This window comes from Parolsenella sp. LCP21S3_E11, from assembly GCF_052118165.1.
In the GTDB taxonomy this organism is placed as follows: Bacteria; Actinomycetota; Coriobacteriia; order Coriobacteriales; family Atopobiaceae; genus Parolsenella.
In genome coordinates, this window is record NZ_JBQKHS010000011.1 from 1 (window position 1) to 40,830 (window position 40,830).

Annotated in this window: 37 protein-coding genes; 30 read left to right on the forward strand and 7 right to left on the reverse strand. The window is 64.6% G+C overall.

Annotation, left to right across the window (positions count from 1 at the left end):
* Nucleotides 1–77: 77 nt before the first annotated feature.
* The 5 genes from tilS (at nt 78) to ACTQ1Z_RS07920 (ending at nt 6,881) form a co-directional block, all read left to right on the forward strand.
* On the forward strand, nt 78–1,640 hold the full coding sequence (gene tilS / locus ACTQ1Z_RS07900) for a tRNA lysidine(34) synthetase TilS (protein ID WP_441860075.1): 1,563 nt from the start codon (nt 78–80) through the stop codon (nt 1,638–1,640).
* A 248-nt stretch (nt 1,641–1,888) separates the two neighbouring features.
* Nucleotides 1,889–2,440 (forward strand): hypoxanthine phosphoribosyltransferase, encoded by a 552-nt coding sequence (gene hpt, locus ACTQ1Z_RS07905; protein ID WP_293837074.1) that lies wholly within the window; start codon nt 1,889–1,891, stop codon nt 2,438–2,440.
* Nucleotide 2,441: 1 nt separating this feature from the next.
* Nucleotides 2,442–4,538 (forward strand): ATP-dependent zinc metalloprotease FtsH, encoded by a 2,097-nt coding sequence (gene ftsH / locus ACTQ1Z_RS07910; protein ID WP_441860078.1) that lies wholly within the window; start codon nt 2,442–2,444, stop codon nt 4,536–4,538.
* Between the two features lie 338 nt (nt 4,539–4,876).
* Complete coding sequence (locus ACTQ1Z_RS07915) at nt 4,877–6,073, forward strand: pyridoxal phosphate-dependent aminotransferase (RefSeq protein ID WP_441860080.1); 1,197 nt, start codon at nt 4,877–4,879, stop codon at nt 6,071–6,073.
* Nucleotides 6,074–6,083: 10 nt separating this feature from the next.
* Nucleotides 6,084–6,881: a phosphatase gene (locus tag ACTQ1Z_RS07920; protein ID WP_441860082.1), complete on the forward strand. Its 798-nt coding sequence runs from the start codon at nt 6,084–6,086 to the stop codon at nt 6,879–6,881.
* A gap of 156 nt (nt 6,882–7,037) precedes the next feature.
* On the opposite strand, the gene ACTQ1Z_RS07925 is transcribed toward ACTQ1Z_RS07920, so the two are convergent.
* Nucleotides 7,038–7,868, reverse strand: coding sequence for an exodeoxyribonuclease III (locus ACTQ1Z_RS07925; RefSeq protein WP_441860084.1), 831 nt, complete (start codon nt 7,866–7,868; stop codon nt 7,038–7,040).
* Between the two features lie 281 nt (nt 7,869–8,149).
* A complete protein-coding gene (locus ACTQ1Z_RS07930; RefSeq protein ID WP_441860086.1) occupies nt 8,150–9,154 on the reverse strand; it encodes a patatin-like phospholipase family protein in 1,005 nt (334 codons plus the stop codon).
* 187 nt (nt 9,155–9,341) lie between these two features.
* Here ACTQ1Z_RS07930 and ACTQ1Z_RS07935 point away from each other — a divergent pair, with 187 nt between their 5' ends.
* From ACTQ1Z_RS07935 to ACTQ1Z_RS07945, 3 genes are all read left to right on the forward strand, one after another.
* Nucleotides 9,342–10,094: an NAD-dependent protein deacylase gene (locus ACTQ1Z_RS07935; protein ID WP_441860088.1), complete on the forward strand. Its 753-nt coding sequence runs from the start codon at nt 9,342–9,344 to the stop codon at nt 10,092–10,094.
* 115 nt (nt 10,095–10,209) lie between these two features.
* Nucleotides 10,210–11,841, forward strand: coding sequence for a dihydropteroate synthase (folP, locus tag ACTQ1Z_RS07940; protein ID WP_441860090.1), 1,632 nt, complete (start codon nt 10,210–10,212; stop codon nt 11,839–11,841).
* Nucleotides 11,832–12,683 (forward strand): biotin--[acetyl-CoA-carboxylase] ligase, encoded by an 852-nt coding sequence (locus ACTQ1Z_RS07945; RefSeq protein WP_441860092.1) that lies wholly within the window; start codon nt 11,832–11,834, stop codon nt 12,681–12,683. Before folP ends, ACTQ1Z_RS07945 begins: the two co-directional genes overlap by 10 nt.
* A 153-nt stretch (nt 12,684–12,836) precedes the next feature.
* On the opposite strand, the gene ACTQ1Z_RS07950 is transcribed toward ACTQ1Z_RS07945, so the two are convergent.
* Entirely contained in the window at nt 12,837–13,691 is an 855-nt protein-coding gene (locus tag ACTQ1Z_RS07950) for a type III pantothenate kinase (protein WP_441860094.1), read from the reverse strand.
* Nucleotides 13,692–13,907: 216 nt separating this feature from the next.
* On the opposite strand from ACTQ1Z_RS07950, the gene rpmE reads away from it, so the two are divergent.
* Nucleotides 13,908–14,333 carry a 50S ribosomal protein L31 gene (gene rpmE / locus ACTQ1Z_RS07955; protein WP_293815707.1) on the forward strand — a complete coding sequence of 142 codons (426 nt, stop codon included), beginning with the start codon at nt 13,908–13,910 and terminating at the stop codon, nt 14,331–14,333.
* Nucleotides 14,334–14,595: 262 nt separating this feature from the next.
* Here rpmE and ACTQ1Z_RS07960 read toward each other — a convergent pair whose 3' ends face one another.
* Nucleotides 14,596–15,582, reverse strand: coding sequence for a hypothetical protein (locus ACTQ1Z_RS07960; protein ID WP_441860096.1), 987 nt, complete (start codon nt 15,580–15,582; stop codon nt 14,596–14,598).
* A gap of 90 nt (nt 15,583–15,672) precedes the next feature.
* Between ACTQ1Z_RS07960 and ACTQ1Z_RS07965 the strand changes: the two genes are divergently transcribed.
* Both ACTQ1Z_RS07965 and ACTQ1Z_RS07970 read left to right on the forward strand, forming a co-directional pair.
* A complete protein-coding gene (locus ACTQ1Z_RS07965) occupies nt 15,673–16,869 on the forward strand; it encodes a DUF1385 domain-containing protein (RefSeq protein WP_441860098.1) in 1,197 nt (398 codons plus the stop codon).
* A gap of 326 nt (nt 16,870–17,195) precedes the next feature.
* Nucleotides 17,196–18,569: an ATP-binding protein gene (locus ACTQ1Z_RS07970; protein WP_441860100.1), complete on the forward strand. Its 1,374-nt coding sequence runs from the start codon at nt 17,196–17,198 to the stop codon at nt 18,567–18,569.
* Between the two features lie 150 nt (nt 18,570–18,719).
* Here the strand turns inward: ACTQ1Z_RS07970 and ACTQ1Z_RS07975 are convergent, their stop codons facing one another.
* The gene (locus ACTQ1Z_RS07975; RefSeq protein ID WP_441860102.1) at nt 18,720–19,856 is read right to left on the reverse strand and encodes an Mbeg1-like protein; all 1,137 of its coding nucleotides are present in this window, start codon (nt 19,854–19,856) and stop codon (nt 18,720–18,722) included.
* Between the two features lie 411 nt (nt 19,857–20,267).
* Between ACTQ1Z_RS07975 and prfA the strand changes: the two genes are divergently transcribed.
* A complete protein-coding gene (prfA, locus tag ACTQ1Z_RS07980; protein ID WP_293815699.1) occupies nt 20,268–21,335 on the forward strand; it encodes a peptide chain release factor 1 in 1,068 nt (355 codons plus the stop codon).
* Nucleotides 21,336–21,579: 244 nt separating this feature from the next.
* Here prfA and ACTQ1Z_RS07985 read toward each other — a convergent pair whose 3' ends face one another.
* Nucleotides 21,580–22,383, reverse strand: coding sequence for an N-acetylmuramoyl-L-alanine amidase (locus tag ACTQ1Z_RS07985; RefSeq protein WP_441860104.1), 804 nt, complete (start codon nt 22,381–22,383; stop codon nt 21,580–21,582).
* A gap of 22 nt (nt 22,384–22,405) precedes the next feature.
* On the reverse strand, nt 22,406–23,413 hold the full coding sequence (locus ACTQ1Z_RS07990; protein ID WP_441860106.1) for a YARHG domain-containing protein: 1,008 nt from the start codon (nt 23,411–23,413) through the stop codon (nt 22,406–22,408).
* 198 nt (nt 23,414–23,611) lie between these two features.
* Here ACTQ1Z_RS07990 and prmC point away from each other — a divergent pair, with 198 nt between their 5' ends.
* The 18 genes from prmC to ACTQ1Z_RS08080 all read left to right on the forward strand — a co-directional run bounded on the left by prmC (nt 23,612) and on the right by ACTQ1Z_RS08080 (nt 40,483).
* A complete protein-coding gene (gene prmC, locus ACTQ1Z_RS07995; protein ID WP_441860108.1) occupies nt 23,612–25,165 on the forward strand; it encodes a peptide chain release factor N(5)-glutamine methyltransferase in 1,554 nt (517 codons plus the stop codon).
* Between the two features lie 198 nt (nt 25,166–25,363).
* Nucleotides 25,364–26,890, forward strand: a complete 1,527-nt coding sequence (gene glpK, locus ACTQ1Z_RS08000) for a glycerol kinase GlpK (protein WP_441860123.1) — start codon at nt 25,364–25,366, stop codon at nt 26,888–26,890.
* Between the two features lie 226 nt (nt 26,891–27,116).
* Nucleotides 27,117–27,557: a ribose 5-phosphate isomerase B gene (gene rpiB, locus ACTQ1Z_RS08005; protein ID WP_293815692.1), complete on the forward strand. Its 441-nt coding sequence runs from the start codon at nt 27,117–27,119 to the stop codon at nt 27,555–27,557.
* Entirely contained in the window at nt 27,557–28,225 is a 669-nt protein-coding gene (gene upp / locus ACTQ1Z_RS08010; RefSeq protein WP_441860110.1) for a uracil phosphoribosyltransferase, read from the forward strand. The genes rpiB and upp overlap by 1 nt, the downstream gene beginning before the upstream one ends.
* Before the next feature lie 35 nt (nt 28,226–28,260).
* Nucleotides 28,261–28,518 (forward strand): hypothetical protein, encoded by a 258-nt coding sequence (locus ACTQ1Z_RS08015; RefSeq protein WP_320680199.1) that lies wholly within the window; start codon nt 28,261–28,263, stop codon nt 28,516–28,518.
* Nucleotides 28,519–28,999: 481 nt separating this feature from the next.
* On the forward strand, nt 29,000–29,800 hold the full coding sequence (gene atpB, locus ACTQ1Z_RS08020; protein WP_320680198.1) for a F0F1 ATP synthase subunit A: 801 nt from the start codon (nt 29,000–29,002) through the stop codon (nt 29,798–29,800).
* A gap of 191 nt (nt 29,801–29,991) precedes the next feature.
* Nucleotides 29,992–30,183, forward strand: coding sequence for an ATP synthase F0 subunit C (locus ACTQ1Z_RS08025; RefSeq protein ID WP_320680197.1), 192 nt, complete (start codon nt 29,992–29,994; stop codon nt 30,181–30,183).
* Nucleotides 30,184–30,220: 37 nt separating this feature from the next.
* Nucleotides 30,221–30,823 (forward strand): F0F1 ATP synthase subunit B, encoded by a 603-nt coding sequence (gene atpF, locus ACTQ1Z_RS08030; RefSeq protein ID WP_320680196.1) that lies wholly within the window; start codon nt 30,221–30,223, stop codon nt 30,821–30,823.
* Complete coding sequence (locus tag ACTQ1Z_RS08035) at nt 30,807–31,286, forward strand: F0F1 ATP synthase subunit delta (RefSeq protein WP_441860113.1); 480 nt, start codon at nt 30,807–30,809, stop codon at nt 31,284–31,286. Before atpF ends, ACTQ1Z_RS08035 begins: the two co-directional genes overlap by 17 nt.
* Nucleotides 31,286–32,923 carry a F0F1 ATP synthase subunit alpha gene (gene atpA, locus ACTQ1Z_RS08040; RefSeq protein WP_441860115.1) on the forward strand — a complete coding sequence of 546 codons (1,638 nt, stop codon included), beginning with the start codon at nt 31,286–31,288 and terminating at the stop codon, nt 32,921–32,923. The genes ACTQ1Z_RS08035 and atpA overlap by 1 nt, the downstream gene beginning before the upstream one ends.
* Nucleotides 32,924–32,934: 11 nt before the next feature.
* Nucleotides 32,935–33,849: an ATP synthase F1 subunit gamma gene (gene atpG, locus ACTQ1Z_RS08045; RefSeq protein ID WP_320680191.1), complete on the forward strand. Its 915-nt coding sequence runs from the start codon at nt 32,935–32,937 to the stop codon at nt 33,847–33,849.
* On the forward strand, nt 33,849–35,330 hold the full coding sequence (gene atpD / locus ACTQ1Z_RS08050; RefSeq protein WP_320680190.1) for a F0F1 ATP synthase subunit beta: 1,482 nt from the start codon (nt 33,849–33,851) through the stop codon (nt 35,328–35,330). The genes atpG and atpD overlap by 1 nt, the downstream gene beginning before the upstream one ends.
* A gap of 11 nt (nt 35,331–35,341) precedes the next feature.
* Entirely contained in the window at nt 35,342–35,773 is a 432-nt protein-coding gene (gene atpC / locus ACTQ1Z_RS08055) for an ATP synthase F1 subunit epsilon (protein ID WP_293815988.1), read from the forward strand.
* Between the two features lie 112 nt (nt 35,774–35,885).
* Nucleotides 35,886–37,166 carry a UDP-N-acetylglucosamine 1-carboxyvinyltransferase gene (gene murA / locus ACTQ1Z_RS08060; protein WP_320680189.1) on the forward strand — a complete coding sequence of 427 codons (1,281 nt, stop codon included), beginning with the start codon at nt 35,886–35,888 and terminating at the stop codon, nt 37,164–37,166.
* A 3-nt stretch (nt 37,167–37,169) separates the two neighbouring features.
* The gene (locus tag ACTQ1Z_RS08065; RefSeq protein WP_320680188.1) at nt 37,170–37,370 is read left to right on the forward strand and encodes a hypothetical protein; all 201 of its coding nucleotides are present in this window, start codon (nt 37,170–37,172) and stop codon (nt 37,368–37,370) included.
* A 71-nt stretch (nt 37,371–37,441) separates the two neighbouring features.
* On the forward strand, nt 37,442–37,861 hold the full coding sequence (locus ACTQ1Z_RS08070; RefSeq protein WP_441860119.1) for a metal-dependent transcriptional regulator: 420 nt from the start codon (nt 37,442–37,444) through the stop codon (nt 37,859–37,861).
* Between the two features lie 221 nt (nt 37,862–38,082).
* Complete coding sequence (locus ACTQ1Z_RS08075) at nt 38,083–38,970, forward strand: UTP--glucose-1-phosphate uridylyltransferase (RefSeq protein WP_320680184.1); 888 nt, start codon at nt 38,083–38,085, stop codon at nt 38,968–38,970.
* 103 nt (nt 38,971–39,073) lie between these two features.
* The gene (locus tag ACTQ1Z_RS08080) at nt 39,074–40,483 is read left to right on the forward strand and encodes a phosphoglucomutase/phosphomannomutase family protein (protein WP_441860121.1); all 1,410 of its coding nucleotides are present in this window, start codon (nt 39,074–39,076) and stop codon (nt 40,481–40,483) included.
* Nucleotides 40,484–40,830: the final 347 nt, after the last annotated feature.

A 40,830-nucleotide genomic window follows, 5' to 3' on the forward strand; every position in this document is an offset into this window, starting at 1 on the left:
GTGCGGGCACGGGCGCCGCCGGACGCGCGCGGCGCCGGCTGCCCGGGCCGGCAGCCAAAGCGCACGAGGGGAGTGCCATGACAAGTGTGAGCAGGAGATACGCGGCGGCGACGTCGCCCATGCGCGCCGGCCGCGAAGATGCCAAGGCGGCCGGCCCCGTCGTCCTCATGGTCTCTGGCGGCGCGGACTCCACGGCCCTCCTCCTGCTCGCCGCGACGGACGAGCTCGACATCGACGACGGCCGCGGGCTCGCGCGCATCGCCCGCGAACGCCTCCACGTGCTCCACGTGAACCACCAGCTCAGGGGCGATGCGGCGGATGGCGACGAGGCCTTCGTGCGCGAGCTCTGCGCCAGCCTCGGCATCCCCGTCGAGGTCGTGCGCGTCGACGTCGCGGCGCTTGCAGCTGACCCTGCCACCGGCGACTCCAACGTCGAGAACGTCGCACGAGAGGTGCGCTACGCTGCGGCGACGCGTCTGGCGAACCGCCTGTGCGAGGAGGCGGGCCTGCCCCGCTCCGCCGCGCGCATCCTCACCGCCCACACGGCCAACGACCGTGCGGAGACCTTCTTCATGCATGCCATCAAGGGCTCCGGCACGCAGGGGCTTTCGTCCATCCCGCGCCGGCGCAACCGCATCGTGCGCCCCCTACTCGATCGCACGCACGAGGAGCTCTGCCGTCTCCTCCGCATGCGCGGCATCGCTTGGCGCGAGGACGCGACGAACGCCGACACCCGCTACCTGCGGTCCTTCGTGCGCCACGAGGTCGTGCCGCGGGCGCTCGAGCGCAACCCGCGCCTCTTCGAGAGCATGGCCGCCACCTGCGAGATCCTCTCGGACGAGGACTCCTACCTCACGCAGGTCGCCTCCCGCGCGTTCCGCGCCCTCGAGCGCAGGCAGGAGGAGGGGCTCGTCGTGCTCGATGGGGCTCGCCTCGCCGCGGCGGACGTCGCCATCGCGCGCCGCGTCGTGCGCATGGCAGTGCTCGCGGCGCGCCCGGGTTGCCGCCTCGATTCGCGTCACGTTACGCGCGTGCTCGAGCTCGTGGCGGCGGGCGAGGGCTCGGCCACGTTGCCGGGCGGCGTCGACGCGCGCGTCTCGTACGGGATGCTCTTCGTGCGTGCCCGCGTGGCACAGGCCAGTGTCGCTACCTCGGGTTGGATCGAGGTTCCCGCGCTCGAGGGGATGGCAGGCGCTTCGAGCGTGCTCGCGGCTCCCGGGCCCGAGGGTGCGCTTCTGCTTGCTGCCGGCACGCTTACGGCGCGCCTGCGCGAGGTCGCCCCGGGGAGTGACCCGGTGGCGCTCGCCCGCGCCCACGCCCGCGAGTGGGAGGGTGCGTCCGTGTTGCTTGACGCCGAGTCGTGCGGGCTTGGTCCCCTGGGCGGCAGCCTCTGGGTCTCCTCGCCGGAGGTGGGCGAGGTGCTCTGCCCGCTGGGGATGCACGGTCAGTCGAAGAAGCTTTCTGACTTGCTGATCGACGCGAAGGTCCCTGCGGCGGAGCGTGCCGGTGTGCCCGTCGTGCGTACCGGCGACGGCGGGCGGATCCTCTGGGTAGCACCCCTCCGCGCCGACGAGCGCGCCCGTGTGACCGACGCCTCCCGCGTCCTCCTCGAGCTCCGACTCGTCCCCACGCGTCAGTGAGGCAGCTCGCACTGGCCACCTGAAAAAGGGACAGTCCCTTTTTCAGGTGGCTGCGGCGGGTTGACAAAGGGGCGGGTTGACAAAGGGACTGTCCCTTTGTCAACTGATGGCGACCGCCTGCGCATCGTTTCCCGCGCCGTCCCGTTTATTGTCAGACGGGGCTGGTAGAATGGCAGTTCCCACCGTGAGCGCCGGCAAGCGGCGCCGTGGGGCAAATGAGGCGACCGGCCTCAGAGAGGAGCGCTCCCATGGAGCAAATCCATCCAGACGTCGAGAGCGTCGTGCTCTCCGAGCAGGACATCAAGGATATCGTCACCCGCATGGGCGCGGAGATCACGCGTGACTACGCAGGCAAGAACCCGCTGCTCATCGCCGTGCTGCGCGGCGCCGTCGTCTTTATGGGCGACGTCATGCGTGCGATTGACTGCGAGCTCGGCATCGACTTCATGGCCGTCTCGAGCTACGGCGATGGCGCCAAGAGCTCGGGCGTCGTCCGTATCGTGAAGGATCTCGACACCAAGATCGAGGGCCGCGACGTCCTCATCATCGAGGACATCCTCGATTCTGGCCTCACGCTGTCCTACCTCATGAAGAACCTGCGCTCGCGCAAGCCCGCCTCCCTCGAGATTGCGGCCTTCCTCGTGAAGGACGTCGAGGGTCAGACCGCCGCCGTCAAGCCGCGCTACGTGGGCGCGCACGTGCCTGACTCCTTCATCGTGGGCTATGGCCTCGACTTCGCCGAGCGCTACCGTAACCTGCCCTACATTGGAGTCCTCAAGCCGGAGGTTTACGGTAAGTAGCATGAGTGAGAACAACCAGAGCAACGGCCCTGAGCGCCCTGGCGCCCCGGTGCCTCCCGGCACGCCCAATCCTGGCGACCAGCGCCGCGGCATCGTCTACACCATCCTGACGCTTGCGCTTATCGGCTACATCGTCTTCTCCTTCATGCCGGGCTTCATGTCCGGCCAGGCGGGTGCTGCGGAGCTCCCCACGAATGACGTTGTCACCGCCATCAAGGAGGACCGCGTCGACAACCTCACGTATCGCGCGGCGTCGGGCGAGCTTGCCGGCGAGTACTGGGACAACAAGCAGGACGTCGGCGATGACTCCAAGCTCGTCGCCTTCAAGAGCTCCTACGTTGGCTCCGACTCCCTGTCTGAGCTCATGGAGGAGCACCCCGGCACCACCTACGTGGTGGATACCTCGAACGATGACTGGATCGAGACCCTCCTGTTCACCGTCCTCCCGACGCTGATCATGGTTGCCGTCTTCGTCTACTTCATGCGTGGCATGCAGAACCAGAATGGCCGCGCCATGGGCTTTGGCAAGACCAAGGCGAAGACGACGGAGCAGACGCGCCCCAAGGTCAAGTTCGCCGACGTCGCCGGTGTGGACGAGGCTGTCGAGGAGCTCAAGGAGATTCGCGACTTCCTCGCCGAGCCCGAGCGTTTCCAGAAGATGGGCGCCAAGATCCCCCGCGGTGTGCTGCTCGTTGGCCCTCCGGGCACGGGAAAGACGCTGCTTGCCAAGGCCGTCGCCGGCGAGGCGGGCGTGCCGTTCTTCTCCATCTCCGGTTCTGACTTCGTGGAGATGTTCGTGGGTGTTGGCGCGAGCCGCGTCCGCGACCTCTTCAAGCAGGCCAAGGCCGCGAGCCCCAGCATCATCTTCATCGACGAGATCGACGCCGTCGGTCGCCAGCGTGGCGCGGGCCTCGGCGGTGGCCATGACGAGCGCGAGCAGACGCTCAACCAGCTCCTCGTCGAGATGGACGGCTTCGAGGCGAATGACGCGGTGATCCTCATCGCTGCCACTAACCGCCCGGACATCCTCGACCCGGCGCTGCTGCGTCCCGGCCGCTTCGATCGCCAGGTCACGGTCGACCGTCCGGACGTCCTCGGCCGCGAGCACATCCTTCGCGTTCACGCGGAGAACAAGCCGCTCGCCCCGGATGTCGACTTCAAGCGCCTCGCCCAGCTCACTCCGGGCTTCACCGGCGCGGACCTCATGAACCTCATGAACGAGAGCGCCCTTCTCGCTGCCCGCCGCAACAAGCCCCAGATCACCATGGCCGAGGTCGAGGAGGCAATGGAGCGCGTCATCGCCGGCCCCGAACGCAAGAGCCGCGTCATGACGGCGGAGGAGCGCAAGACCATCGCCTACCACGAGAGCGGACACGCCCTTGTCGGCCACATCCTCGACAACGCGGATCCGGTCCACAAGATCTCGATCATCGCGCGTGGCCAGGCCCTGGGCTACACGCTCTCGCTTCCGGAGGAGGACCACTTCCTCAACACGCGTAACGGCATGCTCGACCAGATCGCCGTGCTGCTGGGCGGCCGCACCGCGGAGGAGCTCTTCTGCAACGACATCACCACCGGTGCCAGCAATGACCTCGAGCGCGCCACGAAGATCGCGCGCCAGATGGTCACGCGTCTGGGCATGAGCGAGGAGCTGGGTACGCAGGTGTTTGGCGAGGCGCAGCACGAGGTCTTCCTCGGCCGCGACTATGCGGATCACCAGGACTACTCGGCGGAGACCGCCAAGCGCATCGATGACGAGGTCGAGCGCATCATGCGTGAGGCCCACAATCGCGCCCGCGCCGTGCTTGAGGCCCGTCGCGACCAGATGAACACGATGGCCGAGGTGCTTCTTTCCCGTGAGACCGTCGAGGGCGAGGCCGTGAAGGCCCTGCTCGACAACGAGTGGGACAACTACCTGGAGGCTCACCCGGAGGAGACCGTCGGCAAGCAGGCTGCTCCTGGCGAGGTCGATGAAGCTGTGGCTGCAGAGGCCGCCGCGGCAGCCCACGCCGCCCTTGCCGCCGAGTCTGGTGATGCCGCGGATGACGCCGCGCCTGCGAAGGAGCCCGCCGCCGGCGAGGATGCCAACGCGAACTAGTCACGGCTGGACAAGCAAGATCCGTCCGAGGGGCGGCGCGCAGTTCAGATTGCGTGCCGCCCCTTTTTGCGCAGCGACCCGATTTGCGCAGCGGCTCCGCGGCGGCCCTCTTGCGAGCCGGCCGATTTGCGCGACGGCTTGCCCTCGGCGCTGGCACTGGGCCGGGCGCCTCTCCGCGTCGTCCCCGCGGCGGCCTCTACGCTCCGCGTCCGCCCGTCGCTGTCATATGTAGCGCCGTCGTAACCTAGCGCTGCCATCGGAGGGATAGAATGCGACATAGCGCGCTGCTACCCGGCCCACGCTGACACGACAAGCCAATCGCGATCGAGGGGGACGACATGATCAACGAGACGATGTACGGCTACGGGGCATCCAAGAGCTCCATCCGAGACATTGCGGCCTATGCCGCCGTGCGCAAGGCCGAGATTGGCGTCGAGAACGTCTTCGACTTCAGCCTGGGCAACCCGAGCGTGCCCGCTCCCGCCGCCGTCGCCGAGTCGCTCAAGCACTCCGCGGAGCTCCCGCCCGTTCAGGTCCACGGCTACACGCCGGCAAACGGCCTGCCCGCCTGCCGTGAGGCCGTCGCTGCCTCCCTCACCCGTCGCTTCTCCGCCGAGATGGGCGACGCGCCCGTCGCCGCGGCCGATGACCTCTACCTCACCTGCGGCGCCGCCGCGTCCCTCTCCATTACGCTGCACTCCGTGACCAACCCCGGCGACGAGGTCATCGTCATCGCCCCGTACTTCCCGGAGTACCGCGTCTGGATCGAGACCTGTGGCTGCACCTGCGTCGAGGTCATGGCTGACGCCACGACCTTCCAGGTTGACGCCGACGCCGTCTCCGCCGCCATTACCGAACGCACCGCCGCCGTGATCATTGACTCGCCCAACAACCCCACCGGCGCCGTCTACACGCGCGAGACGCTCGAGAAGCTCGCCGACGTGCTCGAGGCTCGCGGCGAGGAGCTGGGTCACCCCATCTACCTCATCTCCGACGAGCCCTATCGCGAGATCACCTATGGTGCCGAGGTGCCGTGGGTGCCGGCCATCTACGTTCGCACCATTGTCTGCTACAGCTACTCCAAGAGCCTGTCGCTGCCGGGCGAGCGCATCGGCTGGGTGCTCGTGCCGCCCACCAACCCCGAGCACGACCGCCTCGTCCTCACCATTGCCGGCGCGGGCCGCACGCTGGGCTTCGTCTGCGCGCCGGCCATCTTCCAGCGCGTGGTGACTGATTGCGTCGACGAGCCGAGCGACGTCGCCGCCTATGCCGAGAACCGCGCTGCCCTCACGGAGGGCCTCGCCGCGGCCGGCTTCGAGTACGTCGAGCCGAACGGTGCCTTCTACCTCTGGGTCAAGGCACTCGAGCCCGATGCCAATGCGTTCTTCGAGCGTGCGAAGGCCCACGAGCTGCTGCCCGTCCCGTCCGATTCCTTCGGCTGCCCCGGTTGGGTTCGCGTAAGCTATTGCGTGAGCCACGACCTGATCGTCAACTCGCTGCCCGCCTGGAAGGCGCTGGCGGCGGAGTACAAGTAGGAAGGTGCCCATGCTCACTAACCGCTGCGACGTTCACACCCACACGCTCTTCTCCCGCCACGCGTACTCGACCATTCGCGAGAACGTTCTCGCCGCCGCCGAGCGGGGCGTCGAGGTTCTGGGCGATACCGAGCACTTCAGCTGCATGCTCTTCCCCGAGCAGCGCATGCGAGACTTCCAGTTCTTCTTCAACTTCGGCGCGTGGCCCAAAGTCTGGGAGGGCGTGCGCCTTATGCATGGCTGCGAGGCGGACATCGTTGACCTCGACGGACACCTCTTCGGCTATGACATCCCGGTTGACATGGAGATCAACGGCGCGCCTCTCGCCGAGGCCACGACCCTCAAGGAGAGGGTCTTCTCCGATTGTGACTACGTGATCGCAAGCGTGCACGACCGCTCGTTCACGCGTGGATCGGGAACCGTCGCGGGTACGCAGATGTACCTGAATGCCCTGCATGACCCCAAGGTCCTCATCCTCGGACACATCGGCCGCTCCGGTGTGGACTTCGACGTGCGAGAGGTTGTCGCCGAGGCGGCGCGACTGGGCAAGCTGATCGAGATCAACGCCCACAGCCTCGAGTTCAAGCGCGAGGCCGTGACCACCTCTTGCCGCAAGATCGCGGAGACCTGCGCCGAGTTGGGCTGCAAGATCGCCGTCAGTACGGACGCCCACATCTGCTGCTCCATCGGCAAGTTCGAGCCGGCGCTCGAGGTTCTCGAGGAGATTCACTTCCCCCAGGAACTCATCGCCACGACCAACGCCCAGACGTTTACCGCTGCGATGGCCGCTGCGGGCCTGGGAGAGTAGAGAGGTCGATAGAAGCCCTCGCCGTCGGAGTTGGTGGGGGTGGCTTGTCGCATAAAACGTCAGCCGGCGGGGACTCCGCACGCGAAGCGAGGGTTTTCCGAAGGCACCCGAGCGCAGCGTACGGCGTTCCCGCTGGTATTCATTTGGGAGACGCCGCTATCCCAGCTCGATTGTGAGCTCGACGGGGCAGTGGTCGCTTCCGTAGACCTCGGAGAGAATCGAGGCACCGGTCACGCGGTCTGCCACGTCGTCGCTCACGAGGAAGTAGTCGATGCGCCAGCCCGCGTTGTTCTTGCGGGCGTTGAAGCGGTAGCTCCACCAGCTATAGGCGCCCGTGAGCTCGGGAAATCGCGCGCGGAAGGTGTCGGTGAAGCCGGCGTCGAGCAGGCGCGTGAAGGACTCGCGCTCCTCGTCCGAGAAGCCCGCGTTGCCGCGGTTGGGGCCGGGATTCTTGAGGTCGATCTCCTCGTGGGCCACGTTGAAGTCGCCGCAGGTGACCACGGGTTTCTCCGTGGCGAGGCGGCAGAGGAACTCGCGGTAGGCGGTGTCCCACGCGAGGCGCGTGTCGATGCGCATGAGCTCGCCCTGGGCGTTGGGCGTGTAGACGTCTACGAACCAATACTCTGGGAATTCGAGGGCGCAGACGCGGCCCTCGGTCGCGGCGACGGCGACGAGCTCCTCGTCCTCCGCGGAGAGGACCTCGTGCGCGATGGGGAGCAGGGCGTCCGCGCGAAGGACCTGGAGCGGCTCCTCTCGGCTGAAGACCGCAGTGCCGGAGTAGCCCTTGCGTTCCGCGTAGCTCCAGGTCTGGTGGTAGCCGGGGAGGTCGAGCTCGATCTGGCCGGCCTGTAGCTTCGTCTCCTGGATGGCGAAGACGTCTGCCGCCGTATCCTCGACGACTTGGGTGAAGCTCGGGTCCTTCTTCATGACGGCGCGAAGGCCGTTGACGTTCCAAGAAACGAGCCTGAGCTCGCGGGCGTTTGGCATGGTTCCTCCAAAGTTGTTGCGTGCAGGAGGATTGTAGCCCAGCGGCGTCGCAGCGGGCCGCTGACGGACGTCGCGTGGGCTGCTCCGGCGCCGAGGCGGGCGACCAGCGGGCTGACCCCGGCGCCGAGGCGGGCGACCAGCGGGCTGACCCCGGAGCCGAGACATGCGTTTCTTCGAGTTATGGGGTCCCAATCGTCGCTATAACTCGAATTTCTGCATGTCTCGGCGAACCGAGGGCTGGCGAACCGAGGGCGCTTCCGTGGCTCGGCGTCGAGCGGCGGCTAGCCCTTCAGCCACTCCAGCCAGTTGTCCATCTCGCGCTCTGCCAGGGCGTGGCCCTGGTCGAAGACGGCGCGGAGGCGCTCGACGTTCGTCTCGGTGTTCTGGATGGGCATGCTCTCCGGCCGTACGACGAGGGCACGGCCTTCGCGCTCGAGTTCGGCCAGATGGTCGAGTGCCGCGTTGTAGCGCTCCGCGCGCGTGGCGAGTGCCTCGAAGACGTGGGGCTGCCCGGCGCAGACGCGGCGCATGATGCCGCGGGTGCCGTGGCCTATAGGCTCCTTGCGGTAGCCGGCAGGGCGCGTCGCGATGAAGAAGAAGCGCTCGAAGCCGTCCTCCTCCGCCATGTGCAGCGGAATCCCCGCGCCCGTGCCTAGCCCGCCATCGAGCATGACCTGGCCGCCCACCTCGATGGGCTTCATGACGAACGGCATGGTGGAGCTCGCGCGGACGAGACTCGCCATGCCCACGCGCGAGGTCATGTCATCGCGCGTCCAGGTGACGGTGCGGCCCGTGTCTCGCTCGAAGGCCTGGATGCGGAGCTGCGCGGGATTCGCTAGGAAGGTGTCCCAGTCAAACGGCAGCGTGCCGTCCTGAATGGCGCGCTCGTAGAGGAAGTCCGCGTTGAAGAAGCCGTTGCGGTGCATGAGCGAGCCGATGCCGCCGAAGCGATCGTCTCCGGCGATGTCGACGAAGGCCTGGCGCGTGCGATCCGCATCGCGCGAGAGGTAGTTGACTGCGTTGGAGGAGCCGGCGGAGACGCCGCAGACGTAGGGGAACCAAACCTCGTGCTCGATGAGCGCGGCCACGATGCCGGCGGTGTGTGCGGCGCGCATGCCACCGCCCTCCAGCACGAGCCCCACGCCGGGGACGTTGGCGGGGGCGATCGCCGGGGTGGGCCGCACGGCTTCGAGAGCGTTAGCGGGGGCGACTGCCGGGGTGGGCCGCACGATCCCGGAAGCGTTGGGCGGAGCCACTGCCTCGGAAGGTGTGCTGGTTGACTCCATGTTGGCCCCTTTCTTGTCCTGGCGGTCTATGGCACTTTAGCACGACGGAGTGAAGAGGTTCTGATCCGCCCTGGCGTCCGGCCGCTCCGGCACCCGGTTAACCCGGCACCCGGCTGCCCCGGCACCCGGCCGTTTGCCAAGGTCTATGCTTGTGCCGAAGTGACCACGCTCGAGAATCGAGGCTCCCATGCCCATCACCATCACGGACCCAACCGAGGCCGCCGCCGAGCTCAAGGCTCGCGTCGAGCGCCACGAGCGCATTGTCTTCTTTGGTGGCGCGGGCGTCTCCACGGCCAGCGGCATCCCGGATTTCCGCAGCGTTGACGGCTTGTACAACCAGCAGTTCGACTACCCGCCGGAGACCATGCTCTCGCACGGCTTCTACGAGACCCATCCCGCCGAGTTCTTCGAGTTCTATCGCACGAAGATGATCGCGCTTGGTGCCAAGCCCAACCAGGCGCACCTCAAGCTCGCCGAGCTCGAGCGCAAGGGCAAGCTCACCGCCGTGGTGACCCAGAACATCGACGGCCTGCATCAGGCAGCGGGTTCGAAGAACGTTCTCGAGCTGCACGGATCGGTCCGTCGCAACATCTGCCAGCGTTGCGGCGCCACCTATTCTGCCGAGTGGATTATGTCGCGCGAACACGAGGACGAGCGTGGCGTCCCCGTCTGCCCCGAGTGCGGCGGCGCGATCAAGCCCGACGTTGTGCTCTACGGAGAAAGCCTCGATGACCGCGTGATTCACGACTCCGTGCGCGCGATCCAGCAGGCGGACATGCTGATCGTGGGAGGGACGAGTCTCGTGGTCTATCCCGCGGCAGGTCTGGTCGACTATTTCCTCGGCCAGGAGCTCGTGGTTGTGAATCGCGACCCCATCCCCGTGAGCTCGCGCGCCAGCGTCATCATCCAGGCCGATATCGCCAAGGCCTTCGACTTCTAGCGATTCCGGGGTGGTATCGTCACACCTTCCCGTTCTGTGTTGGGTTTCCGCGCGACGGCGCGAAATCTGCCCGCCCGCTACAATCGAGAGAGCTAATCACGACGGAAAGGTGCCTATGCTTCGAGAAGACCAGATGACCTGGCGCTGCGGAAAACACGAGATATCGCTCGCACGCCCGCGCATTATGGGCGTGCTCAACGTCACGCCCGACTCCTTCTCGGACGGCGGCGCCCACGCCACGACCGCCGCTGCGATTGAGTGGGGCCTTCGCATGCTCGACGAGGGTGCGGACATCATCGATATTGGCGGCGAGTCGACGCGCCCCGGCTTTACCGCGGTCTCTCCGGACGAGGAGGGCAAGCGCGTTATCCCCGTGATCCGCGCGCTGGCCGACGCGGGTGCCATCGTCTCGATCGACACGCGTCACCCCGAGGTCGCGCGCCTCGCCGTCAAGCTCGGTGCCTCCATCATCAATGACGTGACGGGCTTCACCAATCCCGAGATGGTGCGCGTCGCCCAGGAGAGCGACTGCGGCTGCATCGTCATGCATGCCGGCGAGGTCTCCGAGCGCGCACCGCGCCAGACTGTCACGCTCGACTCGAGCGCCGCCGCCCGAGCTGCCGCCGCTGGCCTCACGGGTACCGCCACGAGTGCCGCGCCCCTGCCTAGCGCCCCCACCGGCGCCGCAGCAAACGCGAAGGCTGCCGATATCGCCGCAGCTAGCGCACCTGATGAACCCACCGCGGCCGAGCGCGCGGACGCCGCCGCGGCCGAGCGTCTTGACGAGGTCATGCGTCGCAGCGCCCGTGGCGTGACGAGCGCTTCCGTCTCCCTGGCGGGAGGCAACCGCCGCTTCACCCTGCCGGAGGAGGCGCCCATCATGCGCCGCGTCATGGGCTTCCTCGGCGACCAGGCCCGCGAGCTCATGCGCGCCGGCGTTGCCCGCGACCGCATCTGCATCGATCCTGGCCCCGGCTTCGGTAAGCTCGCGGATGAGGATGTCGTCATCCAGCGCGCCTGCGCCAAGATGGTCTCTATGGGCTATCCCGTGCTTTGCGCCGTCTCGCGCAAGCGCTTCGTGGGCGCCGTCTCCGGCGTGACGGAGGCTCCCGCGCGCGACGCGGCGACCGCCGGCGTCTGCATCGCCGCCGTGGCGGCGGGCGCCCGTGTTCTGCGCGTCCATGACGTGGCGGGCGTCTCGCAGGCGCTTGACTCGTACTGGGCCATCGCCCATCCGGATCCGCGCCGCGCGTTCGTGGCGCTGGGCTCGAACGTCGGCGACCGCGTCGAGTACCTCGCCCGTGCCTGCGAGCTCATCAACGCCATCCCGCTCACGTGCGTCACCGGCGTGAGCCATGCCTACGAGACGGACCCCGCCTACGGCATCGCGCTTCCCGTCGCCAATGCCGTCGCTGAGATAAAGACCGAGCTCGCGCCCCTCGTCCTGCTCGACGCGCTCATGGGCGTGGAGAAGCAGCTCGGCCGCAAGCGCGTTCCCGGACAGGAGGGCCACGGCCCCCGCACCATCGACTGCGACCTCCTCTGGATGGAGGGGGAGACCCACGCCGGCCGCAAGCTCGCCCTGCCGCACCCGCTTCTGGGCGAGCGCGACTTCGTGCTCGTGCCGATGGAGGACCTCATGCACGATCCCGTCCGCTTCCTCACGCACGCGGGCATTTCGATCAAGCCGCGCGAGGAGCGTGTGGGCCTCGTTCGCGCTGACCTGGGAGAGATTTCATGGGAGTAGCTGAGATAGAGAACGCCGATTGCGTCGCAGGGGCACCCGAGCTGCAAATCGTTGCCAGCACGGGGTCGACGAACGACGATGTCATGGAGCTGGGTCGCGGCTCTGCCCCGCATGGCGCCTGCGTCGCCGCTCACGAGCAAACCGCTGGTCGCGGCCGCCGTGGCCACGGTTGGGGCTCTCCCTCGACGGGCCTCTACCTCTCCGTGCTTCTCCGCCCGGACGTCCCGATGAGCCACTACATGGGCATCTCGGCCGTGTGTGGCATGGGCGTGCTCGACGCGCTGCACTCCCTTGGTGCCACTCGCGCGACCCTCAAGTGGCCAAACGACGTGGTGGTTTCTGCCGCGGACGCCTCCGTCCCCGATCGCAAACTCGCGGGAATCCTCGTCGAGGCAGGCACGGGCGACTCCGGCATGTTCGCGGTCTGTGGCATCGGCGTGAACCTCGAGCGTCCGGTGCTCGAGGGTGACATGGGAAGCGTGAATCCGCTCGCGCCCGCAGGCATTGCGGACGCAATGGCCGAGGGCGCCGAGGTTCCCGGCTTCGATGAGCTTGCGCAGGCCATCCGCGACGCCGTGGTGGCTCGCGCGGACGCCTGGGCCGCCGCCGTGAACTCGGGCCATGCCGTGGCTGGCCCGCTGGCACCCGTGCTCTCGGAGTATTTCGATGTGCTGCCGCTCATGGGTGCGCGCGTCGACGTGGTCTACCCCAACGGCAACGTCGCCGCGACGGGCGACTTCGTGGCTGTCGACGTTTGGGGGCGCGCGACCGTTCGTCTGGAGGACGGCCGCGAGGTTGTCGTCTCGAGCGAACAGGCAAGTCTGCGCCGTACCGCGAAGTAGGCGCCTGCCTAGCCTCCAACAAACGCCTCGGGGCGGCTCCGCATCGTGCTGGAGCCGCCCCGCTTTTGTTCGCGCCATATGGTTCGCGCGCCACCGTCCGCGCGTGTCGTGTGGCAGTACGCCGCGTTGCACGTCCGCGCGCGCCGCTTGCCCCTACGCCTGGTGCATGCTCCAGATGCGCCAGACTCCGCGCAACGTGAGGTCCATGTCGACCGAGTCAAAGACGTCCGTCGCGCGCTCGATGACGCGCGAGAGGCCTCCCGTGGCGATGACGGGGCAGTCGAGAACCTCTTTGCGTGCCGCCTGAACCGCATGCGCTCGGTCCTCGTCGCCTCCCGCGAAGGAGGCCAGCGCCTCCCGCTCCGCCTCGTCGGCAAGCTGCTCCTTTATGCGGCGGACGAGGCCCTCCGCCTGGGCGGCGACACCCAACACGAGGCCAGACTGCAGCGCGTGCTCCGTCGTGTCGCCGATGGGCGCGGGCGGAACCTCGATGGGAATGGATGCGAGCTTGGCGGCGCGGTCGAACAGCGCGGTCGCGGAGAGCATGAGGCCCGGCGCGATGCATCCGCCGCGATAGCGACCGCGGAAATCCACTACGTCGATGTTCGTCGCGGTGCCAAAGTCCACGACGATCGCGGGCGAGCCATAGGCGGCGCGCGCCTCGACGGCATTGGCGATGCGGTCCGCACCTACCTGCGTGGGGTAGGGCATGGCGATCTCCATGCAGCAATCTGTGCTGCCATGGACGAGGTAAGGTCTGGTGCCGAAGGCGTCCGTGAGGGCCGCGTCCCACATCTTGGTGAGGATGGGCACGACGCTGGAAACAGCCGCTGCCTCGATACCGCCGAGTTCGTAGTCGCGCAGCGCAAGGAAGCCGCGGAGATGCGCGTGAAGCTCGTCAGAGGTGTCTGCGCGGTCCGTCTTGAGGCGCCAGCGCTGGCAGACGTTGCCATTTTCGAGCAAGCCGATGGTGGTCTGGGTGTTGCCTACGTCAATCGCGAGGAACATGGTTGCCCCTTTGCCGTGGCCGCGTGAAGTGGCGGCATCGTGGAGCTTGGCGTGTTTGGGCGCTCAAACCCCAACAAATTCGTGACATGAAACAAGGCCCATGCTACCATTCAAAGGCTTGAAGCCTTGGTCGGAAACCAAGGCATCTCCGGACCATCCCCGGGGAGTTCCATTGCCTGGTCGGTAACCAGGCGCGAAGCAAGAAGGAGTCCTGCAATGAAGAAGGGTATCCACCCGGATTACGTCGAGTGCACCGTCCGCTGCAGCTGCGGCAACACTTGGACCACCCGCTCCACCGTCTCTTCCCTGACCGTCGACCTCTGCGACAAGTGCCACCCGTTCTACACCGGCCAGCAGAAGCTCGTTGACACCGGTGGACGCGTCCAGCGCTTCGCCGACAAGTTCGGTGGCGCCGCTGCCGCCCAGCTCGAGAAGGCCGCTGCCGCCAAGGCCGCCCGTGAGGCTAAGGCCGCCGAGGCCGAGGCTGCTCGCAAGGCCGCTGCTGAGGCCAAGGCCGCCGAGAAGGCCAAGCGTGCTGCCGAGTACGCCAAGAAGGCCGCTGCCGAGGCCGCCAAGGCTGAGGCCGAGGCTCCCGCCGAGGTCGCCGCTGAGGCCACCGAGACCGAGGCTGCTGCCGAGTAGCATTTCGCTCTCATAGCACGAATAAGCCCCGCATGGCATTGAGCCGTGCGGGGCTTTTTGTGTGCGCGGACGCCTGGGTCCTCGTTCGCATGCGCGCCCTGCGTCCGCGCTCCCGCGGGACGTGGTAGCAAGCGCGCAAAAAGGCAGGGCACCCATGTGGAGCGCCCCGCCTCGTTCGATTCTCTATGCAGGTTTGCCCGGAGCGCCGCCGGCTCGGAACGTCGTTGACCCGGAAGCGCGTCGTCTCTGCGCCAGCCCAGCTCTAGACCAGCTTCAGGTGCGGGCGATCGTCACCCTCGCTGTGGTCGCAGCAACCGTCGCCGTGGCCTCCGCAGCGGCAGTCGCCCTCGCCGTGGCCGTGCTCGCCGCCGCCGCAGTCGCCCTCGCTGTGATCGTGACCGCCGCAGCAGCAGCCCTCACCATGGCTGTGGTCGCCGTCGCCGCAGCAACCGCAGCAGCATCCGTCATCCTCGGGGAAGGTCCAGTTCGCACGCTCGGCAAGCATCTGCTCGACGCGCTTCTCGGCGTCCTCCGCGCTCTCATGCTCGTAGGTGACCTCGGCCTCAGCTGCGAGGATGTTCCTCACCTTCGTGCGAATGGCGACGCGCAAGAGGTCATCGAGTGCGTTGTGGGCGCGTGCGTCCTCGATAATTTGCTTCGCCATGGTAGGCGAAACCTCGAGCACGCCGGGTAGCTCGGACTCGTCGGCGACGATGGCATACTCGTCTGCGAAGGCGTCAAGAGCGGCCTCCTGGGTGGCGAGTTCGATTGCCTGGTTGGCGAGCATGGCCTGGAACTCCTCCGGGCTCATGCCCATGCCGGAGAGGACGGCCTCGAGGGGCAGGCCCTGCTGCTGGGTGTACTGCTGGTAGCCCTGGATGAGGCTGTCCGACGCCGTCTGGACGAGCTGGGCGGGGACGCTCTGCTCGAGGCGCTTGGCGAGCTCAGTGGCGCAGAGCGAGGCCTTGGAGAACTCCGAGTACGCCTGGTTCATGTGCTCCTGCTCGACGCGGATCGCATCGCGCAGGGCGGAAAGGGACTCGATGCCCTCGAAGTGCTCGGCGACCCACTCGTCCGACGGAGCGTCCTCGCCCGCGTGGCCGCGAGAGCGCAGTGCGCCGTTGAGCTCGGCCTCGACCTCGCGCTCGCTGACGTGGGGGACGGTGATGGTGATCTGGACGGGGTCGTACGAGGAGAGCGTGAAGTGATAGTGGCCCTCGATGAATAGGGGCTCGGGCTTGTTGGCCATGGGTCCTCCGGTGCGTGTGTTTGCAGACTGTAGTAGCGTACCCCTAACTAAGGCAGCCAGCCACGCCGAGATGGGCGCGAGGGGAGAACCGTGGCAAAAGACGAGAAAATCGCTGAGGAGGGAGAGCTGTTCCGCACGCACATCGGCGGTTCGGCGCTGACCGAGGGCGTGATGATGCGAGGCAAGCTTTCGTGGGCCGTCGCCGTTCGCGAGCCGAGCGGGCACATCTATGTCGAGGAACACGAGCTGCCGGATCCGGCGGCGAGCCCCGTCTGGCGCCGCTGGCCCCTCGTGCGCGGCTGCGTTTCGTTCGTCGAATCGATGGCGCTCTCGTTCAAGGCGATGAACCTCGCTGCGGACCACGCCTATGACGCGGAGGGCGAGACCTTCGCGTCGCTTCTCGCCGCCGGGCGCGTCCCTGACGCGCCCGATCCCGTTGCCGCCTCGGATGCCGTCGACAGCGAGCCCATCTCCGATCCCGCCTCCGCCGCCGACAGCGAGTCGGCAGGCCTCGCCGCCGAGCCCGACGCCTCCGCCGCCGGCGCGCTTGGCGCTGCCGTTGAGCCCGCCTCCGCCGAGCCCGACGCCATGTCTCCCCTCCTGATGGGCGTCTCCGCCGTGCTGGGCGTCCTTCTCGGCGTGGCGCTCTTTATGGTTGTCCCGGTCTTCGTGGCGAACCTCCTGGTGGGCGACTACGCCCCTGACAACGCCATCCGCTGGAACCTCGTCGAGGCTTGTCTTCGCATCGCGATCTTCGTGGTCTACATCTGGGCCATCGGCCTCATGCCGGACATGCGGCGCGTCTTTGGCTATCACGGCGCGGAGCACCTCTGCATCCACTGCTTCGAGCATGGCCTGCCGCTCACGCCGGAGAATGCCAGGCGCTTCTCGCGCCTGCACGTTAGGTGCGGAACGGCGTTCCTCATCATGACGATGCTCGTGGCGATCTTCGTGAACACGCTCGTGCCTGTGGCGCTATGGGCGGAGGAGTGGGGCCTCGTGGGCGTGGTGCGCACGGCGTTCGTTGCAGCGAGCCGCATCGCGTTGCTGCCCCTCGTTGCGGGCCTTTCCTACGAGGTCACGGTGAAGTGGGCCGGAGCTCACCCTGAGCTGCCAATCGTCCGCGCCGTGCTGTGGCCGGGTCTTCAGATGCAGCGGCTCACCACGCGTGAGCCCGACGACGGCATGCTCGAGTGCGCTATTGCCGCGCTCGAGTGCGTGCGCTCGCGTGAGGAGGCTGCCGGCATAGACGCCGGCGTGCGTCACGCGGGCCAGACGCAGCGCTGAGCCGCGGGTCCTGCTACTCGCCGCGGGTCCTGCCGCTCGCTTTTGTGCGCCGCCGTGCCACGCCCCTGCTGCTCACTGCGGCCTTGCCGTCCATTTTCGCGCGCCGCTGGCTTTGCGCGGCATGCCGTTCGCCTTCGCATGTTGTCGCCAGCCCCGCGGCCTGGCAATCCTAGCGGCGTAGCCATCCCCCCGCTCGGATGTGTACACGAAAATCTGCAAAATCGTGTACACGCTGTACACGAAATTACAGAAAATCGTGTACAAGCTGTACACGAAATCGCATAAAATTGTGTACATGGTGTACGCGAGAAAGATGGAACAGAACAATGACAGACATGGCATCGCTCCCGCTCAGGCGCAAGTTTTCCCAGACGATTGAGAACTGGTTCCATGAGGACATGGAGCATCCTCTTCTTGTGACGGGTGCGAGGCGTACCGGAAAGACCTATCTTCTCGACCGAGCGGGTGCTGAGCTTGCAGGCGACCAGTTTGTTCGCCTCGATTTCCAGACAGACCTTGCGGCGGTCGAGCGTATTTTCGATGGTCCCACGGACGATGTTGACGCCATTGTTCGGCGCCTTGCGGAGTACAAGAGGGTCGATGGCCTTGATCCTTCGCGAGCTCTGCTCTTCTTCGACGAGGTACAGCTTGATGAGCGGGCCCTTAACTCGCTTCGATTCTTCGCGGGCTCGCGCTGGCGGGTTGTTTCGAGCGGCAGCCTCCTTGGCGTGGCGACGCGCCAGCGTAAGCTTCCCTTCCCCTCCGGTGTTCGTCAGGCAACGCTTCTTCCTATGGACTTCGAGGAGTTTCTCTGGGCGTTAAACGAGGACGCCATGGCCCGTGCGATTCGTGAACACTCGGCCTCATTTGAGCCCTATGTCCTGCATGAACGAGCACTCGATCTTTACCGTCGCTACCTCATGGTTGGCGGCATGCCGCTTCCCGTGCGGCAGTACCGCGACACGGGCTCTCTTGACGCCGCAGCGGAGGAGATTGCGGAGATCGAATCTACCTATACGGCTGATATGACCGATGTGGACAACGGCATCAGTGGCATTTCTGCCAAAAGGATCTGGGATAGCTTGCCCAAGCAGCTACTTCGCGCGTCCACCAAGAAGTTTAAGTACTCGGAAGTTGTGCGCGGCGGCAGGCGCGCGCGTCTTCTTGAGCCCCTCGAGTGGCTTGCGGCGGCGGGTGTCGTGTCCATCAATGACCTTACGCGCGACGCGCGAGCGCCGCTTGCGCCTTATAACGATGAAGAGGGCAGTTTCTTCAAGGTTTACGTGGCGGATACAGGCGTTATGTTCAACAAATTCGGGGTTTCTCCCGGCCTCTTTGTCAATCCCGAGCTTCAGGCGTCGCTCTCCTCAGACTTCAGGGGTGCGTTGGCGGAGAACTACGTGATGCAGGCCCTTAAGGCGGCTGGTCTCAAGACCTTCTATTGGATGCCCGAGGATAATGGCCAACGGGGAGAAATCGACTTTGTTTATCAGACGAAGAGGGCCGAGGTCATTCCCGTCGAGGTCAAGTCTGCCCGCAACGTGAGCGCTAAGACCTTCTCGCGCTTTATGAGGGAGAGCCACGCGCCGTTCGGAGTACGTCTTTCTGAGAACGAGTTTGGTCGCATGGAGCTTGAGAGCGGCGCCGAACTCAGAAGCCTGCCGCTTTACGCTGCCTTCTGCATGGATGCGTGGAACTAGGGAGTCTCAGCTCGAGTCGAAAAAGCTGGTGCTGAATTTGACGAATGCGAGTCCGCACCCCTCCGCGTGGCGCCGAGTTGCAGACCCTGCCGCTCGCCTGCGCGCGTCGCCGCCTGCTCGGTTTCGCGTCGTGTCAGCGAAGCCGCTGGCCTAGCGCTTCGAGCTGAACAGGTTCGCGACGACGCCCGCCGCGCTGGTGCCGGCGTCAGCGATGCCCTTCGAGATGGCCTCGCCCACAAGCAGGCCGACGACCTCCGTCACGGCGTCGCGCACGTCTGTGTCGATTGTGGAGTAGGCACGCGCCACGCGCAGGTACGACGCCGGCGCGTCCTCGGAGAGCTCGCCCATCGTCTTGCCGCCCGCCTCGAGCGCGTCGAAGAAGCAGCTCGTGAACCTGCGGCGGAAGTCCATGTCGTGATCCTTGATGGCGTTTGAGAAGATCTCGCCAAAGCGAAGCGCCCGCGCGTCAATCGCGTCGCGACGCTCGAAGCGATTGCCCTTGACCTGCCAATTCATGCCGCTGTGCTGCATGACGCCCGAAGTCGCCGAGGCGACGACCTCGTATGGGTACGGCTGGCTCATGATCTGGCCCACGACGCAGAACTCGGGCACATAGCGGTGCACCTTGGGCGCGATCGCCTCGAGCTTGGCCCCGTTCACGGTGTTCTCGTCAAAGCCGGGGCCGTCGTGCACCCAGACATCAGCGATGCGGCGCTGCGTGCGCCAGCCAGACATCGCCACGGCATAAACGGCCAGGTTGGCGCCCTTGGAGTGGCCGCCTACGCGAAGGGTGCCGCGAGTCGACTTGCGCGTTGCCTCGAGGTATTCGAGCGCGCGCGTCTGGGCGCCTACCACGGTGTAGGTCATGGCGAAGTCCTCGCGCCACCCGGCGAACGTGTCATCCGTGCCGCGGAAGGCGACGTACGTGCTGCCGTCTCCCAGCTTCATGCTAATGGCGGCGAACTGCTCGCCAACCGCGTCATCCAGGTGCTCCGCATAGTGGAAGAGACGCGCGTTGGCGAAGCGCTCGCTTGCCGCCATGGCCTCGAGGACGAGAGGCGTGAGGGGAGAGACGAGGCCGCCGGGGGCGCCGTCATCCTCCACGTGGAGGGCAGCGAAGCGCTTGGCGGCCTGGCGAACGGTGATGCCGTGCCCCTCCTCGTCCACGACGTCAGAAAGGTCAAGATACGAGAGCTGGCACAGAATGAGGCTGTCTACCTCGTTGAACGGATCGATATCAAAGGTGAGGTCTCCTCGCCAGGAGAGATAGTCGAGGATGTTGCCCATGCGTCGCCCTTCGCTCTTGTCTGCCATGCACCCATGATGCCCAGAATCGCGGACATCCTTGCGGAGGATGCCCGGCGTCTGCGCCACGCCTTCATAACTGCCGCGCCGTGTGCCTCGCCGCCCGCGCCCACGTCTGCGCCGCGCCTTCACAACTACCATGCCGCACGCCCGCGCCGCCGTGTGCCCGCGTCTGCGCCGCGCCTTCACAACCTGGGGTTCAGCGGTGCACGCCGCGCCCGTCTCGGGGTATGATACGTGGGCTTATTCGAAAGGGGATCCATGTATCTGAGGCGCGACAAGCTCTAGCTACCTTGCCATGATGCCGCCGGCTCGCCGCCGCGGCTCCTCACCCCTGTCGATTCTGCGACTGCGCGGGCCTCGCCCCGGCCGCCAACCACCCAAGGAGTTCACATGCGTGACAAGCTTGAGAAGCTGATTCTGGCTTATCAGGAGCTCGAGAAGAAGCTCTCCGATCCGTCGGTCGTCTCCGATCAGAAGGAGTACGCGCGCCTCGCCAAGGAGCACGCCAGCCAGGCTGACCTCGTGGCCGCCGCCCGCGAGTACCTCGGCGCCCTCGATGATATCGAGGCTGCCAAGGAGATGCTGCGCGACACCTCCGACGCGGACGAGAAGGAGATGCTCCAGGAGGATATCTCTGCCAACGAGGAGAAGCTTCCCCAGCTCGAGGAAGACATCAAGTTCATGCTCATCCCCGGCGACCCGAACGACGAGAAGGACACCATCGTCGAGATTCGCGCTGGCGTGGGCGGCGACGAGGCGGGCATCTTCGCCGGCGACCTCTTCAAGATGTACGAGCGCTTCATTGCCAGCAAGGGCTGGAAGACCGAGATCCTCTCCAGCAGCCCGTCCGATTCCGGCGGCTTCAAGACCATCGAGTTCAAGGTCACGGGTGACAAGGTCTACTCCGTCATGAAGTACGAGAGTGGCGTCCACCGCGTCCAGCGCATCCCGAAGACCGAGAGCCAGGGTCGCATCCAGACCTCGACGGCCACCGTCGCGGTTCTCCCCGAGGCCGATGAGATCGACATCCAGATCGACCCCACCGAGCTCCGCATCGACACCTATTGCGCCTCCGGCCCTGGTGGTCAGTGCGTCAACACCACCTACTCCGCCGTGCGTATCACGCACCTTCCCACCAACACCGTGGTGCAGTCGCAGGACCAGCGCTCCCAGATCCAGAACCGCGAGGTCTGCATGCAGATGCTGCGCGCCCGTCTGTACGAGCAGGAGCTCGAGAAGCAGCAGGCCGAGCTCGGCGCCGAGCGTCAGAGCCAGATCGGCCACGGCAACCGTTCCGAGAAGATCCGCACCTACAACCAGCCGCAGGATCGCGTGACCGATCACCGCATCGGCTTCAACAGCACCTACAACGCGGTGCTGCTCGGCGACGGCCTCTCCTCCGTGATCGAGGCGCTTGCCGCCGCGGATCGTGCGGAGAAGCTCGCCCAGCAGGTGTAGCGCGGGCCCATTTCGGGCTAGGCTCGCCCCATCCGGGGCCTTGCATTCAAACGAGAAGGCCGGCAGGGGAGTGCCCTTGCCGGCCTTTTGCTTTGCCGTCCCTTACGTTGCGGCGCGTGTGCACGGCCTGCGCCGTTGCCTGCGCGGCGCGCCTGTTCGCGGCGACTACGCCGCGTGTGTGCCGTGCGATGCCTCGTCTGCGGTCCCTCCTCCGCGGCGCTGTCTCGTCACGACGCTCGGCGTCCTATGCGTGCTTGCGATGGTCCTGGTAGTTAGCGAGATACGCCGCGAACTCCGGCGAGGTGTCGGAGTTGCCCGTGCGCCAGGCCTTGTGGTCGATGATGGCGCTGGGCTCGCTCTGGCCCTCCTCTGCGAAATAGGCGTCGATGTAGGCGATGAGACCGTCGAGTGCGTCGAGCTGCTCGGCGGGGTAGTCGCCCTCGCCGCCCACGTGTACCATCTCGATGCCCACGGAGTACGAGTTCATGCCGTAATCCGGGCAGGCCGATCCAATCGAGGTGGTCCCGCGCTTATCGTCGCGACTCTCGTCCTCCACGCCGTAGAGCTCGTTGTGGCCGGCGTCGCCAAACCCGGCGTGGTGCGCGATGCGGTCGATTCCCACGCACTGGGCGATGTGGCCGTCCTTGCCCACCACATACTGGGCGGCGACGAGATTGCCGTTGCCTGCCCAGTAGCTGATGATGTCCTCGGGTGCACCGTCGCCCTCGGTGTCGTGGAGCACGATGTACTTCTGGTACTCGACGGGCTTGGGGCCGTGGTCGAGTTCCTCGTGCATGATCTGGCTGATGTCGAGGAGGGCGAGGAGCTCCGATGCCGTTGCCCCCGGGCTTTTGGCCTGGGACTTCTCGAACGCCTCGCTCTCCGTCGTGGTGGGAAAGCACGGAGATGCCAGGGGCTCGACCTCGCGGGGGCGACTGGTTCTAAGCGCCACGAGGCCGCCGGCGCATGCGACTGCCACTCCTGCGACTGCGACGATCGCCGTGCGCCTGTTGACGGCGGGCGTGCTGCCCGGCGTGTCCTCTCTCATGTGACGTGGACTCATGGTTGGCTTACAGGTTGCTGGAGCCGCGGGCCTGCTCGATGGCCTTGATGGCATCAGCGTTCTGCTGCTCGGTCGCGCTTAGGGTCACGGTTGAGTCGAACGTGTCGGGATCAATGGGGTTTCTCGTGTACCAGGGCTTGCTGTTGAAGTAGCTCTGGAGCTCCGGGTTGCGGAAACCGCGGCCGTGGCGCGCGAAGATTTCGTTGCGTGCATACCAGAGCTCGTCCGTGCTGAGCTGCTCGAGCTCTGCCGTCGAGTAGACGCGCGTCTGGACGTCCGGGAGGATATAGTCGCCGCTCGCGGGCGTTACGGATTGCGTGGTCGCGGCGTCGGTGGCGGCTGGCTGGGTTGCCGGGGTCGTCTCGGCGGGCTTGGTCTCGGCAGGCTGGCTCCCTGCGGCGACGCTTGTCGCCGGGGCCTCGTGCTTGGGGGCGATGACGCCCAGCGGGTCGAGGACGATGAAGACCGCTGCCGCCGCGGCGACGAGGACGATGGCGGCGATGATGGCGGCGAGCGTTCCGCGGCTCATCCCCTTCTGCGGTGTCTGGCCGACGGAGTTCTGGCCGTAGTCATATGCGGGCTGCTGAGGAACGCTTTGGTAGACGGGCTGCGCGGGAGCCTGATACGTCTGCTGTGCACCGGCCCCGTACGCCTGCTGCGCGGGAGCCTGATACGTCTGCTGCACGCCGGTATCGTATGCATGCTGCGTGCCGCCCTGGTTGAAGTGCGGGTAGGCCACCGTGGGCTGCGACGCCATCTGCGCGGGCCCCTCGGCACCGCACTCGGGGAAGAGGGGCTCCGTGATGGGCTCTGGGCTGACCGGCGTGGTGAGATCCTGGTCGAGATAGGTCGTAGGTTGTGCGCTCATCGGCGTGGGCTGCGCGCCTGCGGGCGCGACGACGGTCTGCGAGGGGCCCGCTTCCTGCCGGGGAACCGGGGTGACAACGGGCTGTCCACAGCTGGTGCAGAAACGGGAACCTTCGGGCAGCGTGGCTCCGCAGTGGGTGCAAAACATGGGCTCTCCTCGCATCGTGGTCTAGCTATGTGCAGTCTAGCGCTCGAGACAGGGTGCGTCCGCTTTCAGCTCATTGGCAAATGGAGTGCGTTGCTTGTCAGATTTCGAGGCCATGCCCTCCTTGCGGTTAGTATTGATGCGACAAACTCCGCGCGGTGCGGCAACATGCCGGCCGAGCGTCACGAATCGGGAGGACCCATGCCCCAGGAGAACGTCTGGACCATCAAGCGCTGCCTCGAGTGGACCCGTGATTACCTTGCGTCCAAGGGGGATGACCACTCTCGCCTCTCCGCGGAGTGGTTGCTTAGTGCCGCGACGGGCAAGGACCGCACGGGCCTTTACATGTCCTATGACGAGCCACTCGATCCCGCCGAGCTTAATCTCATGCATGGGTTCGTCGCCCGCCGCGCCAAGGGGGAGCCGCTCCAGTACATCTCTGGTAAGACGAGCTTCCGCTTCATCGAGGTCGCCTGCGCGCCCGGTGTCCTCATCCCCCGCCCGGAGACCGAGCTTCTGGTCGACGCCGCCCTCGAGGGCATTGACGCCGCGGCAGCGGCACCCGAGCTCCGCGTGCTCGAGGTTGGCTGCGGAACGGGGTGCGTGAGCTGTGCCATCGCAAGTGAACGCCCGGGTACTCGCGTCACCGCGACGGATATTTCGCCCGTCGCCGCCGGCCTTGCGCGCAAGAACCGCGACGCCCTTGGCCTCACAGATGCGGTTGACATCGTGGAGTGCGACCTCGCCTCCGGCGTGTCCGAGGGACTCATGGGCACGTTCGCCGTCCTCGTTTCGAATCCTCCCTACATTCCGGACGAGGTGATGCGCCAACTTCCTTCTGAGGTTGCGGATTTCGAGCCCGAGCTCGCGCTTGCCGGCGGCGTGGACGGCCTCGATATTTACCGCCGCTTGCTTGACCTCGCGCCTCGCGCCCTCATGCCGGGCGGCATGTTCGCCGTCGAGCTTCACGAGGAGTGCCTCGGCGCGGCGGCGGATCTCGCGCGCGCCCAGGGCGGCTGGAAGAGCGTCGAGGTTCGCCATGACCTTACGGGCCGCCCCCGTTTCCTCGTCGCCGTTCGCGAGGGGGAGCTTCCCATGGCTGAGCCTGAGCACCTTCCGGAGGGCCGCATCGAACCGTGCGATCAGGGCGAGCCTTCGCCCGAGGTAATTGAGGATGCTGCCTCCGTACTTCGCGCCGGCGGGGTCGTCGTCATGCCGACGGACTCCGTCTATGGCATCGGTGCCGCCGCGATACCCGGCAACCCCGGCCATCGCCGCATCTTCGACATCAAGCGCCGCGATCTTGCGCAGACGCTCCCGCTGCTCGTGGCAGACCCAGAGGAGCTCGATCGCCTCGCGGTGGATGTTCCGTCGTGGGCGCGTCATCTGGCGGAGCGTCTCTGGCCCGGTGCCCTTACGCTCGTGGTTCGCGCGAGCGGGGCGGTGCCGCCCGAGTTTTGCCGTGAGGACGGCACGGTGGCCCTGCGCGTGCCCGACTCGCCCCTCGTTCGCGCGCTTGCTCGCGAGGTGGGCCCGCTTGCCGTTACGAGCGCTAACACGCATGGCATGCCGGCGCCGGCGGCTTCGGATGATATCGAGAGGCGTATCGCTGAGGCGGCGGACCTCACGCTTGCGGCCGGTCCCACGCCCGCGGGCGAGGCATCGACCATCGTCGACGTGACCTCCGCCGAACCCCGCATCGTGCGCCAGGGTGCCATCCCGGCGGATGTCATCGAGGCCCTCGCCCAGGCGTAGCGCCCGCCCGTCCATCGCTCCCGTCGAGCTCGCCGGAATTACCGCTCACCAAAAAGTGAAGGCCTTCCGTGCAAGTCGGCAGCCCTCCCGCCGACGCGTCCGGGTGCGCGCGGGAACATTCCCATACGCTGTGGAAGGTGACAATAAGCGGCCAGAGGCGGTTAGGAGACGGACATGGCAACCATCATGGACAGCGTTATGAGCTCGGCCGTGAGCCCCGCGGGGCTGGGCGGAACGCCGGCTTCCGATGGCTGCATCATGGCGCTCGACGCCGGCACGACGAGCGTTCGCGCGATCCTCTTTGACGAGTTTGGCCGCCGCATAGCTGTGGCGCAGCGGCCGCTCACCATGAAGTACCCACATCCTGGCTGGGTCGAGCAGGATCCGGTCGAGATTCTCTCCGCGCAGGTCGCCTGTATGATCGAGGTGCAGTTCAAGAGTGGAATCCACTCGAACCGCATCAACGCGGTCGGCATCACAAACCAGCGCGAGACCGTTATCGTGTGGGATCGCCAGACCGGCCAGCCCATCTATGACGCCGTCGTGTGGCAGTGCCGCCGCACCGCACCGCTCGTTGAGAGGGTCGTCGCGGAGGGCCACGGCGAGCTCATCCGTGAACGCACCGGCCTCGTGCCGGACGCGTACTTCTCCGCGACCAAAATTGCCTGGATCCTCGACAACGTTGACGGCGCCCGCGAGATGGCGGAGGCGGGCCAGCTCATGTGCGGCACGGTCGACACGTGGCTCATCTACAACCTCACCCGCGGCAAGGTCCACGCGACGGACTTCACGAACGCAAGCCGCACGATGCTCTTCGACATCCACAAGCTCGACTGGGATGACGAACTCTGCGAGATCTTCGGCGTGCCGCGCTCCATGCTGCCGGAGGCGCGCCCCTCGTCCGGCGACTTCGGCGAGGTCAGCGCGGACATCATGACGCATCATCCGCGCATCCTCGGTGTCGCGGGGGACCAGCAGGCGTCGCTTTTTGGCCACTGCTGTTTTAAGCCTGGCAGCGTCAAGAACACGTACGGCACGGGCTGCTTCATGCTCATGAATCTCGGTGGCGATGCCGTGACCTCCAAGAACGGCCTTGTCACGACCATCGGCATCGCCGAGGGAGGAGCCATCGACTATGCGCTCGAGGGCTCGGTGTTTCAAGCTGGCTCCGTCATCCAATGGCTGCGCGACGGCCTGGGCCTCATCGATAGCGCGGAGGAGACGGCCACGCTCGCGCGCTCCGTGCCGGACACGAACGGCTGCTACGTCGTGCCGGCGTTTACGGGCCTTGGCGCGCCCTGGTGGAGGTCCGACGCTCGCGGCGTCATAGCGGGCATCACGCGTGGTACGGACAAGGCGCGCCTCGTGCGCGCGGCGTGCGAGTCCATGGCCTATCAGACCTACGACATTCTCAAGGCCATGGAGGCGGATTCCGGCCATGCCCTGACCTCGCTTGAGGTCGACGGGGGAGCGGCCAACAATCCCTTCATCATGCAGTTCCAGGCAGATCTTCTCGGCATTGACGTGGTGCGTGGCCAGACGTCCGAGAGCACCGCCCTCGGCGCCGCGTTCCTCGCAGGCCTTGCGTCGGGCTTCTGGGCCGACAGGGACGAGCTCACAGGCCTTTTCGAGGACGAGACGCGCTTCACGCCGGAGATGGCGGAGGAGCGCCGCGAGGAGCTTCTCGCCGGTTGGCACGAGGCCGTTCGCCGAACCCTGGCGTAGTCGTTATGGCTGGCGCGCGCGAGGCCGGGTTGCGCCGTGCTGTGCGGGCGTGCTGGGCCTGCCAGGTATCCGTTCGTCCGTCGTCGCGTCCGCCTCATCGCGCCCTGTTAATCCGCGCCGCCTGCCCTCAATTCCTCGCAGCGTGGTACGCTTCTTCGAGTATGAGCGCGCGCACCGCGCGAGGAGCGCGTCGGTAGCGGCGCGCCGATGACAAAAGGAGATTCACATGCGCATCGTCGTTGCATCCGATCACGCCGGCTTCTGCCAGAAGGACGTCATCTGCGATTTCGTCCGCGGCCTTGGCCACGAGGTCGAGGACCTTGGCCCCGAGACCGCCGACCGCGTCGACTACCCCGACTTTGCCGATAAGGTTGCCCGCCGCGTTTCCGAGGGCACCGCTGACCGCGGCATCCTCATCTGCGGTACCGGCATCGGCATGGCCATGACCGCCGACAAGGTTCCTGGCGTCCGCGCTACCGTCGTCCAGACCAACAAGTTCGCCGAGCTCTGCCGCGAGCACAACGACTGCAACGTCCTGTGCCTCTCCGGCCGCTTCACCGCTCCGATGGACAACTGCCAGTTCGTCGAGACCTTCCTGACCACCGAGTTCGGTGGTGGCCGCCACGAGGGCCGCGTCGCCAAGATCATGGCCGAGGACGAGCGCTAATGGCGCAGCTCGACGCGATCGGGCTCACGCCAGAGCAGCGCGCCCGCGTGACCGTCGTCGATCACCCGATGGTCCAGCACAAGGTCGCCATCCTGCGTGACGAGTCCACGGGCACCAAGCAGTTCCGCGACCTCGTCCGCGAGCTCGCGATGTTCGAGGGCTATGAGGCCACGCGCGACTTCCCGCTCGAGCCGGTGGAGGTCACCACGCCGCTCGAGACTTGCACCTGCCACAAGATCGCCGGCAAGAAGGTCGCCGTCGTGCCCATCCTCCGCGCCGGCCTCGGCATGGTCGACGGCATTCTCGACCTCGTTCCCGCCGCTCGCGTGGGCCACATCGGCATGTACCGCGACCCAGAGACCCACGAACCGCACGAGTACTACTGTAAGCTGCCCGAGGACGTCGACAAGCGCACGTGCCTCGTCGTGGACCCGATGCTCGCGACCGGTGGCTCCGCCATCGCCGCAATCGACTACCTGAGGCGCTCGGGCGTCTCAGACGTCCGCCTGCTCGTGCTCGTGGCGGCTCCGGAGGGCGTTCGTGCGGTGCTCGAGGCGGATCCTGGCGTTCGCCTCTATGCGTGCGCGCTTGATCGCGAGCTGAACGACCACGCGTATATCCTGCCGGGCCTCGGCGATGCGGGTGACCGCATCTTCGGCACGCTGTAGACATGACGCCGAGTGCCTTCATAGGCGGTGTCGCCATGGGACTGCTGGGCGTGATTCCCATCGTCATTCCACTGGCGCGCATGGTCAGGCGGGGAACGGGACCGTCGAACAGAAACATCGGTGCCCAATGCGTGATTGGCGTGATGGCGTCTTTTGCGATTCTCACGCTTGGGATAGGCGCGGCGAGCCGTCTCTGGCCCGACTCCCTGGTGGGCTGCTCGTCTATTGCCGTTGCGGAGTTGCTCGTCATTTCGACGGTGTCCGTGCTTAAGACGAGGCGTTTCTTGCCTTAGGTTCCTGGACGTGGGTAATTCCCCATGGGTTCTTGGGGCGCGGTTGGTTCCCCTTAGGCTCTCCAGAGACGCGGGTAAAACGTTTTTGTCAAATACGGCCCCCTCGAGCATCTGGCTCGAGGGGGCCGTTCCTATAGCAGAATTCAAATGATCATGTAGGCGAGAACATCTGCTTAAATTGGTCCGAAAATAGCGTGGATGTACTTTACAAATTATCGGATATCCCCTGATAAAAGAGGTGTAAAAAAGTTGCACCACTCTAATCTGAAAGTGCTACCATGCCGATTCGGAAAAAAGAAAAAGGCCGGACGGCCCATTCTTTCGGCAAGCGGCAATCTGCAACATTGAGGAGAAATGTCGTGACAAGTCGTGTTATAAAGCCACTAGGGGGCATAATCACTAAAACCTGTGCGGAGCAAACCTCCGGGCGGAATCGTGGTCTTTGGCTACGATTCCTCCGGGGCTAGCGAAAGGATGATGCATGTCTCCACTTGATGCGCTTCCTGAGGAGATCGACGAGCTCCTCGATGGATTTATGTCGCATTCCGTTTTCGGCAACATGACAGTGGGCCTGACGACCTATACCTTCTGGCTGTTCGTCGCCCTAACGTTGCTGCTCGTTGTCCTCTTTGTCTTCAAGAAGAAGCAGTCCGAGAGCCTCGTGCCGCAGGGCACCTTCGTGAACGGCGTCGAGTTCGTAGTTCAGTACATTCGCGATGACGTCGTAAAGGGCATTTGCGGTGAAACGTGGAGGAAGCACTTCCCGTTCCTCTGCACCATGTTCTTCTTCATTCTTGCCAACTCGATCGTCGGCATGATTCCTGGCTGCCACCCCGGCACGGGCACCATCGGCGTAACGGCTGCCATCGCGGTTTGCTCGTTCGTTTACTTCGTTGTCCTTGGCTGCAAGCGTATGGGCGTCCTTGGCTACATCAAGAGCCTCTCGCCCAAGGGCGTTCCGTGCCCGATCAACCTTCTTGTTGCCTGCATCGAGTGCTTCTCGAACTTCCTGCGCCCAATCACGCTTGCCATTCGTCTGTTCTGCAACATGTTTGCGGGCCACATCGTCATGGGCGTGTTCGCCATTCTCGCATCTCTGTTCGTTGAGCCGCTTCTGAACGGCTTCTCGGTCGTTGCCCTTGGCAATGCCGGCGCGTCGATCTTCTGGGTTCTGCTCCTTATTGGCATCTATGTCGTGGAGATTCTGGTCGGTGTCATTCAGGCCTATGTCTTCACCCTTCTTTCCGCCGTTTACATTCAGCAGGTCGAGCAGGAGCACTAATAGCTTGCCTGCCATGTACTAATGGCGCTGCCGGCTGTGCCGGCAAATCCTAACCAACGCCGGCATGACCGGCACCCCAATCAAAGCCGATTCATCGGTAAATCTGGTACCTGGCAGGTAAAAACCTGCTTCGTATGAATTAGCTCACGAGATCGTCCGCAAAGGAGCGGGCGACAAACAAAGGAGGAATCGTGGGAACCATCGGTTACGGTCTCTGTGTTATTGGCGCCGCTTTTGGCATCGGCCTTACGGCTTTCGGAGCTACCCGCGCTATTGCTCGCCAGCCTGAAGCTGAGGGTCGTCTCTTCACGATCTTCATTCTGGGTTCCGCGTTCATCGAGGCCCTCGCCCTTATCGGCTTCGTCGTTACGCTGATTTCCTAATCAGCCGACGCCGAGTACGCTAAGTGGAGGCAAGAGTATGAACAGCAACACGAAGAGGCGCGGGCTCGTCGGCGTAATCACCGCTCTCGCCGTTCTTATCCCGACGCCCGCTTTCGCGGAGGCGCCGAGCGGTCCGGAGATTCTGCTTCCCAAGATGGCGGAGTTCATTCCTGCCCTTATCGCTTTCCTCATTATCTGGGTCGTCGCGGCCAAGTTCGTCTGGCCGTCCGTCCTGGGCATGATGGATCAGCGTCAGCAGAAGATCCAGGGCGACCTTGATGCCGCCGCGGCCGAGAAGGCCAGTGCTGTCAAGGAGCACCAGGAGTATCAGGCTCAGATCGCCAACGCCCAGGACGAGGTCGATGAGATCATCGCCGAGGCCAAGGCCCAGGCCGAGGCTGAGCGTGCCCGCATCCTCGCCAAGGCTCAGGAAGAGGCCGCGGCTACGGTTGCCAAGGCTCGCGACGCCGTTAGCTCTGAGCGCCGCAAGGCTCTGGCTGAGCTCTCTGATTCCGTCATCGATCTCTCTGTTGAGATTGCCGGAAAGATCATCGGCAACAGCCTCAGCGACAGCGATCAGCGCAAGCTGGCCGAGAAGTATCTCGTGGAAGTGGGCGGCGGACATGACAGCGACGCCTAACGATAACGCGAGGTCCGAGAAGTCTGAGAAGTACGCTCGCGCCCTCGTCGAAGCCGCACGTCAGGAGGGAAGGGCCAACAAGGACCTCGTCCAGTGGAAGCACGCGATGAAGTTCTCCTTCGAGGTTCTCGAGACCCTCTCTGCGATGCGCAACGAGGACGACCTCGATCTTGTCAGCGACGTCGAGCGTGCCTATAACGAGCTTCTCGAGTCCGAGGATGAGACCGTCTCCGTCACGGTGACGACCGCCGTCCCCATGGACGATGATCTTCGCGCCAAGGTTCGTGCGAAGGCCGAGAAGGAGCTCGATGCTCCGATTTACCTGGTCGAGCGCGTTGAGCCGTCCATCATTGGCGGCATCATTCTTGAGGCTCACGGCAAGCGCTTTGATGCTTCTGTCAAGGCCCAGCTTGCCAACATTCGCAAGACGCTTACCTCGACCTCTATTGGAAGTGATGATTAATGGCAGACCAGATCAGCTCCGAGGTGATTCTGCGCACACTGCGCGAAAACCTTGCGCAGATCAACGCCTCGGTTGACGAGCAGGAGGCGTCTGTCGTTACCGAGGTGGGCGACGGTATCGCTCACGTCGCGGGCCTCAAGTCCGCGATGGCTGGCGAGCTTCTCCAGTTCACGAGCTCCGTCTCTGGCAAGTCCGTCTACGGTCTTGCTCAGAACCTCGACAAGGAAGAGGTCGGCGCCGTTCTCTTTGGTGATGTCGACGCCATCAAGGAGGGCGACGAGGTCCGCACCACGGGCCGTGTCATGGATATCCCCGTTGGTCACGCAATGCTCGGTCGAGTCGTTAACCCGCTTGGCCAGCCCATTGACGGCAAAGGTCCCATCAGCACGACGCACCGTCGTCCGATCGAGTTAAAGGCTCCTGGCATCATGGAGCGCCAGCCGGTGTGCGAGCCGGTTCAGACCGGCCTCCTCGCTGTCGACGCCATGGTTCCTATCGGCCGTGGCCAGCGAGAGCTCATCATCGGCGACCGTAAGACGGGTAAGACCGCCATCGCGATCGACGCCATCATCAACCAGGCTGACACTGACATGATCTGCGTCTATGTCGCCATTGGTCAGAAGGCGTCCACCGTTGCCGCCATCAAGGGCACGCTTGAAGCTCACGGCGTTCTCAACAAGACGATCATCGTTGCTGCTACCGCTGCGGATTCCGCCCCGATGCAGTACATCGCGCCCATGGCCGGTGCCGCTATCGGTGAGTACTTCATGTACAACGACGCCAATGGTAACCCCGCTGACGCCGAGCACCCCGGTGGCCACGCCCTCGTCATCTACGATGACCTCTCCAAGCAGGCCGTCGCTTATCGTCAGATGTCGCTTACGCTGCACCGTCCGCCCGGACGCGAGGCCTACCCGGGTGACATCTTCTACCTGCACTCTCGTCTTCTCGAGCGCGCCTGTAAGCTGTCTGACGCCAACGGCGCCGGTTCGCTCACGGCTCTCCCGATCATCGAGACGCAGGAGGGCGACGTTTCCGCCTACATCCCGACGAACGTGATTTCGATTACCGACGGTCAGATTTACCTGCAGTCCAACCTGTTCTTCCAGGGTCAGCGCCCGGCTGTTGACGTGGGCATTTCCGTGTCCCGAGTTGGCGGCGCCGCGCAGATTAAGGCCATGAAGCAGGTCGCCGGCACCCTCCGTCTGGACCTTGCCAGCTACGCTGAGAAGCAGGCGTTCGCCCAGTTTGGCTCTGACCTCGACGCCTCGACGCGCTATCAGCTTTCGCACGGTGCACGCATGACCGAGCTCCTCAAGCAGAAGCGCTACTCCGCTCTCGATGTCGCTGACCAGATCATCGTTCTATTCGCTGGCAAGGAAGGCTTCCTGGACGATCTTGACATCGACCAGATTTGCCCCTTCCGTGATGGTCTCGCTGCCTATATGCGGGAGCGCCACCAGGCTGTCCGAAGCGAGGTTCGCACGAGCAAGATCTCGGACAATACGTCCGAGCGTCTCAAGGAGCACATCGCCAGCTTCAAGAAGAAGTTCCTGCTCCAGCACCCCACCAAGGAGATGCTTGCGGCTAGGGAGCTCGAGGCGCAGTCCGCTGACACCAACCAGAAGAAGGCGTAGGGCACCAGCTCATGTCGAATCTTCGTGAAATTCAGAGGCGCATCTCCTCGGTCAAGGCGACCATGCAGATCACGCGCACGATGGAGATGGTTTCCACGGCGAAGATCCGCAAGGCACTCGACCGCGCCGAGGAGGCTGAGCCGTACAAGGACGCGATCAGTCGTATGCTGGCCGCTGTCGTGGGCGCTGGCGTCAAGGGTGAGCAGCCGCTGCTCGAGAGGCATGGTACGGAGAAGAACGTTCTCTTCATCCTTATCGCGTCCGATCGTGGTCTTGCCGGTGGTTTCAACATCCAGCCCGAGCGCGAGGTCCTTCGCAAGATGGGCCGACTCAAGGCGAAGGGTGTCACGAGCCAGCTGATTACGAGTGGCCGTAAGCCGACCGACTTCTTCGCGCATCGTGGAATGGACCCGGTGATTAGTTTCGTCGGTACCTCCTCCGAGCCCACGATGGACCAGGCGGACCAGATTGCCACGTACGCCATGGATGCCTATGCAAAGGGCACCATTGACCGCGTGGAACTGAACTACTGGCATGCGAAGAACCGCTTCGAGCAGGTGCTTGTTAGCGAGCAGCTTCTCCCGATTGACCCGGATGTGTTCAAGTTGCCCAACGAGCCGCGCAACCGCGAGGCTCTGACGACGGTCGAGCACGACTATCGCACCGAGTTCGACTTTGACCCGTCTGCATCCGAGGTTCTCGGTTACCTTATCCCGGCCTATGTCCGCACCGTGATCTTCCATGCAATGCTTGATTCGGCTGCGGCGGAGCACGGCGCGCGTCGTCGCGCGATGCACTCCGCGACGGAGAACGCGGAAGAGGTCGTCAATGACCTCAGCCGCACGTACAACCGTGTGAGGCAGGGCTCCATCACCACTGAGCTCAACGAGATCATCGGCGGCGCGGCCGCATTGGAGGACAAGTAATGTCAGAAACCACTGAGAAGAGGTCGGTGCTCGAGGAGGCGGCCCTCGATATCAAGCACCGTAGTGTCGGAGACGGCACCATCATCAGCATCGTGGGCTCCATCGTCGACGTTAAGTTCGACGACGACGTCCCCGCGATCTATAACGCCCTTACCGTCAAGGGCGAGACCCCGATTGGCGCCATCAACCTCACGCTTGAGGTCGAGAGCCTGCTTCCGGGTAACATCGTTCGTTGCGTCGCCATGGCCTCCACCGACGGCCTTCAGCGCGGTCTCCGTGTTCACGACACGGGTGCCCCGATGATGATGCCCGTCGGTCCTCAGACCCTTGGCCGCGTCTGGAACGTCGCTGGTAAGCCTGTTGACGGCATGCCCATGCCGGAAAACATGCAGCTTTACCCGATTCACCGTCCTGCTCCGCAGTTCGAGGACATCACCACCCAGACCGAGATTTTCGAGACCGGCATCAAGGCCATCGACCTTCTCGAGCCCTATGTTCGTGGTGGTAAGACCGGTCTGTTCGGCGGCGCAGGCGTCGGCAAGACGGTTCTGATTCAGGAGCTCATCAACAACCTCGCCCAGGAGCACGGCGGCACCTCGGTGTTCACCGGCGTCGGCGAGCGCACCCGTGAGGGCACTGACCTGTACCTTGAGATGAGCGAGTCTGGCGTCATCAACAAGACCTGTCTCGTCTACGGTCAGATGAACGAGCCGCCTGGAGCACGTCTGCGTGTCGGCCTCGCTGGCCTCACCACGGCTGAGTACTTCCGTGACCAGGGCCAGGACGTCCTTCTGTTCATCGACAACATCTTCCGCTTCTCCCAGGCAGGCTCTGAGGTCTCCGCACTTCTCGGCCGCATGCCGTCCGCCGTTGGTTACCAGCCCACGCTGGCCACCGAGATGGGCGACCTGCAGGAGCGAATCACGTCGACCAAGGAAGGCTCGATCACCTCGGTCCAGGCCGTCTACGTCCCCGCCGACGACCTCACCGACCCGGCTCCTGCCACGACGTTCACGCACCTCGACGCCACGACGGTTCTGTCGCGTAGCATCGCCTCCCTCGGCATCTACCCGGCAGTCGACCCGCTGGCGAGCTCGTCTGACGCCCTCGACCCCAGCGTCGTCGGCGACGAGCACTATCGCGTGGCGACTGCCGTCCAGGAGACCCTGCAGGAGTACACCGACCTTCAGGACATCATCGCGATTCTTGGTATGGACGAGCTCTCTGAGGAGCAGCGCCTGGTCGTTGACCGCGCGCGTAAGATCCAGCAGTTCCTCTCGCAGTCCTTCCACGTCGCCGAGAAGTTCACGGGCAACCCGGGCGTGTACTGCCACATCGAGGACACCGTTCGCTCCTTCGCCGCTATCGTCGACGGCGAGTGCGACGACATCCCCGAGCAGGCCTTCCGTTACGCCAGCACCATCGAGGACGTGCGCGATCGCGCCGCCAAGATGGCTGCTGCCGAGAACGCGGCTGAGTAGGGGCGGATCTGATGGGCTACCTAACCTGCAAGTTTGTGAGGCCTGACAAGCAGATCTTCGAGGGTAAGGTTGCCTCGGTTGTGCTCGCAACGTACACGGGCGAGCTCGGCATCCTCCCTGGCCATGCTTCAGAGATTTGCGCTCTGGGCAACGGCGTGGTTCGCATGAACCTTCTGCCGGAGGATGGCGGTGGCGTGCGTCGTGTCGTGGTTTCTGGCGGTTATGCCGAGGTGCACAAGAACACCGTCGTCGTTATCGCCGATCACGCTCGTCGTGAGGATGACATCGAGCCGAATGTCGTTCTGGCCACTCGTAAGGCTGCCGAAGAGTCGAGGGACGCCCTCCCTGAGGACGACCACCAGCGCGCCTACTACGAGAATAAGATTGCTTGGTGCAATCAGCTTCTCGCCCAGGCAGAGAAGGCTGGCAAGCTTAAGCATTAGCCAATTGGCATCCTTGAGGCTTGACTCGATTACAATTAGGCAATGGATGTAACCCGATGGGCGTCCGCGTGCGGGCGCCCATCTTGTCATAGAAGGCCAACGGAGGAGGAACATGGACGTCATCAAGGTTGAGGGTGGGCATCCCATTACCGGTGAGGTCAGGGTCGAGGGCGCTAAGAACTCGGCGCTCAAGCTCATGGCGGCGACCATCATGGCTCCGGGCGTGAACACGCTCACGAATGTCCCCAACATCTCCGATGTCCATGTCATGGGTAAGGTCCTCAAGCGTCTCGGTGCCAAGATAGACGTTCTGGATGAGCACACGCTCGTCATCGATACCACGAACGTGGACAAGTGGGAGGCGCCGTACGAGCTCGTCGTCAAGATGCGTGCCTCGACGGCCGTTATGGGTCCGCTCCTGGCTCGCTTTGGCAAGGCCGTTATCGCCATGCCTGGCGGATGCAACCTCGGAGCTCGCAAGATCGACATGCATATCCTTGGCCTTGAGGCGCTTGGCGTGCATTTTGAGACGACTCACGGCAACATGCATGCCAGTGCGCCCAATGGCATCGTTGGTGCCAACGTCACCCTTGAATTCGCGAGTGTTGGCGCGACGGAGAACCTGATCATGGCCTCCGTTCACGCGAGCGGTACCACGATTATCGACAACGCTGCTCGTGAGCCTGAGATTGTCGATCTCGCCAACATGCTTAACGAGATGGGCGCGAAGATCACCGGCGCGGGTACCCCCGTCATTCAGATCGAGGGCGTCGCTGCGCTCCATCCCGTCACGCATGCCGTCGTGGGCGATCGTATCGAGGCCGGTACCTTCATTGCCGCTGCGGGCATGACCGGCGGCCCCATTCACGTTACCGGCTTCAAGCCCGAGCACCTCGGTCTCGTTCTCAAGAAGTACGAAGCCATGGGCATGCACATCGAGCGCGAGGAGGATGGCGTCATTGCCTCCGCGGACACGCGCCTTAAGGCGGTGGACATCCAGACGCTGCCGTTCCCTGGCTTCCCTACGGATATGCAGGCTCAGACCATGGCCATGCTCGCTCTTTCGGATGGCCAGTGCGTCATCACCGAGAATATCTTCGAGAATCGTTTCATGTTCGCCGGCGAGATTGCCCGCATGGGAGCCGATATCCGCGTAGAGGGCCATCATGCCATCGTCCGCGGCGTCGAGGGCCTTTCCGGAGCTCAGGTTGAGTCCCCTGATCTGCGCGGCGGGGCGGCGCTGGTGCTCGCCGGTCTTGTGGCGGAGGGGGAGACCACGGTTTCGGCCATCCATCACATCGAGCGCGGCTATGAGCACTTCGTAGACAAGCTTGGCGCGCTCGGCGCGAAGGTGTGGCGCGATACGGTTCCTGACGTCGAGATCGAGGACTAACGCATGCCCGCGCACTCTGAATGGGATCCGGGCAAGACTGGCTTCTACGACTTCGATCGCACGACTTCGGGGTCCTCTTACCACGAGCGCATGGTTCGTCGCACGTCCAGGAGACGCGCGATCATCGTGGTGGCGGTTACCCTTGGGGTGGTTCTTGCCGTCATATGCGGCATCGTTGTCGCGGGTGGATCCTCGGTAAAATAATCTGTATGCATAGTAAGCCGTACGTTCTGCCGTGGCTTACAGGGGGCGTTTCAAAAGCTGGAGGTATTGGCATGAGGGCTAAGAACGAGGGGCATAAGCTTTCGAACGCCGGTGAGGACTATCTCGAGGCAATCTATTGCGTTCTGCTTGAGCATCCTGGCGACAATGCCGTTCGCTCGGTCGACGTTTCTGAACGACTTGACGTCTCGAAGGCAAGCGTGAACAAGGCGCTCTCCGCTCTAAAGGAAGGCGGTTTCGTCGAGCAGACTCGCTATGGCCGTGTCGAGCTGACGGAAGAGGGCCGCGAGTATGCCGCGCGCGTTTGGCGTCGCCATCGCATGCTTAGGAGCTTCCTAAATCACGAGCTGGGCGTGGAGGAGGACGTTGCGGACGAAGAGGCGTGTCTCATGGAACACGCCCTATCCGAGGACACGACTCGGCGTTTCATGGATTATCTAGAGCGTCAGGGCGTTGCCATCGATAGCGAATAGACAGCTGTCTGGCGGTTGTGTGAGGCCGGCGTGTGCGGACGCCCAAATTAGAACCGTATGAGCGGGATGCGTTCACGTCTGCCGAACGCACCCCGCTCTTTGTATGAAGACCGCCCAACCGCAGCGTGGCGGCGGTACCATCCCACACACCAGATCATGGACCGTTGCGCGCGTGGCGTCGGTCCCGCGCGTGTGGGTTGCGCGTCGGAGAATGGAGCATCGTGAAGGCAATCATCCCTGCCGCTGGTCTTGGCACTCGCTTTCTTCCTGCCACCAAGGCGGTTCCCAAGGAGCTCCTGCCCGTTCAGGGCCTGCCTGTGATTCAGCATGTCGTTGAGGAGGCCCTTGCGGTTGAAGGGGTTGACGGCGTTGTCATCGTCAACTCTCACGATAAGCCCGCCATTGAAGAGCACTTTGCCAAGAATGGAGAGCTAGAAGAGCTCCTGCGTTCGCGTGGCAAGGAAGACCTTGCGGCAGATGTCGAGCACGCTGCTTCGCTGCCTGTATCTTTTGTCTATCAGGATGAGCCCTTGGGCCTCGGTCACGCGGTGTTGCAGGCTGCGCCCGCCATGGACGGCGATCCTTTCCTGATTCTTCTGGGCGACTATTTCGTGCCCGATCACGAGATGTGTCGTCGCATGAAGGAGGTCTCTGATGCCCATGGCGGCGCCTCGGTTATCGCGGTGGGCGTCGTTCCGGCTGACGAGGTCTCGCGTTACGGCATTATCGGGGGGAAGTGCGTTTCCGGTGGTGACCCCGAGGCCCCGGGTGCCGTCTGGCTCGTGGGCAATATGGTCGAGAAGCCTGCTCCCGAGGATGCTCCCAGCCATCTCTTCATTGTGGGTCGCTATCTGCTTTCTCCCCGCGTAATGGAGCTTCTTGCGACGCAGGGCCCCGGCGCCGGTGGCGAGGTTCAGCTCACTGACGCCATGCTCCGCCTTCTCGACGAAGAGGAGATGTACGCCATCGTGGTCGATGTTGATGAGGGCCGTGACACGGGGACCCCGGCTGCCTGGGCTGGTGTTGCCGCTCGCGCCGCGCTTGAGGATCACTCGACTCGTGCGGAGTTCCTCGAGGCCCTTGGCGCAGCGGCGGATCTCATCTGCTAGCTGTCCAGGCCCTTGTGCCGCACGCGTATCGATGCGACCCCGCGCGGCTTTGCGCCCGTGGGGTCGCTTACTGTCCTGCCGTCATCTTGGAGGATATACGGCTATGAACGTCATTAACTTCACTGGCGATGCGTGGGAAGCGCGCGTTGGTGACGGAGATCCATACGAGGACGCGCTGCGCATCGCGGATGCTGTTGGCGAGCTTGCCCATGAGCTGAATCCCGATGCTCGCGTCTACGTTGGCTTTGATTCACGGCCTTTGTCTCGTTCGCTCGCGCCCGAAATGGCTGAGGTTGTCGCCGGACACGGTATTACGTGCTATGTCTCAGACGCCTGCTGTCCCTCGTGTGTGCTCGCCGAGGCTGTGAGGCTGGACTCCAAGGCCATTGGCGGAATCATGCTTACGGCAGGGAATAAGCCTGCAGACTACTTTGGGATTCGCGTCTGTATGGCAGACGGATCGCCTGCCACGTCCGGCGACACGGATGTTCTCGAGAGCCATGTCGTGCCAGAGCTACCCTCGGCGCGAGGCGAAGCCGAGTCTGTTGACCTTATGACGCGCTATCTTGAGCGTACCTCGGACTTTATCGACGGTGACGCCATTGCCGCGCAAGCCCCTCTCGTCGTGTGTGACCCGATGTACGGTTCTATGTGCGGGCATGCCGCCCGTCTTCTGGGTTCGCTCGGTGCGCGTGTCATCGAGATTCATGCGGATGACGAGGAGGATTTCGGCGGCCTCCATCCTGACGCCGCGGAACCGTGGATTGACGAGTGCGAACAGGTGGTTGGCGACCAGGGTGCCGCGTGGGGCGTTGCAATAGACGGTGCGGGCGAGCGCATAGCGCTCATTGATGAACTCGGACGATATGTCACGCCCCATAAAATGCTTGCTCTCATAATGGGCTACCTCGTGCGAGAGTGTGGGATTACGGGGCGCATGGTAGTTCCGATTTTCGTCTCATCTGTCGTGCGAAGGCAGGCGGTGCGTCTCGGCCTTCAGTTGACGGTTACCCCAGCCGGCTATATGTGGATGCGCGAGGAGATGCTCGCCGGCAACGTCGTGTGTGCGGGTGATGCCCTGGGCGGGGTCGGGATACCCGCACTTGGGCTCGAGCGCGATGCTCTCGCTGCGGCTGCCGTTCTGGCAGATTGCATTGCCCGCGATGGCAGGCCGCTCTCCGTGATTTCTGATGCTCTCGATGAGGAGCTCGGGCGAATGTACTACGGACGCCGCGAGGTTCGCATGGGCGCAGGAGCCATCCAGATGCTGAGAAACTACCTCCCCGGACTGAATCCAGCGGAAATGGCGGGGATGAAGGCCGTTTCCGTTTCGCACTCCGCGGGAAGTCTTCGAGTGGAGCTCGAAGGCGACGCATGGGTGCTCGTTCGGCCGAGCGCTTCTTCGCCCACCGCGCTTGTGTGCGCAGAGGCGCCTACCAAAGCCGATCGTGACGCTCTCTTGGACACTGGGGCGGCGCTAGCGCTTGAGCCGCTTGAGTTGGGCAAGGAGTAAGGCCCCCGTACTAAGTGGGGCAACAAAATATGCTGCGAGAAGCGGGGCATCGGATGTGCCGATGTCCCGCTTCTCTATCCGCACTGCGTGGTGGCGGAAGGAGTGGGTTGCTGAGTCTCATGGCAATGAGATGAGAAACGACTCGTTATCGACCCCTTACCAGGGGAAACAGGGCGGCAGACCGGATCTGCCGTGCGCCGCCCCCGCCCCTCCCGCCGCCCCGCGCCCTCCCGATTTGTGTGCGTCCCGTGGAGACGCCCCCGCCCCCTTGCGGGCGGCCCCGGGGGCGCGTATATTTCATCCCTGCGCCGCGGCCGGCGGGTCCCACGGGACGGGCGGAGGCGGCG

Excerpts from the sequence above, each read along its gene's own strand:
- ACTQ1Z_RS07915 (WP_441860080.1), top strand. The coding sequence starts at position 4,877 with ATGATCAACGAGACGATGTACGGCTACGGGGCATCCAAGAGCTCCATC.
- ACTQ1Z_RS08065 (WP_320680188.1), top strand. The coding sequence starts at position 37,170 with ATGCCCGCGCACTCTGAATGGGATCCGGGCAAGACTGGCTTCTACGAC.
- rpiB (WP_293815692.1), top strand. The coding sequence starts at position 27,117 with ATGCGCATCGTCGTTGCATCCGATCACGCCGGCTTCTGCCAGAAGGAC.
- ACTQ1Z_RS08015 (WP_320680199.1), top strand. The coding sequence starts at position 28,261 with ATGGGACTGCTGGGCGTGATTCCCATCGTCATTCCACTGGCGCGCATG.
- ACTQ1Z_RS08070 (WP_441860119.1), top strand. The coding sequence starts at position 37,442 with ATGAGGGCTAAGAACGAGGGGCATAAGCTTTCGAACGCCGGTGAGGAC.
- atpB (WP_320680198.1), top strand. The coding sequence starts at position 29,000 with ATGTCTCCACTTGATGCGCTTCCTGAGGAGATCGACGAGCTCCTCGAT.
- upp (WP_441860110.1), top strand. The coding sequence starts at position 27,557 with ATGGCGCAGCTCGACGCGATCGGGCTCACGCCAGAGCAGCGCGCCCGC.
- ftsH (WP_441860078.1), top strand. The coding sequence starts at position 2,442 with ATGAGTGAGAACAACCAGAGCAACGGCCCTGAGCGCCCTGGCGCCCCG.
- ACTQ1Z_RS07990 (WP_441860106.1), bottom strand. The coding sequence starts at position 23,413 with ATGTTTTGCACCCACTGCGGAGCCACGCTGCCCGAAGGTTCCCGTTTC.
- ACTQ1Z_RS07920 (WP_441860082.1), top strand. The coding sequence starts at position 6,084 with ATGCTCACTAACCGCTGCGACGTTCACACCCACACGCTCTTCTCCCGC.
- rpmE (WP_293815707.1), top strand. The coding sequence starts at position 13,908 with ATGAAGAAGGGTATCCACCCGGATTACGTCGAGTGCACCGTCCGCTGC.
- ACTQ1Z_RS07945 (WP_441860092.1), top strand. The coding sequence starts at position 11,832 with ATGGGAGTAGCTGAGATAGAGAACGCCGATTGCGTCGCAGGGGCACCC.
- glpK (WP_441860123.1), top strand. The coding sequence starts at position 25,364 with ATGAGCTCGGCCGTGAGCCCCGCGGGGCTGGGCGGAACGCCGGCTTCC.
- atpC (WP_293815988.1), top strand. The coding sequence starts at position 35,342 with ATGGGCTACCTAACCTGCAAGTTTGTGAGGCCTGACAAGCAGATCTTC.
- ACTQ1Z_RS07935 (WP_441860088.1), top strand. The coding sequence starts at position 9,342 with ATGCCCATCACCATCACGGACCCAACCGAGGCCGCCGCCGAGCTCAAG.
- folP (WP_441860090.1), top strand. The coding sequence starts at position 10,210 with ATGCTTCGAGAAGACCAGATGACCTGGCGCTGCGGAAAACACGAGATA.
- murA (WP_320680189.1), top strand. The coding sequence starts at position 35,886 with ATGGACGTCATCAAGGTTGAGGGTGGGCATCCCATTACCGGTGAGGTC.
- ACTQ1Z_RS08080 (WP_441860121.1), top strand. The coding sequence starts at position 39,074 with ATGAACGTCATTAACTTCACTGGCGATGCGTGGGAAGCGCGCGTTGGT.
- atpG (WP_320680191.1), top strand. The coding sequence starts at position 32,935 with ATGTCGAATCTTCGTGAAATTCAGAGGCGCATCTCCTCGGTCAAGGCG.
- ACTQ1Z_RS07960 (WP_441860096.1), bottom strand. The coding sequence starts at position 15,582 with ATGGCCAACAAGCCCGAGCCCCTATTCATCGAGGGCCACTATCACTTC.
- hpt (WP_293837074.1), top strand. The coding sequence starts at position 1,889 with ATGGAGCAAATCCATCCAGACGTCGAGAGCGTCGTGCTCTCCGAGCAG.
- ACTQ1Z_RS07985 (WP_441860104.1), bottom strand. The coding sequence starts at position 22,383 with ATGAGAGAGGACACGCCGGGCAGCACGCCCGCCGTCAACAGGCGCACG.
- ACTQ1Z_RS08035 (WP_441860113.1), top strand. The coding sequence starts at position 30,807 with ATGACAGCGACGCCTAACGATAACGCGAGGTCCGAGAAGTCTGAGAAG.
- atpF (WP_320680196.1), top strand. The coding sequence starts at position 30,221 with ATGAACAGCAACACGAAGAGGCGCGGGCTCGTCGGCGTAATCACCGCT.
- ACTQ1Z_RS07925 (WP_441860084.1), bottom strand. The coding sequence starts at position 7,868 with ATGCCAAACGCCCGCGAGCTCAGGCTCGTTTCTTGGAACGTCAACGGC.
- prmC (WP_441860108.1), top strand. The coding sequence starts at position 23,612 with ATGCCCCAGGAGAACGTCTGGACCATCAAGCGCTGCCTCGAGTGGACC.
- prfA (WP_293815699.1), top strand. The coding sequence starts at position 20,268 with ATGCGTGACAAGCTTGAGAAGCTGATTCTGGCTTATCAGGAGCTCGAG.
- ACTQ1Z_RS07975 (WP_441860102.1), bottom strand. The coding sequence starts at position 19,856 with ATGGGCAACATCCTCGACTATCTCTCCTGGCGAGGAGACCTCACCTTT.
- atpD (WP_320680190.1), top strand. The coding sequence starts at position 33,849 with ATGTCAGAAACCACTGAGAAGAGGTCGGTGCTCGAGGAGGCGGCCCTC.
- ACTQ1Z_RS07950 (WP_441860094.1), bottom strand. The coding sequence starts at position 13,691 with ATGTTCCTCGCGATTGACGTAGGCAACACCCAGACCACCATCGGCTTG.
- atpA (WP_441860115.1), top strand. The coding sequence starts at position 31,286 with ATGGCAGACCAGATCAGCTCCGAGGTGATTCTGCGCACACTGCGCGAA.
- ACTQ1Z_RS07970 (WP_441860100.1), top strand. The coding sequence starts at position 17,196 with ATGACAGACATGGCATCGCTCCCGCTCAGGCGCAAGTTTTCCCAGACG.
- tilS (WP_441860075.1), top strand. The coding sequence starts at position 78 with ATGACAAGTGTGAGCAGGAGATACGCGGCGGCGACGTCGCCCATGCGC.
- ACTQ1Z_RS07930 (WP_441860086.1), bottom strand. The coding sequence starts at position 9,154 with ATGGAGTCAACCAGCACACCTTCCGAGGCAGTGGCTCCGCCCAACGCT.